This is a genomic window from Nonomuraea spiralis, assembly GCF_014648435.1.
GTDB lineage: Bacteria > Actinomycetota > Actinomycetes > Streptosporangiales > Streptosporangiaceae > Nonomuraea > Nonomuraea spiralis.
Window position 1 is genome coordinate 55,486 of sequence record NZ_BMRC01000029.1, and the last position, 55,543, is coordinate 111,028.

55 protein-coding genes (2 of these 55 running past the window's edge) are annotated in these 55,543 nt (G+C 71.1%); 24 read left to right on the forward strand and 31 right to left on the reverse strand.

The window, feature by feature from the left end; translation table 11 throughout:
* A protein-coding gene (locus IEZ27_RS43415) for a glycosyltransferase family 2 protein (protein ID WP_229824858.1) crosses the window boundary here: on the forward strand, positions 1–408 show its final stretch. The gene continues 447 nt to the left of window position 1, outside the view; the window shows 408 of its 855 coding nt (coding positions 448–855); its start codon lies off the left edge, out of view; the stop codon is at positions 406–408.
* Positions 409–431: 23 nt separating this feature from the next.
* Here the strand turns inward: IEZ27_RS43415 and IEZ27_RS43420 are convergent, their stop codons facing one another.
* From IEZ27_RS43420 to IEZ27_RS43460, 9 genes are all read right to left on the reverse strand, one after another.
* Positions 432–1,526, reverse strand: coding sequence for a prephenate dehydrogenase (locus IEZ27_RS43420; RefSeq protein ID WP_189652586.1), 1,095 nt, complete (start codon positions 1,524–1,526; stop codon positions 432–434).
* A 46-nt stretch (positions 1,527–1,572) separates the two neighbouring features.
* Positions 1,573–1,932, reverse strand: a complete 360-nt coding sequence (gene aroH, locus IEZ27_RS43425) for a chorismate mutase (protein WP_125630246.1) — start codon at positions 1,930–1,932, stop codon at positions 1,573–1,575.
* 70 nt (positions 1,933–2,002) lie between these two features.
* Complete coding sequence (locus IEZ27_RS43430) at positions 2,003–4,000, reverse strand: pseudouridine synthase (RefSeq protein ID WP_229824859.1); 1,998 nt, start codon at positions 3,998–4,000, stop codon at positions 2,003–2,005.
* On the reverse strand, positions 3,997–4,503 hold the full coding sequence (gene scpB / locus IEZ27_RS43435; RefSeq protein ID WP_229824870.1) for an SMC-Scp complex subunit ScpB: 507 nt from the start codon (positions 4,501–4,503) through the stop codon (positions 3,997–3,999). Before scpB ends, IEZ27_RS43430 begins: the two co-directional genes overlap by 4 nt.
* 355 nt (positions 4,504–4,858) lie before the next feature.
* Entirely contained in the window at positions 4,859–5,680 is an 822-nt protein-coding gene (locus IEZ27_RS43440; protein WP_189652587.1) for a segregation and condensation protein A, read from the reverse strand.
* Positions 5,677–6,618 carry a ParA family protein gene (locus tag IEZ27_RS43445; protein ID WP_189652588.1) on the reverse strand — a complete coding sequence of 314 codons (942 nt, stop codon included), beginning with the start codon at positions 6,616–6,618 and terminating at the stop codon, positions 5,677–5,679. Before IEZ27_RS43445 ends, IEZ27_RS43440 begins: the two co-directional genes overlap by 4 nt.
* A 117-nt stretch (positions 6,619–6,735) precedes the next feature.
* Positions 6,736–7,641, reverse strand: coding sequence for a site-specific tyrosine recombinase XerD (xerD, locus tag IEZ27_RS43450; RefSeq protein ID WP_125630252.1), 906 nt, complete (start codon positions 7,639–7,641; stop codon positions 6,736–6,738).
* A gap of 15 nt (positions 7,642–7,656) precedes the next feature.
* The gene (locus IEZ27_RS43455) at positions 7,657–8,265 is read right to left on the reverse strand and encodes an NUDIX domain-containing protein (RefSeq protein ID WP_189652589.1); all 609 of its coding nucleotides are present in this window, start codon (positions 8,263–8,265) and stop codon (positions 7,657–7,659) included.
* A 76-nt stretch (positions 8,266–8,341) separates the two neighbouring features.
* Positions 8,342–10,006 carry a CTP synthase gene (locus tag IEZ27_RS43460; RefSeq protein WP_189652590.1) on the reverse strand — a complete coding sequence of 555 codons (1,665 nt, stop codon included), beginning with the start codon at positions 10,004–10,006 and terminating at the stop codon, positions 8,342–8,344.
* 110 nt (positions 10,007–10,116) lie between these two features.
* Here IEZ27_RS43460 and IEZ27_RS43465 point away from each other — a divergent pair, with 110 nt between their 5' ends.
* From IEZ27_RS43465 to IEZ27_RS43475, 3 genes are read left to right on the forward strand one after another with little or no spacing between them, the layout of a single operon-like run.
* On the forward strand, positions 10,117–10,803 hold the full coding sequence (locus IEZ27_RS43465; protein ID WP_189652591.1) for an acyltransferase: 687 nt from the start codon (positions 10,117–10,119) through the stop codon (positions 10,801–10,803).
* Between the two features lie 44 nt (positions 10,804–10,847).
* Positions 10,848–11,975, forward strand: a complete 1,128-nt coding sequence (locus IEZ27_RS43470) for an NAD(P)H-dependent flavin oxidoreductase (protein ID WP_189652592.1) — start codon at positions 10,848–10,850, stop codon at positions 11,973–11,975.
* A 46-nt stretch (positions 11,976–12,021) separates the two neighbouring features.
* Positions 12,022–12,801 carry a GntR family transcriptional regulator gene (locus IEZ27_RS43475; protein WP_189652593.1) on the forward strand — a complete coding sequence of 260 codons (780 nt, stop codon included), beginning with the start codon at positions 12,022–12,024 and terminating at the stop codon, positions 12,799–12,801.
* Here IEZ27_RS43475 and IEZ27_RS43480 read toward each other — a convergent pair.
* A complete protein-coding gene (locus IEZ27_RS43480; RefSeq protein ID WP_189652594.1) occupies positions 12,758–15,136 on the reverse strand; it encodes a GcvT family protein in 2,379 nt (792 codons plus the stop codon). The two genes, IEZ27_RS43475 and IEZ27_RS43480, sit on opposite strands and share 44 nt — an antisense overlap.
* A 68-nt stretch (positions 15,137–15,204) precedes the next feature.
* On the opposite strand from IEZ27_RS43480, the gene IEZ27_RS43485 reads away from it, so the two are divergent.
* The 3 genes from IEZ27_RS43485 to IEZ27_RS43495 are packed head-to-tail and all read left to right on the forward strand — an operon-like array spanning position 15,205 to position 17,917.
* Positions 15,205–16,110 (forward strand): choline kinase family protein, encoded by a 906-nt coding sequence (locus tag IEZ27_RS43485; protein WP_189652595.1) that lies wholly within the window; start codon positions 15,205–15,207, stop codon positions 16,108–16,110.
* Between the two features lie 4 nt (positions 16,111–16,114).
* On the forward strand, positions 16,115–16,720 hold the full coding sequence (locus tag IEZ27_RS43490) for a DUF4126 domain-containing protein (RefSeq protein WP_125630267.1): 606 nt from the start codon (positions 16,115–16,117) through the stop codon (positions 16,718–16,720).
* Between the two features lie 60 nt (positions 16,721–16,780).
* Positions 16,781–17,917 carry a ScyD/ScyE family protein gene (locus tag IEZ27_RS43495; protein ID WP_189652596.1) on the forward strand — a complete coding sequence of 379 codons (1,137 nt, stop codon included), beginning with the start codon at positions 16,781–16,783 and terminating at the stop codon, positions 17,915–17,917.
* Between the two features lie 107 nt (positions 17,918–18,024).
* On the opposite strand, the gene IEZ27_RS43500 is transcribed toward IEZ27_RS43495, so the two are convergent.
* From IEZ27_RS43500 to IEZ27_RS43510, 3 genes are read right to left on the reverse strand one after another with little or no spacing between them, the layout of a single operon-like run.
* Positions 18,025–18,831, reverse strand: coding sequence for an alpha/beta fold hydrolase (locus IEZ27_RS43500; RefSeq protein WP_189652597.1), 807 nt, complete (start codon positions 18,829–18,831; stop codon positions 18,025–18,027).
* A 22-nt stretch (positions 18,832–18,853) separates the two neighbouring features.
* Positions 18,854–19,789: an alpha/beta hydrolase gene (locus tag IEZ27_RS43505; protein ID WP_189652598.1), complete on the reverse strand. Its 936-nt coding sequence runs from the start codon at positions 19,787–19,789 to the stop codon at positions 18,854–18,856.
* Positions 19,779–20,579: a glucose 1-dehydrogenase gene (locus IEZ27_RS43510; protein ID WP_268246121.1), complete on the reverse strand. Its 801-nt coding sequence runs from the start codon at positions 20,577–20,579 to the stop codon at positions 19,779–19,781. The genes IEZ27_RS43505 and IEZ27_RS43510 overlap by 11 nt, the downstream gene beginning before the upstream one ends.
* Positions 20,580–20,740: 161 nt before the next feature.
* On the opposite strand from IEZ27_RS43510, the gene IEZ27_RS43515 reads away from it, so the two are divergent.
* The 3 genes from IEZ27_RS43515 to IEZ27_RS43525 all read left to right on the forward strand — a co-directional run bounded on the left by IEZ27_RS43515 (position 20,741) and on the right by IEZ27_RS43525 (position 22,265).
* Positions 20,741–21,346, forward strand: coding sequence for a hypothetical protein (locus IEZ27_RS43515; RefSeq protein WP_189652599.1), 606 nt, complete (start codon positions 20,741–20,743; stop codon positions 21,344–21,346).
* A gap of 194 nt (positions 21,347–21,540) precedes the next feature.
* Positions 21,541–21,777, forward strand: a complete 237-nt coding sequence (locus tag IEZ27_RS43520) for a PadR family transcriptional regulator (protein WP_189652600.1) — start codon at positions 21,541–21,543, stop codon at positions 21,775–21,777.
* A 2-nt stretch (positions 21,778–21,779) separates the two neighbouring features.
* Entirely contained in the window at positions 21,780–22,265 is a 486-nt protein-coding gene (locus tag IEZ27_RS43525) for a hypothetical protein (protein ID WP_189652601.1), read from the forward strand.
* Between the two features lie 179 nt (positions 22,266–22,444).
* Here IEZ27_RS43525 and IEZ27_RS43530 read toward each other — a convergent pair whose 3' ends face one another.
* The gene (locus IEZ27_RS43530; RefSeq protein ID WP_189652602.1) at positions 22,445–22,948 is read right to left on the reverse strand and encodes a hypothetical protein; all 504 of its coding nucleotides are present in this window, start codon (positions 22,946–22,948) and stop codon (positions 22,445–22,447) included.
* A 20-nt stretch (positions 22,949–22,968) separates the two neighbouring features.
* Entirely contained in the window at positions 22,969–24,060 is a 1,092-nt protein-coding gene (locus IEZ27_RS43535) for a DNA polymerase III subunit beta family protein (protein ID WP_229824860.1), read from the reverse strand.
* Positions 24,061–24,720: 660 nt separating this feature from the next.
* On the opposite strand from IEZ27_RS43535, the gene IEZ27_RS43540 reads away from it, so the two are divergent.
* From IEZ27_RS43540 to IEZ27_RS43550, 3 genes are all read left to right on the forward strand, one after another.
* Complete coding sequence (locus IEZ27_RS43540; RefSeq protein ID WP_189652603.1) at positions 24,721–25,059, forward strand: hypothetical protein; 339 nt, start codon at positions 24,721–24,723, stop codon at positions 25,057–25,059.
* 918 nt (positions 25,060–25,977) lie between these two features.
* The gene (locus tag IEZ27_RS43545; RefSeq protein ID WP_189652604.1) at positions 25,978–26,385 is read left to right on the forward strand and encodes a VOC family protein; all 408 of its coding nucleotides are present in this window, start codon (positions 25,978–25,980) and stop codon (positions 26,383–26,385) included.
* 23 nt (positions 26,386–26,408) lie between these two features.
* Positions 26,409–26,579 (forward strand): DUF4186 family protein, encoded by a 171-nt coding sequence (locus IEZ27_RS43550; protein ID WP_229824861.1) that lies wholly within the window; start codon positions 26,409–26,411, stop codon positions 26,577–26,579.
* 37 nt (positions 26,580–26,616) lie between these two features.
* Here the strand turns inward: IEZ27_RS43550 and IEZ27_RS43555 are convergent, their stop codons facing one another.
* Both IEZ27_RS43555 and IEZ27_RS43560 read right to left on the reverse strand, forming a co-directional pair.
* The gene (locus IEZ27_RS43555) at positions 26,617–27,246 is read right to left on the reverse strand and encodes an NAD(P)-dependent oxidoreductase (protein WP_229824862.1); all 630 of its coding nucleotides are present in this window, start codon (positions 27,244–27,246) and stop codon (positions 26,617–26,619) included.
* Positions 27,243–27,704 (reverse strand): DUF6640 family protein, encoded by a 462-nt coding sequence (locus IEZ27_RS43560; RefSeq protein ID WP_229824863.1) that lies wholly within the window; start codon positions 27,702–27,704, stop codon positions 27,243–27,245. Before IEZ27_RS43560 ends, IEZ27_RS43555 begins: the two co-directional genes overlap by 4 nt.
* A 123-nt stretch (positions 27,705–27,827) precedes the next feature.
* Here IEZ27_RS43560 and IEZ27_RS43565 point away from each other — a divergent pair, with 123 nt between their 5' ends.
* Positions 27,828–28,517 (forward strand): TetR/AcrR family transcriptional regulator, encoded by a 690-nt coding sequence (locus IEZ27_RS43565; RefSeq protein WP_189652605.1) that lies wholly within the window; start codon positions 27,828–27,830, stop codon positions 28,515–28,517.
* Positions 28,518–28,861: 344 nt separating this feature from the next.
* Here the strand turns inward: IEZ27_RS43565 and IEZ27_RS43570 are convergent, their stop codons facing one another.
* From IEZ27_RS43570 to IEZ27_RS43580, 3 genes are all read right to left on the reverse strand, one after another.
* On the reverse strand, positions 28,862–29,539 hold the full coding sequence (locus IEZ27_RS43570) for a hypothetical protein (protein ID WP_189652606.1): 678 nt from the start codon (positions 29,537–29,539) through the stop codon (positions 28,862–28,864).
* Positions 29,539–30,048 carry a SigE family RNA polymerase sigma factor gene (locus IEZ27_RS43575; protein WP_189652607.1) on the reverse strand — a complete coding sequence of 170 codons (510 nt, stop codon included), beginning with the start codon at positions 30,046–30,048 and terminating at the stop codon, positions 29,539–29,541. The genes IEZ27_RS43570 and IEZ27_RS43575 overlap by 1 nt, the downstream gene beginning before the upstream one ends.
* A gap of 464 nt (positions 30,049–30,512) precedes the next feature.
* Positions 30,513–31,073 carry a hypothetical protein gene (locus IEZ27_RS43580; protein WP_229824864.1) on the reverse strand — a complete coding sequence of 187 codons (561 nt, stop codon included), beginning with the start codon at positions 31,071–31,073 and terminating at the stop codon, positions 30,513–30,515.
* Between the two features lie 249 nt (positions 31,074–31,322).
* Between IEZ27_RS43580 and IEZ27_RS43585 the strand changes: the two genes are divergently transcribed.
* Positions 31,323–32,195 (forward strand): serine protein kinase RIO, encoded by an 873-nt coding sequence (locus IEZ27_RS43585; protein WP_189652608.1) that lies wholly within the window; start codon positions 31,323–31,325, stop codon positions 32,193–32,195.
* Between the two features lie 57 nt (positions 32,196–32,252).
* Here the strand turns inward: IEZ27_RS43585 and IEZ27_RS43590 are convergent, their stop codons facing one another.
* The 4 genes from IEZ27_RS43590 to IEZ27_RS43605 all read right to left on the reverse strand — a co-directional run bounded on the left by IEZ27_RS43590 (position 32,253) and on the right by IEZ27_RS43605 (position 35,415).
* The gene (locus IEZ27_RS43590; protein WP_189652609.1) at positions 32,253–33,197 is read right to left on the reverse strand and encodes a COX15/CtaA family protein; all 945 of its coding nucleotides are present in this window, start codon (positions 33,195–33,197) and stop codon (positions 32,253–32,255) included.
* Between the two features lie 79 nt (positions 33,198–33,276).
* On the reverse strand, positions 33,277–33,429 hold the full coding sequence (locus tag IEZ27_RS43595) for a hypothetical protein (RefSeq protein ID WP_189652610.1): 153 nt from the start codon (positions 33,427–33,429) through the stop codon (positions 33,277–33,279).
* Positions 33,430–33,588: 159 nt separating this feature from the next.
* Positions 33,589–34,194, reverse strand: coding sequence for a PepSY domain-containing protein (locus tag IEZ27_RS43600; RefSeq protein WP_189652611.1), 606 nt, complete (start codon positions 34,192–34,194; stop codon positions 33,589–33,591).
* A 342-nt stretch (positions 34,195–34,536) separates the two neighbouring features.
* On the reverse strand, positions 34,537–35,415 hold the full coding sequence (locus IEZ27_RS43605; protein ID WP_189652612.1) for an NmrA/HSCARG family protein: 879 nt from the start codon (positions 35,413–35,415) through the stop codon (positions 34,537–34,539).
* 85 nt (positions 35,416–35,500) lie between these two features.
* On the opposite strand from IEZ27_RS43605, the gene IEZ27_RS43610 reads away from it, so the two are divergent.
* Positions 35,501–36,085 (forward strand): TetR/AcrR family transcriptional regulator, encoded by a 585-nt coding sequence (locus IEZ27_RS43610; protein ID WP_189652613.1) that lies wholly within the window; start codon positions 35,501–35,503, stop codon positions 36,083–36,085.
* Positions 36,086–36,222: 137 nt separating this feature from the next.
* Here the strand turns inward: IEZ27_RS43610 and uvrB are convergent, their stop codons facing one another.
* Positions 36,223–38,331, reverse strand: coding sequence for an excinuclease ABC subunit UvrB (gene uvrB / locus IEZ27_RS43615; RefSeq protein WP_229824865.1), 2,109 nt, complete (start codon positions 38,329–38,331; stop codon positions 36,223–36,225).
* Between the two features lie 35 nt (positions 38,332–38,366).
* The gene (locus IEZ27_RS43620) at positions 38,367–38,600 is read right to left on the reverse strand and encodes a helix-turn-helix transcriptional regulator (RefSeq protein ID WP_125630309.1); all 234 of its coding nucleotides are present in this window, start codon (positions 38,598–38,600) and stop codon (positions 38,367–38,369) included.
* Between the two features lie 212 nt (positions 38,601–38,812).
* Between IEZ27_RS43620 and IEZ27_RS43625 the strand changes: the two genes are divergently transcribed.
* The 3 genes from IEZ27_RS43625 to IEZ27_RS43635 are packed head-to-tail and all read left to right on the forward strand — an operon-like array spanning position 38,813 to position 42,463.
* Positions 38,813–40,441 (forward strand): SPFH domain-containing protein, encoded by a 1,629-nt coding sequence (locus IEZ27_RS43625; protein ID WP_189652614.1) that lies wholly within the window; start codon positions 38,813–38,815, stop codon positions 40,439–40,441.
* On the forward strand, positions 40,438–41,679 hold the full coding sequence (locus IEZ27_RS43630; protein WP_189652615.1) for an SPFH domain-containing protein: 1,242 nt from the start codon (positions 40,438–40,440) through the stop codon (positions 41,677–41,679). Before IEZ27_RS43625 ends, IEZ27_RS43630 begins: the two co-directional genes overlap by 4 nt.
* Before the next feature lie 10 nt (positions 41,680–41,689).
* Positions 41,690–42,463, forward strand: coding sequence for a sporulation protein (locus tag IEZ27_RS43635; protein ID WP_189652616.1), 774 nt, complete (start codon positions 41,690–41,692; stop codon positions 42,461–42,463).
* 40 nt (positions 42,464–42,503) lie between these two features.
* Here IEZ27_RS43635 and IEZ27_RS43640 read toward each other — a convergent pair whose 3' ends face one another.
* On the reverse strand, positions 42,504–43,442 hold the full coding sequence (locus IEZ27_RS43640; RefSeq protein ID WP_189652617.1) for a PIG-L family deacetylase: 939 nt from the start codon (positions 43,440–43,442) through the stop codon (positions 42,504–42,506).
* Positions 43,443–43,621: 179 nt separating this feature from the next.
* Here IEZ27_RS43640 and IEZ27_RS43645 point away from each other — a divergent pair, with 179 nt between their 5' ends.
* Genes IEZ27_RS43645 through IEZ27_RS43655 form a run of 3 tightly spaced genes read left to right on the forward strand, consistent with a single transcriptional unit; the run spans position 43,622 to position 46,130 of the window.
* Positions 43,622–44,686: a hypothetical protein gene (locus IEZ27_RS43645; protein WP_229824866.1), complete on the forward strand. Its 1,065-nt coding sequence runs from the start codon at positions 43,622–43,624 to the stop codon at positions 44,684–44,686.
* A gap of 9 nt (positions 44,687–44,695) precedes the next feature.
* Entirely contained in the window at positions 44,696–45,316 is a 621-nt protein-coding gene (locus tag IEZ27_RS43650) for a hypothetical protein (RefSeq protein ID WP_125630319.1), read from the forward strand.
* 10 nt (positions 45,317–45,326) lie between these two features.
* Positions 45,327–46,130 (forward strand): inositol monophosphatase family protein, encoded by an 804-nt coding sequence (locus IEZ27_RS43655; RefSeq protein WP_189652618.1) that lies wholly within the window; start codon positions 45,327–45,329, stop codon positions 46,128–46,130.
* Between the two features lie 10 nt (positions 46,131–46,140).
* Here the strand turns inward: IEZ27_RS43655 and IEZ27_RS43660 are convergent, their stop codons facing one another.
* Positions 46,141–47,313, reverse strand: a complete 1,173-nt coding sequence (locus tag IEZ27_RS43660; RefSeq protein WP_189652619.1) for an ArsB/NhaD family transporter — start codon at positions 47,311–47,313, stop codon at positions 46,141–46,143.
* A 57-nt stretch (positions 47,314–47,370) separates the two neighbouring features.
* On the opposite strand from IEZ27_RS43660, the gene IEZ27_RS43665 reads away from it, so the two are divergent.
* Positions 47,371–52,959: a WD40 domain-containing protein gene (locus tag IEZ27_RS43665; RefSeq protein WP_189652620.1), complete on the forward strand. Its 5,589-nt coding sequence runs from the start codon at positions 47,371–47,373 to the stop codon at positions 52,957–52,959.
* Here IEZ27_RS43665 and IEZ27_RS43670 read toward each other — a convergent pair.
* Positions 52,932–53,534, reverse strand: coding sequence for a TetR/AcrR family transcriptional regulator (locus IEZ27_RS43670; protein ID WP_189652621.1), 603 nt, complete (start codon positions 53,532–53,534; stop codon positions 52,932–52,934). The two genes, IEZ27_RS43665 and IEZ27_RS43670, sit on opposite strands and share 28 nt — an antisense overlap.
* A gap of 91 nt (positions 53,535–53,625) precedes the next feature.
* On the opposite strand from IEZ27_RS43670, the gene IEZ27_RS43675 reads away from it, so the two are divergent.
* On the forward strand, positions 53,626–54,444 hold the full coding sequence (locus IEZ27_RS43675; RefSeq protein WP_189652622.1) for an SDR family NAD(P)-dependent oxidoreductase: 819 nt from the start codon (positions 53,626–53,628) through the stop codon (positions 54,442–54,444).
* On the opposite strand, the gene coaE is transcribed toward IEZ27_RS43675, so the two are convergent.
* A complete protein-coding gene (gene coaE / locus IEZ27_RS43680) occupies positions 54,445–55,047 on the reverse strand; it encodes a dephospho-CoA kinase (RefSeq protein WP_189652623.1) in 603 nt (200 codons plus the stop codon). It abuts the gene before it with no gap.
* Between the two features lie 46 nt (positions 55,048–55,093).
* Positions 55,094–55,543, reverse strand: the 3' portion of a protein-coding gene (locus IEZ27_RS43685) for a GNAT family N-acetyltransferase (protein ID WP_189652624.1). The gene runs 12 nt beyond the window's last position; the window shows 450 of its 462 coding nt (coding positions 13–462); its start codon lies off the right edge, out of view; its stop codon occupies positions 55,094–55,096.

Genomic DNA, 55,543 nt, shown 5'->3' on the forward strand with positions numbered 1-55,543 from the left:
CTGGCCCGCGGGGCCGTGGTGCGCAGGGAGGCGTTCCTGGAGGCGGGCGGCTTCGACGACGTGCTCTTCTTCTACGGCGAGGAGGAGCGCCTGGCCGTGGACCTGGCCGCGCGCGGCTGGGGACTGGCCTACGTGGACGACGTCGTGGCCCACCACCGTCCCGCCGCGGTCCGCGACCCGCGCGGCGGACAGGCGCTGGCCGCGCGCGACGCCGTGCTCACGGCCGTGCTGCGCCGTCCGTGGCCGGTGGTGGCGCGCCGGTCCCTGCGGGCGCTGCTGGGCGGTCCAGGGGGCCGTGAGGGGCTGCGCACCGCCGTACGGAGTCTGCCCCGGGCCCTGGCCGCCCGGCGCGGCCTCCCGCCCGCCGTCGAACGAGCCCGCCGCAGGCTGGACCGCGCCCCGCCGTGATCAGGGGGCGGACGGCGGTGCGGTCAGGGGACCTGCCAGCCGCGTTCGAGCAGGGCGTCGGCCAGTGGCGAGGCCGCGTCCGGCTGCACCCACAGCTCGGCGATGCCCAGCGGCAGCCCCGGCGCGTGCTCCAGCCGCACGTCCTCGACGTTGACCCCGACCTCGTCGCACACCTGGAACAGCCGCGCGAGCTGCCCGGGACGGTCGCCGATGACGACCTGGACGACCACATAGGCGGGCGCGGGACCGCCGTGCTTGCCCGGGATGCGCCCGTGCCCGGCGACGCCGCGCTTGAGAAGCTGGGTGAGGTCGCCGGACGCGGTGCCGTCGCCCCCGGCCAGGGAGCGCAGCGCCGTCGCGGCCTCGGCCAGGTCGCGCGAGACGGCCTCCAGCACCTCGGCGACCGGGTCCGCGTTGCCCTCAAGGATGCCCAGCCAGAGCCCGGGGTCGCCGCCCGCGATGCGGGTCACGTCGCGCACTCCCTGCCCGGCCAGGCCGAGCGCGACGTCGGTGGCGTCGGCCAGGCGGGCCGCCACCGCCGAGGCGGCGACGTGGGGGGCGTGCGAGACGACGGCGACCGCGCGGTCGTGCTCCTCCGCGCCCACCTCGACGGGGTTGGCGCCGCACAACTCGATCAGCTCCAGCACCGCCGCCCTGGCCTCGGAGAGTGCCTCGCCGGTCGGGCACAACGCCCACGGCCGTCCGAGGAACAGGTCGGCCCTGGCCGCCCCCGGCCCGGACTTCTCCCGCCCGGCCAGCGGGTGGGAGGCGACGTAGGTGGTCAGGTCGCAGCCGAGCCGCTCGGCCTGGCGGATGGGCTCGGCCTTGACGCTGGCCACGTCGGTGTAGAACCGGGCCACGCCGCGCTTCTGCAGCTCCAGCAGCTCCTCGGCGACGTGCGCCGGGGGCACCGCGATGACCGCGAGGTCGACGTCCCCGGCGGGCAGCAGCTCCGGCTGCCACTCCTCGCCCGCGCCCAGCTCCCTGGCCAGGCGTACGGCGGCCGCCTCGCGGTCGGCGAGCAGCACGCGTACGCCGCGCTTGCGCAGCGCCAGAGCCGCCGAGGTGCCGATGAGACCGGTTCCGACGACGAGCACGGTACGGAGTTCCGAGGCCATTTCGATGTCCTGATTTATCGGGCTATTGAAGCAGGAAGTGGTACGCCTACTGGGCGATGTCCTGACGCAGGGCCACCGCGCCCCGCAGATACACGTGCTGCATCTCCGCCCGCGGCCGGTCGGTCTCCACGTGGGCCATCAGGCGCACCACCCGGGGCAGCGCGCCCGGCACGTCGATCTCGGTGCAGCAGATCAGCGGCACCTCGTGGAAACCCAGCTTGCGCGCGGCGAGCGCGGGGAACTCGGCGGTCAGGTCGGGCGTGGCGGTGAACAGCACGCTGATCACGTCGTCCGTGGTCAGGGAGTTGCGGTCCATGATCGCCTGGACCAGCTCGGTCGTCCCCTGGATGATCGAGTCGCGGTCGCCGGCATCCAGCTGGATCGCCCCGCGGATAGCCCGCACCATGCGCTTCGTCCCCTTCCCTAGCGGGAGAGCCCGTGCGGAGATGCGCACGGGCTCCTGCGTACCGGCCAGATTACAGCTTCACGGCCGCGTAAAGCTCGCCGACCTCCTTCAAGGACAGCGCGCGGACCGTGCCGGCCTTGGTACGTCCCAGCTTCACCGGACCGAACTCGATCCTGGCCAGGTCGATCACCCGGTGACCGGCCTCCTCCAGCATCCGCCGTACGACGTGCTTGCGGCCCTCGTGCAGCACCACCTCGACCAGCGCCTGCTGGCCGTGCTCCTGCACGATGGCGAAGCTGTCGGCCCTGGCGATGCCGTCCTCCAGCTCGATGCCCTGCTTGAGCCTGCGGCCCAGGTCGCGCGGGATCGGGCCGGGCACCTTGGCCCAGTACTTCTTCTGCACCCCGTAGCTCGGGTGCGTCAGCCTGTTGGCCAGCTCGCCGTCGTTGGTGAGCAGCAGCAGGCCCTCGGTCTCGGTGTCGAGCCGGCCGACGTGGAACAGGCGCGGCGCCAGCTCCTCGACGTAGTCGGCCAGGCACGGGCGGCCCTGCGGGTCGTCCATGGTGGACACGACGCCGATCGGCTTGTTGAGGGCGTAGTAGACCAGGTCGGGGGCGGTGGGGATCCGCTTGCCGTCCACGTGGATGACCTGGGTGGCGGGGTCGACCTTGGCGCCGAACCTGCGTACCACCTGGCCGTTGACCGTGACGCGGCCGTCGCCGATCATCTCCTCGCAGGCGCGCCTGCTGGCCACGCCCGCCTGGGCCAGCACCTTCTGCAGGCGCACGCCGTCGGGGACCTCGGTGGTGTCGCGCTCGTCGGTGTAGTCGTCGGCGTAGAAGTCACGGTCGCGCAGGGGCTGACGGTTGGCCTTCACCCGCTTGGCCTGGGGGCTGCCGTAGCCGGCCTCCCGCCGTCCGCCGCCGAGCGTCTGCACGTCGTCCCGCCTGGGGGTACGCGGCTGCTGCGTACGGGGGGTGTCCTCGCGCCGGCCGAACCGGGCACGGGTGGCGCCTGCGCCGCCCGTGCGCGGACCGTCGTCCCTGCGCCCACTGCGATCGGCCCGGAACCCGCCACGCTCCTGACGCTCGCCGCCGAACCCGCCACGCTCCTGACGCCCGCCGCCGCCGTAGCCGCCGCGCTCCGGACGCTCGGCCCGGAAGCCGCCGCGCTCCGGACGGCCGCCGTCGCCGCCCCGGGTGGGACGCGCGCCGCCACGGGAGCCGGCGTACCCGCCGCGCTCACCACGCCGCTCGCCTCCGTAACCACCACGGCCACCGGAGGCCGCGCCACGGTCACCGGAGAACCCACCGCGGTCACCACCGGAGAACCCACCGCGGTCACCACCGGAGAACCCGCCACGGTCGCCGCCGGAGTAACCACCACGGTCACCACCGGAGAACCCGCCACGGTCACCGCGCCGCTCGCCGCCGCCATAGCCGCCGCGCTCGCCGCGCCGGTCGCTGCCATAGCCGCCGCGCTCGTCGGAGCGGGAAGCGCCGCGGAAGCCGTCACCACGCGGCCGGTCACCGCCCTCACGACGGGGACGCTCGAAACGGTCGCCACCCTCACGGCGCGGGCGGTCGAAGCTGTCGCCACCCTCACGGCGGGGACGGTCGAAACGGTCGCCGCGCGGGGCGCGGTCGTCGCGGAAGCCGCCGCCACGGGACGCACCGGCCCCGCGGTCGTCGCGCGCCGGACGGTCATCGCGTGCCGGGCGGTCATCGCGTGCCGGGCGGTCGAAGCGGTCGCCGCCGCGGGAACCCCCGCCGAAGCCCTGGCCGCCGCGGTCGTCGCGGTCGCCGGGACGGCCGTAGCGGGCACGTGCTCCGCCGCGGTCGGCACGAAGGGAGTCACGGCGGGCGTCGCCGCGGAACGCGTCCCTGCCGGAACTGCCCGAGCCGCCGGAACTGCCCGAGCCGCCCGAATTGCCGTAGTTGCCGGAACCGCCGAAGCCGTCGCGGCGGTTGTCGTCGGAGCGGAAGGCGGGACGCCCGCCGCGGCCGGAGCCGCCGGTGCGTCCACGACCGCGTCCATCACCGGACGGGGTGCTGCGCCTGTTGATCACTTTGTTGTCTCCTCGAGGTTTTCCACGTCGTCGGGGAGGAAGGGAGCGAGCTCGGGAAGCTCGCTGAGGTCCCGCAGTCCCAGACGTTCCAGGAAGTATGAGCTTGTCCGGTAGAGCACTGCCTGGCTCTCCGGGTCGGTGCCGGCCTCTTCGACCAGCCCCCTGGCGACGAGCGTCCGCATGACGCCGTCGCTGTTGACGCCGCGTACGGCGGCGACCCGGGCGCGGCTCACCGGTTGCCGGTAGGCCACGACCGCGAGTGTCTCCAGCGCGGCCTGGGTGAGCCGCGTCTGCTGGCCGTCGCGTACGAACCTCTCGACCAGCGGTGCGCAGTCGGCCCGCGTGTAGAAACGCCAGCCACCCGCGACTTCCCGCAGATCAAAACCCCGTCCGGCGACGGTATATTCCGCCGCCAGCCCCCTGAGTGCCGCCGAGACCTCATGAGTCGGCCGTTCCAGCACCTGGGCCAGCGTGATCTCGGCGACGGGCTCGTCCACGACCATCAGGATCGCCTCCAGCGCCGCGCCCAGCTCCGGCCCGGCGGGCTCGGCCGCTTCCTCCCGCTCGGGCTCCCGCTCGGGCTCCGGCTCGGCGACCGACGCAGCCCCGGCGACCGGCTCCGGCTCGGCGACCGGCGCAGGCCCGGCGACCGGCTCGGGGGCCGGGGCGGGCTCGCGGGCCGGGGCGTCGTCCAGGGCCGTGGCGGGCTGCGGGGGCGAGGCCGGGAGGCTGGGGGGCAGCGTGGGGGCCTCCTCCGGGGAGGCGGGCTGAACGAGGGAGCCCGGGAGGGTCATCCAGGCGGGCAGCGGAGACCCTGAGTCCGGGGACTTGCGGGGGCCGGGCAGGGGGTTGGGGTTGTCAGTCATTCGATGGTCTCTCCGCGGATTCCTCGTAGTCGTCCCCCACCGCGACGTCGCCGTCGTCGGCGCCCGTCCAGGTCACGTGGAGCTCTCCCAGCGCCTCGATCTGGTCGAACGTCACCGCCGACTCCCTGAACAGCTCCAGCACGGCCAGGAAGCGGGCGATGACCTCGAAGGTGCCCTCGCAGTCGGCCACCAGCGCGCGGAAGGTCGCCCGGCGCAGCCGCCGCAGGTGCATGACCAGGATCGCCGCCTGCTCCTTGACGCTGGCCAGGGGCTGGTAGATGTGCCCGACGCTGACGGTGGGCGGGAGTTTCGGGGTGAACGCCTTGGCCGCGATGCGGGCGAGTTGCTCGGGCCCGATCCCGAGGATGAGCTCGGGCAGGAGGTTGGCGAACTGCGGCTCCAGCGACACCGTACGGGGGAAACGCAGCGACTCATCCGCCATCCGCCCCGCGAAGACCTTCGCCACCTCCTTGTACGCCTTGTACTGCAGCAGCCGCGCGAACAGCAGGTCTCGGGCCTCCAGGAGCGCGAGGTCCTCTTCGTCCTCCACCTCGCCCGAGGGCAGCAGCCGGGCCGCCTTCAGGTCGAGCAGCGTGGCCGCGACCAGCAGGAAGTGGCTGGTCTGGTCGAGGTCCCACTCGGGACCCCGGGAGCGGAGGTAGGCGATGAACTCGTCGGTGACCTTGGAGAGCGAGACCTCGGTGATGTCGAGCTTGTGCTTGGCGATCAGGCCGAGGAGCAGGTCGAAGGGGCCCTCGAAGACGTCCAGGTGAACCTGGAAGCCCTGGGAAGGCTCGGTCTGCTCTGCGGTCACCTGGCCATTGTCGCAGGCGCCGGCCAGCGCGAGAGCACCTCGCGGGCCAGCTCGCGGTAGGCGTTGGCGCCGAGGGACGACGGGTCGAAGGTGGTGATCGGCTCGCCGGCGACGGTGGCGTCGGGGAAGCGGACCGTACGGTTGATCACGGTGTGGAAGACCTTGTCGCCGAACGCCTCCACGACGCGGGCCAGCACCTCGCGGCCGTGCAGGGTACGGGCGTCGTACATGGTGGCGAGCAGGCCCTCGATCTCGAGGTCTTCGTTGAGCCGCTCCTGGACCTTGGAGATGGTGTCCATGAGCAGCGCGACGCCGCGCAGCGCGAAGAACTCGCACTCCAGCGGCACCATGACGCCGTGGGCGCAGGTCAGCGCGTTGATGGTGAGCAGGCCGAGCGACGGCTGACAGTCGATGAGGCAGACGTCGTAGTGCGGCAACAGCGGCTTGATGACGCGGCCGAGCACCTGCTCGCGGGCGACCTCGGTGACGAGCTGGACTTCGGCCGCCGACAGGTCGATGTTGCTGGGCAGCAGGTCGAGGCCCTCGACGCCGGTCTCCAGCAGGACGTCCTCGGCGGTGACGCCGCGGTCCATCAGCAGGTTGTAGACGGTCAGGTCGAGCTGGAGCGGGTTGATGCCAAGGCCGACCGACAGCGCGCCCTGCGGGTCGAAGTCGACCAGCAGCACCTTCAGCCCGCACTCGACCAGCGCCGCGCCCAGGTTGATGGTGGTGGTCGTCTTGCCGACGCCGCCCTTCTGGTTGACCATCGCGACCACTCGCGCCGGCCCGTGCACCTGCGGCGGGACCGGTTCAGGGAACACCGGCCGCGGGCGCTGCGTGGGGCCCAGGTTGACGCCGTTGGAAGGCGCGTTGGTCTTGGTGTCACCCCAGGGGTTGTCGGGGGTCCCATGGGTCGAACCCTTGGTCGTCACAGTCACCAGCTCGAACCTCCCTGACGATCCCGAACCGGACCGTCCGGACGGACACTATGGCGTCACCACTAAACGCGGCAAGGCGGCACGCCGGGGCACCGCGCACGCGCACAAGACTATAGATCACTGCCGGGCACGCGGGTGCGCCGCGGCGTAGACCTCGCGGAGTTTGTCGACCGTGACCAGGGTGTAGACCTGCGTGGTCGTGACGGAGGCATGACCGAGCAACTCCTGGACCACCCTAACGTCCGCACCTCCGTCGAGCAGGTGGGTCGCGAAGGAATGTCGGAGAACGTGTGGACTTATCCCCGCGAGTCCGGCGCGTTCGGCGGCGGCCTGGAGCACTTCCCAGGCTCCCTGCCTGGTCAGCCGGCCACCACGGGCGTTGAGGAAGACCCCCGGCGTGCCGCGTCCGTGGGCGAGCAGGCCGGGCCTGGCGCGGACGAGGTAGGCGTCGAGGGCCGAGCGCGCGTAGCGGCCGAGAGGGACGACACGCGTACGGCCGCCCTTGCCGCGCAGGCGCACCTGGTCGGGTTCGAGGTCGTCGACGGCCAGGCCGACGGCCTCGGAGATACGGGCGCCGGTGCCGTACAGGACCTCCAGCAGGGCTCGGTTGCGCAGGGTGAGGGGGGCGCCGTCGGGGCCGGAGGCGGCGATGAGGCGTTCGACCTCGTCCACGGTGATCGCCTTGGGGAGCCTGCGGAGCTGGCGCGGCGGGCGTACCTCGTGGGCGGGGTCGTGGGCCGTGACGCCTTCGCGCAGGGCGAAGCGGTGCAGCCCGCGTACAGCCGAGACCGCCCGCGCGGCCGAGCTGGCCACGAGGGCGGGGTGTTCCCGGTCGCCCTCGCGCAGCGCGGCGAGGAAGGCCTGTACGTCGGCCTCCCCCACCTCGTCGAGCTTCAGCCGCCCCCGCGCCTGGAGATGTTCGAAGTATCGCCGCAGGTCACGACGGTAGGACGCGAGCGTGTTGGCAGCCAGACCTCGTTCCACCGCCAGATGGGCGAGGTAGCTGGAGAGCACCGCCTCCACCACATGGTCCTTCCGTCACGCCTCCGGGGCGTCGGCGGGGCGCAACTGGGCGAACCCCTCAACCGATGCCGCATATGCGGCGAGGATACCGGCCACGGCCGGGGAATTGTGGATCATTCCCATCAGCGCCTTCTCGACCGCGTCGGGCAGGGGCACCCATTCGACCGGCATGTCGATCTCCTCGTGCCGGTGGACGAAGGTGTTCTCCTCGTCGGGGATCCTGCTCAGGCCGCGGGCGAGGAAGACCCTGATCCGCTCGTCGGTCATGCCGGGAGAGGAGCGCAGGTCGACCAGGGTGTGCCAGGTCTCGGCGCGGTAGCCGGACTCCTCGGCGAGCTCGCGGGCCGCGGTGGCGGCGAGCGGTTCGCCCGCCACGTCGCGCAGACCGGCCGGCAGCTCCCACATGAGCCGCCGGGTCGGGTGGCGGTACTGCCTGATCATCAGGACGCGGTCACGGTCGTCGAGGGCCAGCACGGCGACCGAGCCGGGATGCACGACGTAGTCGCGGTCGGCGACCTCGTCGTGGGGCATCCTGACCGTGTCGGTGACAACCTTGATCACGTAGCCCTGGAAGTGTTCCTTGGACGCGACGACGTCCCACGCCTCGGGCGTGTCTCTGATCATGGTCGCACTCGCTTCCGGTCCTCCGTGGTTACGCAAGCTACCGCCTCCGGACCGAGGCTCGCCGCTCCGGGAACGTTCACTTGCCGACCTTAGTGCTCACGCGGCTGTCCGCGTAGGCGAGGGCGGCGCCGATCAGGCCCTTGAACATCGGGTTGGCGCGGGTGGGGCGGGAGCGGAACTCGGGGTGGGCCTGCGTGCCGATGAAGAACGGGTGCACGTCCACGGGAAGCTCGGTGTACTCCACCAGGCGGCCGTCGGGCGACAGGCCGGAGAAGACCAGGCCGACGTTCTCCAGGCGCTCGCGGTAGGCGTTGTTGACCTCGTACCTGTGGCGGTGGCGCTCGTCGGCCTTGGCCTTGCCGCCGTAGAGCTGCCTGGCCAGCGTGCCCTCGCCGAGCTTGGCGGTGTAGCTGCCGAGCCGCATGGTGCCGCCCATGTCGCGCTCGCCGGCGACGACGTCCTCCTGGTCGGCCATGGTGGAGATGACCGCGTGCTTGGTGTCGGGGTCGAACTCGGCGGAGTTGGCGTCCTCGACGCCGGCCATGTTGCGGGCGGCCTCGATGACCATGCCCTGCATGCCGAGGCAGATGCCGAGCAGCGGGATCTTGCCCTCGCGGGCGTGCCGGATGGCGCCGATCTTGCCCTCGATGCCGCGCACGCCGAACCCGCCGGGGATCAGCACGCCGTCGACGCCGTCGAGCTCGCGCTCGGCGCCCTCGGGGGTCTCGCAGTCGTCGCTCTTGACCCAGCGGATGTTGACCCGCGCGTCGTTGGCGAACCCGCCGGCGCGCAGCGCCTCGGTGACCGACAGGTACGCGTCGGGCAGGTCGATGTACTTGCCGACCAGCGCGATCGTGACCTCCTTGGCCGGACGGTGGACGCGGCGCAGGAGCTGCTCCCACTCCTTCCAGTCGACGTCACGGAAGGGCAGGCCGAGGCGGCGCACGACGTAGGCGTCGAGGCCCTCGGCGTGGAGCACCTTGGGGATGTCGTAGATGGAGGCGGCGTCGACGGCGGAGACGACGGCGTCCTCGTCGACGTCGCACATGAGACTGATCTTGCGCTTGATCGCCGTCTGCACGGGCCGGTCCGAGCGCAGGACGATCGCGTCGGGCTGGATGCCGATGCTGCGCAGCGCGGCCACGCTGTGCTGGGTGGGCTTGGTCTTCAGCTCGCCGGACGGGCCGATGTAGGGCAGCAGCGACACGTGCAGGAAGAAGACGTTGTCGCGGCCGACCTCGTGCCTGATCTGGCGGACGGCCTCCAGGAACGGCAGCGACTCGATGTCGCCGACCGTGCCGCCGACCTCGGTGATCACGATGTCGACGTCGGGACCGGCCATGCCGCGGATGCGGTCCTTGATCTCGTTGGTGATGTGCGGGATGACCTGGACGGTGTCGCCCAGGTATTCGCCCCGCCGTTCCTTGGCGATGACGTTGGAGTAGATCTGCCCGGTGGTGACGTTGGCCGAGCCGTGCAGGTCGGTGTCGAGGAAACGCTCGTAGTGGCCGACGTCGAGGTCGGTCTCGGCGCCGTCGTCGGTGACGAACACCTCTCCGTGCTGGAACGGGTTCATCGTGCCGGGGTCGACGTTGAGGTAAGGGTCGAGCTTCTGCATGGTGACCCTCAGACCGCGACCCTTGAGCAGGCGGCCGAGGCTGGAGGCCGTGAGCCCCTTGCCGAGACTGGAGGCGACACCGCCGGTGACGAACAGATGCTTGGTTTGCGATGCGCTGCGCAAAGGGGCTCCCGTGGCTCGAGGTGTGGCCGAAGTGTCCACGGGCTCTCAGGATATCAAACAACGCCCCTCACATGCCCGAACGACATGACCTAGCGGTAACTTTGGTCCCTATGTCACTCGTACGGCGGGCCATGGGCACGCTGATTCACCGTGCCTACGCGGCGATCCGCTCCGCCGGGGCGATCTCCCCGGCCTCCACCGCGGGATTTCGATTCCGCCGGATCGGCGACGGAGTGAGCATCGCCTTCCCACCCGGGGCGATCTTCGGCGAGCAGTGGATCGAGATCGGCGACCACACGCTGATCGGCGAACGGGTGTCCATCTCCTGCGGCATGTGGCCCGGCGTCGATCTCGGCCCCGGGTCGATCCTGCGGATCGGCGGCTCGTGCTCGATCGGCCGGGGCTCGCACATCGTGGCCCACCAGTCGATCGACATCGGCGAGCACGTCTTCACCGGCCCGTACGTCTACATCACCGACCAGAACCACGTCTACGACGACCCCGAGACGCCGATCGGCAGGCAGTGGCCGCGTAACAGCCCGGTCTCGATCGGGGCGGGCTCGTGGCTCGGCACGGGGGCGATCATCCTGCCGGGCACGGTGCTGGGACGGCAGTGCGTGGTGGCGGCGGGCGCGGTGGTGCGCGGCGAGTTCCCCGACCACAGCGTGGTCGCAGGCGTGCCCGCCAAGCGCATCCGCGGGTACACGCCCGAGCTGGGCTGGCACGCTCCCGGCGGCCCCCCGGAGTCGGCCGCCGGGATCGCCCTGGCGCTCGACGGGCAGACCGGCCCGTCCTGAGAACGGGATGGACCGAACAAGCTTCTGGAGGTTAGCGTCGGTGCATGCGGACCGCCATCTGTGAGCGCCTGGGCGTCGAGTTCCCGTTGTTCGCCTTCAGCCACTGCCGCGACGTGGTGGCCGCGGTCACGAACGCGGGCGGGTTCGGGGTGCTGGGGGCCGTCGCGTACTCGCCGGAGCGGCTCGACGCCGAGCTGACGTGGATCGACGAACGGGTGGGCGGGCGGCCGTACGGGGTGGACGTGCTGGTCCCGGGCCGGATCGACGCCTCGGCGCTGGACCTGCGGGCCCATCTGCTGGACTTCGTACCCGACCGCCACCGCGACTTCGTCACCCACCTGCTGGCCAAGTACGGCGTGAACGCGCCGCCGCAACCGCTGACCGCCGTGGCCGACGAGTTCGGCAGGCGGGTGACCGGCCCGGGGGCAACCGCGCTGATCGACGTGGCGCTCCAGCACCCGATCGGGCTCATCGCCAGCGCGCTCGGCCCGCCGCCGCCGGAGATGGTCGCCGAGGCCAGGGAGGCGGGCGTGCCGGTGGCGGCGCTGGTCGGCACCGTCGAGCACGCCCGCAGGCAGGTGGCCGCGGGCGCGGACATCGTCGTGGCCCAGGGCACCGAGGCGGGCGGGCACACCGGCGAGATCTCCACGATGGTGCTCGTCCCGCAGGTGGTGGACGCGGTCGCGCCGGTGCCGGTGCTGGCCGCGGGCGGCATCGCCTCCGGGCGGCAGATGGCCGCGGCCATGGCGCTCGGGGCCGAGGGCGTGTGGTGCGGCTCGGTGTGGCTGACGACCGAGGAGGCGGAGACGTCCCCGGCGCTGCGGCGCAAGCTGCTGGCCGCCTCGTCGCTGGACACCGTGCGGTCCAGGTCCCGTACGGGCAAGCCGGCGCGGCAGCTCAGGTCGGCCTGGACCGAGGAGTGGGACTCCGGCCAGGAGAGCCCGGGGCCGCTGGGCATGCCGCTGCAACTGCTGCTGGCCGAGGGCGCGATGGCCCGCATCGGCGTGGCGGCCGACCGCGGCGACGCCGGGGCCCTGGAGCTGGTCAGCTATTACGTGGGGCAGGTGGTGGGCCAGCTCGACCGGGTCAGGCCGGCCCGTGACGTGGTGTACGAGATGATCAGCGAGTTCGCCGCCGCCGTCGAGCGCCTGAACGGCCTCACCTCCTCCTGACCGGCCCGGTCACGGCGTCCACCCGCCCACGGGTTACCATGCGCGTGTGGTCGGGACACCGCCTGAGCTGGAGCGTGGCACCGGAGTTCCCGCGCACACGCAGATCGAGAAGTGGTTGCTGGAGGCCATCTCCTCCGGCGAGATGACCCCGGGCGACCGCCTGCCCGGCGAACGGGAGCTGGCCGCGCGCCTCGGCGTGAGCCGGATGACCCTGCGCCAGGCTCTGGCCACCCTCGAACACGACGGCGTGCTGATCAGGCTCCCCGGCAGGTCGGGCGGCGCGTTCGTGGCCGAGCCGCGCATCGAGTGCGACCTGACCGGCCTGGCCGGCTTCACCGAGCAGATGCGCCGGGCCCACCTGCGGGCCGAGGCGAGGATCCTGACGGCCGCCACCGTGCCCGCGTCCGCCGCGGTGGCCGCCGCGCTCGGGGCCGCGCCGGGCGAGCCGGTGCACGAGGTGGCCCGGGTGCGCTCGGCGGGCCGTTCGCCGGTGGCGCTCGAACGTTCCTTCTTCCCCGCCCTGCCCGGGTTCCTCGGCGAGGATCTCGGCGGCTCCCTCTACGCCCTGCTCGCCACCCGCTACGACCTGGAGCCGCGGACCGCCGTCGAGCACCTCGACCCCGTGATCGCCGGTCCGGAGGAGGCCGCCGAACTGGGCATCGCGGCGGGCGCGCCGCTCATGCGGATCGAGCGCACGGCCTACGCCGCCGACGGCACCCCGGTCGAGTACGCCCGCGACCTGTTCCGCCCCGACCGCGTACGCCTGTCGGTGCGCAGCGGCGTCACCGCACCCGCGAGCCCGCCGGGTCGTACCGCGGCTCCCTGACGACGACGCCCGGCACCCACTCCCCCTCGACCTCGACCTCGACCGCCGCCCCCGGCCCGACCGGCAGGTACGCGTACGCGATCGACTCCTTGACCGTGTAGCCGTAGCCGCCGGAGGTGACGCGGGCCACGACCTGCCCGTCCACCCGTACGGGCTCGTTGCCGAGGGCGACCGCCCGGGGGTCGGACAGGACGAGGCAGCGCAGGCGGCGGGCCGGGTCGGGGTCGAGGGCGTCCCGGCCGAGGAAGTCCTTGCCGGGCTTGACGCAGAACCCGAGCCCGGCCTCGTACGGCGTCGTCTCGGGGCCGATGTCGGCCCCCCACACCCGGTAGCCCTTCTCCAGCCGCAGGCTGTCGATGGCCCGGTAGCCGCCCGCGGCCAGGCCGTGCGGCTCGCCGGCCCGCCACAGCGTCTCCCACAGCGCGCGGCCGTACTCGCTGGAGCAGTACAGCTCCCAGCCCGCCTCCCCCACGAACGTCACCCGCAGCGCCAGCGCGGGCACGTCGCCCACAGTGAGCTCGCGCGCCGACATGAACGGGAAGTCCAGCGGGTCCGGGGTCAGCCCGGACAGGATGTCGCGGGCCTTCGGGCCCCACAGGGCGAAGCAGGCGTACTGGCCGGTGACGTCGGCGATCCGGGCGGCCGACCCGGTGAGCGCGGCCTGCCTGCGCAGCCAGGCGAGGTCGCGGGAGCCGGACGCGGTGCCGGTGACGATCAGGAACTCCTGCTCGCCGCGCCTGGTGACGGTGAAGTCGCACTCGATGCCGCCGCGCCGGTTCAGCGCCTGGGTGTAGGTGACGGCGCCCACCTGGCGGGCGACGCGGTTGTCGCACACCCACTCCAGCAGGTCGGCGGCGCCGGGCCCGGTGACCTCGATCTTGGCGAACGAGCTCTCGTCGAACAGCCCGGCCGCGGTGCGCGTGGCGCGGTGCTCGGCTCCCACGGCGGGCGACCACAGCCGTCCGGCCCAGCCGCGGGGGCGTTCGTCCTCGTCCGCGGGGGCGGCGGAGTAGTGGTTGACCCGTTCCCAGCCCGCCTTCTCGCCGAAGACGGCGCCGTGGGCGGCGTGCCAGGCGTAGGCGGGCGAGACCCGCAGCGGGCGCCCGGCCGCGCGCTCGTGACCCGGGTAGCGGATGTCGTAGTACGTCTCGTAGTTCTCGACCGAGCGCTTGACCGTGTACGACGGCGACCGGTACCGGCGGCCGAAGCGGCGGACGTCCATGTGGTGGACGTCCATGCCGGGCTCGCCCTCGACGATCCACTCGGCCATGACCTTCCCGATGCCGCCCGCGCCCGCGATGCCGTGGGCGCAGAACCCGGCCGCCACGAAGAACCCGCCCACCTCGGTCTCCCCCAGGCAGAACTCGTTGTCCGGGGTGAACGCCTCCGGCCCGTTGATCAGCTTGCGGATGCCGACGTCGGCCGTCGCGGGCACCCTGATCCTGGAGTTGGCGGAGATCTCCTCGAACCGGGGCCAGTCCTCGGGCAGCAGCTTGCCGTTGAAGCCGGCCGGCACGGCGTCGTAGGAGGTCTCGGAGGCGGTCCAGGGGGCGCAGGTGCGCTCGTAGCCGCCCATGACCAGGCCGCGCACCTCCTGCCGGTAGTAGACGAGCAGGTCGGGGTCGCGCAGCGTGGGCAGGACGGGGTGGTCGTGGCAGGCGTCGGTGACGACGTACTGGTGGGACATCGGCACGATCGGGATGCGCACGCCGGCCATGCGGCCGATCTCGGCGGCGAACATGCCGCCGCAGTTGACCACGACCTCGCAGGCGATGTCCCCCTGGTCGGTCCGTACGCCGGTGACGCGCCCGCGTTCGACGTCGATGCCGAGCACGCGCGTACGGGTGCGCACCCGTACGCCGCCCTCGCGGGCCCGGGTCGCCAGCGCGTAACAGAGCATCGAGGGGTCGATCTGGCCGTCGGTCGGCAGGTACGCCGCCCCCACCACCCCCGCCGGGTCCATCAGCGGGAACAAATCCACCGCCTCGGCGACCGAGATCTCCTCCAGCGGCAGCCCGAACGTCCTGGCCCAGCCGATCTGGCGGCGGATCTCGGCCATCCGCTCCGGCGTCGAGGCCAGCTTGATCCCGCCGCACTCGGTCCACCCGGCGTCGAGGGTGCGGTAGAGCTCGACGGAGTACTGGTTCATCCGGGTCAGCGTGGGGTCGGAGCGGAGCTGGCCGACCAGGCCCGCCGAGTGGAAGGTGGAGCCGCTGGTGAGCTCGTCCCGCTCCAGCAGGACGACGTCGCGTTCGCCGAGCCGGGTGAGGTGGTAGGCGACGGACGCGCCGCCCACCCCGCCGCCGATGATCACGATGCGGGCCGAGTCGCTCATGGTCGCGAGGCTAACCTCCGTACCGTAAAAGGTCTAGACCGTTTAGGACGGCGGAGCTAGCATCGACCATGGCTCTCGCCCAGGTTCTCGACCGCATCCCGCTGCTGTCCGGCCTGCCGCGCTCCGTCGAGGAGCTGCCCGGCGGAATGACCAACCGCAACTACAAGGTCACCACCCCCGACGGGGCCTACGTCGTACGGGTGACCGCCAGCGACGGCGCCCTGCTGCGCATCGACAAGGACGCCGAGCACGCCGACTCGATCGCCGCCGCGCGGGCCGGGGTGGGGGCGCCGGTGCACGGCTACCTGCCGGACGCGGGCGTGCTGGTGATCGGGTTCCTGCCGGGCCGGACGTTCACCGAGGCCGATCTGTGGGAGCCGGCGAACCTGCCGAGGGTGGCGGAGGTCTGCCGGCGGCTGCACGCGGGGCCGCGTTTCGTCCGGGACTTCGACATGTTCGAGGTGCAGCGGGGGTATCTGCGGATCGTCCAGGAGCGAGGTTTCCGACTTCCGGCGAAATATCTGGATTTCATGCCCGCCGCCGCAGAAATCAGGAAATGTCTGGCGGTGCGCGCCGAGCCCACCGTCCCCTGCCACAACGATCTTCTCCCCGGCAACATCGTCGACCGCGGCGACCGCCTCCACCTCATCGACTACGAGTACGCCGGCAACAACGACCCCTGCTTCGAGCTCGGCAACCTCTGGAGCGAGGCCGACCTCCCACCCGGCCACCTGGACGAACTCGTCACCGCCTACTACGGCCGCCGCCTGCGCCACAAGATCGCCCGCGCCCGCCTGCTCGGCCTCATGTCCAAGTACGGCTGGACCCTGTGGGCCTCCATCCAGGACGGCGCGAACGACACGATCGACTTCGACTTCTGGTCCTGGGGCATGGAGAAGTACGAGCGTGCGGCGGCCGAGTTCACCCGGCCGGGCCTGGCCCGCGTGATGGAGGCCGCGGCGGGGGCAGACTAGGGGGATGTTCGCCGCGCTGACCGGTCTCGGGCTCTCCACCGCCGCCGGCCTGAACGCCTACATCCCGCTCCTGGTCGTGGGCGTGCTGGCCAACTTCACCGACAGGGTGAAGCTGCCCGACGGCTACTCCTGGCTGTCCAACTGGGGCGTGCTGGCGATCATCGCGGTGCTGCTGCTCGCCGAGATCGTCCTGGACAAGGTGCCGGCCGTCGACAGCGTCAACGACGCCGTCCAGACCGTGGTGCGCCCGGCCTCGGGCGGCGTGGTCTTCTCCGCCACCAACGCCGCCGCCGAGATCGACCACTCGACCTGGATGACCGCGAACCCGTGGGCCGGCTGGCTGCTGGGCATCGCGATGGCGCTGGCCGTGCACACACTGAAGGCGACGGCCCGCCCGGTGATCAACGCCGGCACGGCGGGGGTCGGCGCGCCCGTCGTGAGCACCGCCGAGGACGCCGGCTCGCTCGGCATGAGCCTGATCGCGGTGTTCCTGCCGCTGCTGGTGATCGTCGTACTGCTGCTGCTCGTCCTGCTGGCCTGGTGGACGATCAGGCGCGTACGCCGCCTGCGCGCCCGGCGCAGGATCCGGCGAAATCCACCGCCAGGCTGAGTACGCCTCACCCTGCGGGCTGATCCGCTCCCCCGCCCCGCGCTCCTACGGTGATCTCCCATGAAGCGAGTCATCATCACGGGGGGAGTCGCTGCTCTCGGCCTGGCCGCGTCGGTCGCGCCCGTCCCGGCGTCAGCGTCCGCGCAGGCGAGCGTCACGGTCGTCGCCTCCAAGCTCGACGGCCCGCGCGGCCTGACCTTCGGCCCCGACGGCGCTCTCTACGTCGCCGAGTCCGGTTCCGGCGGGAAGATCAAGTGCGCGACCGTGCCCGCCGAGCCGGGCGGCGAGGCGAGCAAGGTCTGCCTCGGCCTCACCGGGAAGATCTCCAAGCTGGCCGACGGCAAGCTGACCACCGTGATCAAGGACCTGCCCTCGACCGCTTCCGACGGGCTCGGCACCGGCCCGCACGACGTGGCCTTCGCCGCGGACGGCTCCATGCTGGTGCCCATCGGCTTGGGCGGCGACGGCAAGCTGCGGGCCAAGCTCGGCCCGAAGGGCAGGACCCTGGGGACGCTGCTGAAGATCAAGGACGGCACGTCGTCCGTCATGGGCGACCTGCTCGCGTTCGAGGTCAAGCACAACCCCGACAAGAAGGACAAGGGCAGCACGATCGACTCGTATCCGTTCGCGGTCGTGCCGACCCCACAGGGCGGCGCGCTGGTCACGGACGTGGGCGCCAACGACGTGCTCCAGGTCAGCGCGTCGGGCAAGGTGACGCTGCGGGCGGTGTTCCACGCGCGCAAGGTCGCGGCGCCGGCCATGCTGAAGCTGCCCAAGGGCAGCAAGGTGCCGATGCAGTCGGTGCCCATGGGCATCGCGGCCGCCCCCGACGGCTCCTATTACGTGGCCGAGCACGCCGGGTTCCCGCAGCCCGAAGGGGTGGCCAGGGTGTTCAGGCTGGCCGGCAAGAAGGCGGAGACCGCCGTCAAGGGCTTCACGACCGCGGTGGACGTCGCCTTCGACGGCTCGGGACGGCTGCTCGTGCTCGGCTCGGTCGGCCCGGTGCCCTCCGACCACCAGCCGCGTACGTCGCTCTACCGCATCGAGGCCGACGGCAAGCGCACCGAACTGCTCAAGCCGGGCACGCTCACCGTGCCGCTGGGCATGGCGGTCGCCACCGACGGTTCGGTCTACGTGTCGAACAAGGGTTTCACCCCCGGCAAGGGCGAGATCGTCCGGGTGGAGCTGCCCTCATAGACGTGTGAGCGCCATGGCCCCCAACCCCCTGTGCGCGCTCACACGAAGGGCCCGGCAGCAGCGTCCGCGCTGCCGGGCCCTTCATCATGTCCTCTTCTCCGGCCCCTTCAGCGCGCCCTCAGCCAGCCCTCCAGCAGGCGCACGAACTCCGCCGGGCGCTCCTCGTGCAGCCGGTGGCCGGAGCCCTCCCAGCACACGACCTTCGAGCCCGGCTGCTTGAGCAGCCCCTCCTCCCAGGCCGCGCGCCCGGGATCGGCCCAGATCGACAACGCCGGACAACCCCTGCGGGCCAGGTGGTCGTCGCTGGCCGGTCGCACGCCGATGGCCCCGGGCGCGGTGAACATGGCCTCGAACGCCTCGGCCAGCACGTGCGGTGGCATGCCGTACAGGCGGCGTTTGTGCCAGCGTCTGATGACGGCGGGGGTCGCGGAGGTGGTGCACCACCTGTCGATCTCCTCGGCGACGGCGTGCGCGTGCTCGCCGCGCAGGCCCGCGATCATCTCGGGGAAGCTCCCGGCGAGGTCCTGGCCCATGCCGTAGCCGGGGTCGAGGGTGACGAGCGCCCGTACGCGCCCCGGGTGCTCGACCGCGAGGATGGAGACGACCTGGCCGCCCATCGAGTGGCCCACCGCGATCACCTCGGGGACGTCGAGGCGGTCGAGCAGCACGTTCAGGTCCTCGGCCATCGCCCGCGGGGTGTTGCCGGTCTCCGGGACCGAGGAGTAGCCGTGGCCGCGCAGGTCCACGGTGATGACGCGGTGGCGGGCGGCGAGGGCGTCGATGTGCCAGGACCACTGGTGGGAGTCGGCGCCCCAGCCGTGCACGAGCAGCAGCGGCGGGTCGTCCGGGCCGCCGCCGGAGCCGTCGTCGGTGTAGAAGAGCCTGATGGTTGGCGAAATTTCGGCGTGTGGCATGAAATTTCCCTTTATTTGGGCGCTATTTGAGGGCGCGGATGGCGGCGCACACGCGGTCCATGGCGTCGCCGGCCGCGGGCAGGATCGGGCCCGTGCCGAAGAAGCCGTGGAACAGGCCCTCGTACCGGATGCTCTCGGTCTCGACGCCGGAGTGGCGCAGGTGGCGGGCGTACGCCTCGCCCTCGTCGCGCAGGGGGTCGTGCCCGGCCGTGATCACCAGCGCCGGCGGCAGCCCGCGCACGTCCGCGCCCAGAGGCGAGCCGTACGGCTCCCCGCGCCGCCCTTCGTCGGGCTGGTAGCAGTCCCAGAACCACCGCATGTGCGCCGTGGTCAGGAAATATCCCTCGCCGTTCTGGTCGTACGAGGGCCAGTGGCGGGTGGCGTCCGTGGCGGGGTAGACCAGCACCTGCAGCACGATCGGCGGCCCGCCCTCCTCCCGCGCCCGCAGGCAGGTGACGGTGGCCAGGTTGCCGCCCGCGCTGTCGCCCGCCACCACCAGCGCCCCCGGATCGGCGCCGAGCGCGTCCGCGTGCTCGGCGGCCCAGCGCGTGACGGCGAGGGCGTCCTCGACGGCGGCCGGGTAGGGGTGCTCGGGCGCGAGCCGGTAGTCGGCGGCGACCACGACCGCCCCGGCCCCCGCGCAGATCTGGCGGCAGACGCCGTCATGGCTGTCCAGCGACCCCAGCGTGAACCCGCCGCCGTGGAAGTACACGACCAGGGGCCGCGCTGCCGTCCCCGCCGGTGTGTCGTCCGCGGGCCCGGTCTCCGGCGGCCAGTAGACGCGTACGGGCACGCCCGCGGCGTCGCGCTCCTCGACCCGGTCCAGGGGCAGCGGCTCGGGAGCCGGGACCGAGGCCAGCACCCGCCGCGCCTCGACCGGGTCCCACGGCCCCTGCCCCTTGGGGAAGAACTCGCTCATCAGGTCGATGACCGCGCGGGTCGGCTCGTCAACGGCCATCTCCGGCCCCCTTCTCCTCCGGCGCGGCCGCGGCCCGGCCCGGTGGCGGGCCGAGCAGCGCGGTCTCGCCCGCCGTCCAGCCGCCGTCGATCGCCAGTTCGGCGCCCGTGACGTACGAGGCCGCGTCGGACAGCAGGAACACGATGGCCTCGGCGACCTCCTCGGGCTCGCCCCACCGCCCGGCGGCGGCCAGCGGGAACGTGCCCTCGCCGGAGACCGCTCCGAACGCGGTCGTCATCGGGGTGACGATCATCCCGGGATGCACCGAGTTCACCCTGATCCGGTCGCGGGCGAACTCCAGCGCCGCGATCTTGGTCAGGCCGCGTACGCCCCACTTGGACGCACCGTACCCGCCTGTGCCGGGCAGCGCGGTCAGCCCCGCGACCGAGGAGAGGTTCACCACGGCGCCGCCGCCGGACGCCCGCATGGCGGCCACCACGGACTTGAGCCCAAGGAACACACCGACCAGGTTCACCCGGAGCACCCGCTCGAAGTCGTCCAGCGATTGCTGTTCGATGGTGTGCGCGGTGGCGATGCCCGCGTTGTTCACGAGGCCGTCGAGCCGCCCGTACGCCTCCACGGCCGCGGCCACCACGGTGTCCCATTGCCCGGGATCCGTCACGTCGTGGGGGACGAACGTGCCGCCGACCTCCTTCGCGGTGGCCGTTCCCTCCTCGGTGAGCACGTCGGTCAGCACGACCCGGGCGCCGCCCGCCGCGCACCTGCGTGCCGTGGCCGCCCCCATCCCCCTGGCACCGCCCGTGATGATCACTACCTTGCCGTCGAGCACGCGTACCCCTCATCCGAGACGACCGAACATGAGCACTGAAACACGTGCCCGCGTCCCCGATCAAGAGCTTGCTCGGCCCACTCGGCGGAACCCGCGATCCCCGCCGGGCGTTGAACCCCTCGCCCGTCGAACTATCCTTCTAGACAACGAATCCACGGGAGGTGGCGGAGATCAGCGAGTTCCTTGTCATCGTGCTGGCCGTCCTGGCGTTCCTCCTGCTGCTGACCGGCGTGGGCGTCTACCTGCTGGTCAAGCTGGGCAAGAAGGCCGCCAAGAAGGCCCGGCAGGCCACCACCCGGCTGACCACGCACGTCAACGCCATGGGCACCGGCGACGCGGCCGAGGTCGAACGCCTCCGGCTCGACCTGCGCCGCGAGGTTGCCCTCACCCGCCAGGCCGTCGAGCAGGCCCAGCAGCGCGGGTGGGGTCTCGGCGACCTGCCCCGGCTCATAGCCGACCTGTCGGCCCAGGCCGACGTGCACGACGGCCAGCTCGGCATGTACGCCCAGCAGCGCCGCGTGTCGCCGTACATCGACCATGCCGCCCTCGACCAGCTGCGCGGGCACCAGGCCAAGCTGACCGCCATGTGCGCCCGCATCCGCGCCGACCTCCTGGGCGACCAGATGCACCACACGTCGTCGGGCATCGACGACCTGCACGCGCGGACGGAGCTGGAGATCGAGGCCCGCCGCCGCCCGCCGGACCCGCTGGACCAGATCGACGAGCTCTACCGCCGCTCGATGCAACAGCGCAACGACCACTCCTGACCGACCCCTGAGCCGGCCAAGCGCCCGCCCCCGGCCGCCGGCGGCCACCCAGCCCCCGACCACGTTCGCCGCCGCCCCGGGGCATCGCCGGCCCGGTCACCTGGACACGACTGTCACCCGGGCCAACCGCGAGCGCCACGACAAGGCCGTTTGTGGTTCTCCCGCAAGCGGCGCCCCGGTCAGGTGATTCGGATATGCCACTACGCGAACAGAGCTACCTCGTGCTGCTGGCCCTTTCCGACGGCCCACTGCACGGTTACGGCGTGATCAAAGCCGTACGCGAGCTGTCGGAGGACCGTGTACGCCTCGGGGCGGGCACTCTCTATGGCGCGCTTGACCGCCTCACCGAAGCGGGGCTCGCCCGTGTGGTCGGCGAAGAGGTCGTGGACGGCCGGCACCGCCTCGGCGCACGACTCCAGCCCGGGAGGTGATCATGGATGCCTACGAACGCCACTGCCGGCTCCTCGCGCGGGCCTACCCGCTCCGATATCGGCAGACGCGGGGCGAGGAGCTGATCGGCACGCTGCTGGACCTGGCCAAGCCGCAGCAAACCAGGCCGACCCTGCGTGACTCACTCGACGTCGTACATGGCGGTATCGCCCTGCGCCTGCGCGAACGCCCGCCGCTGGGGCACTGGGCGCTGTATCGCCTGTTCCACAAGCGCCTGCCCTACACCTATCGCTGGTGGGCACGCGACGACTTGCTCGGTTCGCGCTACCTGGCGCGGCAGTGCGCGACGTGGCTGCTCGCGACATCACCCCTATGGGCCTTCATCGGTTTCATGCCCATCGAACTGGTCCACACGGTGATCCTCTCGACACTCATCCGCATGCTCGGCTTCCTCCCGCAGCGGTCCCTGCGCCTCTGCCAGCTGAGGAGACACGAATTCAACCTGGACCTGCAGGGCAACTCGCCATAGGTGGCCGGAGAGTCGGCGGCGCCGACGTTGACGGCACGTGTATGCGGCCATTTGCTGAACAGGCTGGTCGACACCGACCGGCGCCGTGTTGTCTACCGGCGCCCTTTCCGACAACTTCGCCCGGAAGGGACAACGTCGGTCTGGCCCTTGGGCAGGAGCGTGCCGGCCGAGGACGTGCGTCATGCGGTGTGGGCGGAGGCTCGCTTGGCGGTGTCCCGCCGGGTGATGGCCTCGGCCACCTGCTCGATGGCGGCACGCAACATGGCGCCGTAGGCGTCCTGGGGAAGGTTGGGGGCATGTTCCTTGGCCGCGTCAATGTGTTCGGTGGCGGCGTCGAACGACGCCAGCCGGCGGTAGTTGTCGGCAAGGTTGAGGTGCAGAGACGGGTAGAAGCCCGCGACGTGAAGACCGGCATGATGCTCCTGGACGCGCTGCTCGGTCACGGCGTCGGCGGCGTCCAAGGCCCGGATGTCCCAGGCCAGGGCCGTGGCGGGGTCGTCGTAGAGGTCTGCCAGGTAGTGGGCGAGGGTGCAGCGGTGCAGCGGGTCGCCGGTGACACCGATCACGGACCAGAGGTCCAGGAGCTTTCGGCGAGCGGAGGCGGTGTCGCCGGTCTGTCCTTCTGCGACGGCCTGGCCGATGGCTGCCATGGTCGGGTCGGGGCTGATGGAGGCGTCGGTCATGGAAGTAGGTGTCCTCTGTCTCAGGCGGAATGGTCGGGTTCGATGGGCATGGCCAACGTGGTGAGGTCGCCGCGGTCGGCTGAGCGGATCGTGACGGGCTGGTCGGGTCCTCGCAGGTCGAGCAGTACGTCGGAGCCGATGGCGGTGCTGACGGCCGGATAGAGCGTGGTCAGCTCGAAGGAGATCTGGAGATTGCGGCCCGTCACGGTGGCCGGTAGCGGGTGGTCGGGGCTCCGGCCATCGGTCCTCAGAACGTTCAAGCCGTGATCGGTCACGCGCAGCGAGATCCGCGCGCCCGGATGCTCTTCGAGAGCTCGCAGGAGGAGATCCTTCGTGGCCATCACGCGGGTCGTGACCTCGGACAACGACGCGAGCATCAGCCGGTGGTCGGGGAACTCCTCCGTCAGCAGCCGACAGTGCCGGTCCGCCCGGTCCGCCATGCGCAGCCAGATTCCGTACGGCGTCGCTTCGACTCGCACCAGCGCGCTACGGCGCAGCTCGGCGACTGCGGCTCGCAGTTCGTCACCGTCGACCGTGGCCGCCCAGGCCGCGGCCGCCGGTTCGGCGGGGACCAGGGTCCGGGTCGAGAGACGGTAGCGGTCGGTCGCGGTCAGTGTGACGGATTCATGGGTCGCCTCCACGCGCAGCCCTCGTAGTACGGGCATCCACGGATCGCATGCGGTCGCGGTCAGAACCTGCTCGATCGCGTCAGCCAGCACGGGGCCCTTCAGCGCGGCAACCCGCAGACCTGGTGCGGACGCGAGCGACGCCTTGATCAGGGCTGCCTTCTGCTGTACCGCCACCGCGTCCCCGAGAACCATCGTGACGTGCTCGTCGATCAGCCGGGACGCTTCATCGGGCTCGGCGTCGAGGACCGCCTCGACAACGGTGAGTGGCATGGCGATCTCGCGGAGCTGACGAAGCTCGCGCGCCCGGGCCACCTGGTCGGCGCTGTAGTAGCGGTAGCCCGAGACGGGGTCGACCTTGGCGGGCGGAAGCAGGCCGGAGTCGGCGTAGAACCGCAAAGCGCTCGAGGTCAGACCGCTATGTTGGGCGAAGACCCCGATCGGCATCAACTCAGAGTTCGGCACCCGGCCATCATCGAGCTTCAACCAACTCGAAGGTCAACGCGGGCTGGTGTGCCCTGCCTCGGCGGCGGTCGCCCTCTCCGGCCACGGAATTCCACGGCATGGCGCGCAGCCGGTAGAGCGCGGGATCGAAAGCGGGCGCGTGGCCCCTTCGACCCCTTGGCCTTACGGCGGGCCTCCTGGGGCCGGATGCGTCTTGGTGGTCAGCCCGCCACGCGAGCGCCCCGGCGCGTGAGCCCGAGCAACAGCGGAGTCCGCGTTGGTGGTGCGCAGGCCATCGCTGGACCTCACTTCGGCTGCGGCCCCGTTGACCCGCAAGGTTTGGTCCGTGCGTTCAGTCGCAACAAGACGTGCGCCCAGCCCTAACACGTGACGCGGTCGATCATGCGAGAGTTGAGGCGAAAGTTCACCTCTTCTCCCGACGCTCGGAGAACTTCTCAGCCATCTGGAAGCGCAGTCCCGGCATCGCTGGGATCACCCTCGCTCGACGCTCATCACAGCCCGGAGCGTAGATCGCGGCGTAACCACTGACATCCATCCGGCGTGCCGATCGCCCGCCACGAGTGGACCGCCACCCCATGCGCGTGGCTCCCCATCTCAGCCGTCTCCGCCTCAACTCGCAGATCAAGGCTGTCCTGACAGCGCCCATCGACATGGGCTGTTCACGAATCGAAGGAGATGAACATGACAACCGTCAAAACCAAGATCGCCGCTCTGAGCTTGGCGTTCACCACGGCCGCAGCCGTGGCCGGAGTCATCGGGGCCGGTCCCGCGTCGGCCGGTTCCGCATCGGCCCTGGACCAGTGTTCGGACCGCGGCTGGGCCAATGTGGGCCTGCTGGACAGAGGGTGGTCGGGCAACACCGGATGGGCGATCATCATGTACTGCGGCTGGGAATTCAACAGGGGATTCACCATCGACGTGAAGAGCGGGCCCGACCCGGCGTGCGTGTACCTCGATCACGGCGAAATGGCCCTACTGAGCTGGAACGACGGTTCCTACCGCGGCATCAAGTACTGCTGAGCGGCTTTCCGTCCCCGTGAGCCCTCTCCGACCTCGCAGCGCTGGTCGGCGTGGTCGCAGGAGGCCGGGTTGAGGTGAGGCTCCCGCTAAGACGGGCGCGGCCGGTCGGGTCGCCCCGGACGTCTCAGTCCGGAGCGACCCGACCGGTACCGCCGACACTTTCGCCCTGCTCAGCTGATGTGGCCTTGTTCTGAAGCCATCTCACCGTTCCTGGGAGCACCGCCGTGAACGCTGAGCACCCCAAGCGTCGGCTCGCCGTCCAGCGCCTCGTACGGGTGTCAAACGCCGGCTGCCGGGCCCATCGCGAAGCGCGCCGGCAGGTGGCCGATCACGAGCGGCAACACGATCCCGGCTCCGAAGCGACCAGCGCGAGCAGGATCGGGGAACGGCGCTCCTCACGCCGTTCCAGCCCCTGAACCGTCGAGCGGCGACCCACCGTGGCCAGGAACCGGCGCCGCTCGCGTGGGCCGCGCCGGCAGGTGCTCGACACTCTGAGTGGTCAACGCCCCTGTGGCAGAGCGGGCCATACCTGCTGACCGCACCAACGTGCACAGTTGTACGGCCAGTCCCGAGCGCGCTTCCGGCCCCGACCCGGCGCATCCAAGAACGCGTGCTCGCACGAGGTCGGCGTGAAGTACTTGATCAACTCCTCGCGCCCGATGTCTGGGAACGACCGATACCGCGCCTGCCGCAGCAGCCGGACCATCGAAACCAACCGGTCGGCGCGCAATGGAGAGCCTGACGGCAATACACGACACAGGATGTCGTAATTCGTTGGGAGGCTTAACGGGTTCAGGCGCGCGAGCAGTTCCCGCGGGAGCCCGCACCCCGGCGGTCGGTCACTGCCAGGTCCGGATATCCGCGCATGCCCGCTGCTGCGGTCCTGGCCGTTCGCAATTCACCACGAAGGAGCGTCAGATGGGGTCCCAACTCAACCCGTGCCTCGCTTTCAACGGGAACGCCCGGCAGGCGATGGAGTTCTACCGCGACGTCTTGGGCGGAGAGCTGGAGATGGGCACGTACGCCGAGTTCGGCTCGCCGGACGCACCCGCCGACAAGATCATGCACGCCACGCTCCGCACCCCGGACGGCTACACGCTGATGGGCTGGGACGTACGGGAAGAGATGACCCACACCCCGGGCAACAACGCTGCGATCTTCCTCGGCGGCGACGACGTCCAACTCCGGGGCTACTTCGAGAGGCTGTCCGTCGGCGGCACCGTGACGTTGCCCTTGGAGAAGCAGTCGTGGGGGGACGAGGCCGGCTCGCTCGTGGACCGGTTCGGGATCACCTGGATGGTCGACATCACCCACCAGCAGTCCTGATCGACCACGGACCCGAACCGGTGATGGACGAGTTGGATGCCGGGCCGCACCAGCTCGGGCAGCACCACTTCCGCGCAAAGTTCCTGCTCCGTGGCCGGGACCGTGCGGTGGTCGACCTGCGCGGCATCACAACCGTCCGCGGACAGGCCGAGGAGCGGGCCGAGCACCGGCCGGCAGCTGCGCCGCCGCCTTGAGCGATACGAGCCGGCGTGATGATGCTCAGGGCGTAGGTCAGCGGGATATCTCGATGGTGGACCGCCAGCTCGTCTGATCATCGAGATGGTTGAGCATGTAGTGCGCGAGATCGGCACGTGACAGGGTACGCGGGCGTGGCAGGTGCTGGTTGGCGGCTGTCCGGTACTCGCGGGTGAGCTCGCCGTCGGTCAGCTTCGGCGGTCGGACGATGGTCCAGTCCAGGTCGCTGGTGGTGACTATGTCCTCCATCTTGGTCATATCGGTGTAGAGGTGGCGGTACAGCGGCCGGACCACACCGCCGATCAGCAGTCGCCGGCTCAGTGGTGCGGTCGGGGGCAGGCTGAGACTGGCTGAGGTGACGCAGGTCAGTCGGCGCACTCCGCTGTCCCGCATGGCCGCGATGATGCCGGTCATACCTTGCGAGTAGACGGTCGTGGGACGTCGATCGGCGCTTCCGAGGCACGACAGCACCGCGTCGTGGCCGGCGAGCACCCGGCGCCAGCCATGAGGTTCCAGCACATTGCCCGACAGGATCGTCAGGCGGGCATGGCCGGGGATCGATTCGGGGGTACGTGCTACGGCGGTGACGCGGTGGCCGGAGCCGAGTGCCTGGTCGAGCAACCGCGCGCCGAGGCCACCGCTCGCGCCGAAGACGAACAGCCTCACGACGTGACCTGGCGGCGGCGCGTCACGGCGAGGATCACCGCGATGGCGAGGACCGCGCAAGTGACGGCGGCCATGAACAGCTGGCCGTGCAAGCCGAGAACGAACTGGGTTTCGTCCTTGAATTCCGGGTCGTACGTGGCTGTGCCGGGGAACAGCAGCGCGGGGAACATGCCGGCCCACGGTACGGCCACGATGCCTGCCGACCACAGCAGGCGGGAGTGCGTGTCCCCATGGCGGCGGACCAGCAAGAGCAGGGCGAGCAGTCCGAGAGCCAGCGACGTGACGATGTACTGCGCGTCGTGGAACTTGGCGTGTGGGGGCCAGGCCGGGTTGTACATGTGCTCGTGGGCCGTGTCATGGAGGACCAGGTCGAACAGGAGCGCCCCCAGGGCGGTCTCGACCGCCACCAGGGCGATGAGAACGCGCGGCAGGGCCCAGTGTCGCTTCGATGTCGTCACGCTTACCTCTCACGATGATTGGAGACGTGCCATGAGTGTAGTGACTACATTGACGTTGTCGATACACGAATAGAGTCACACTATTTATGTATCGACCGCCGCAAGAGCTCGTACGCTTGGCCCATGAGCGAGATGACGAGTCGGCGGGACCGCAAGAAGCACCAGACGCGGCAGGCCATCGGCGAGGCAGCGATGCGGCTCTTCCTCGCGCGGGGATTCGACGCCGTCACCATCGCCGATGTGGCCAGGGAGGCCGACATGGCGGTCCAGACGGTCTTCAACCACTTCCCGACGAAGGAGGACCTCTTCTTCCAGGAGCGCGACAGCTTTGTGGCAGCACCGAGCGCGGCCATCAGGAGCCGGCGAGACGACGAATCGATCGCACAGGCTCTGGCCCGCGGCTACCTGCGGCTGCTCAGCGACTATCACGTCGCCGGCCTGCTCGTGCAGAGCGTCGAGTACCAGCGGACCATGGACGCCAGCCCTGCACTGCGCGGCAGGGAACTGGAGTTGCGCCGGGAGCGAGAAGAACTTCTCGCCGCCACCTTGGCCGAGGACATGCCGCCGCAGGAAGATCCGCTACGCCCGAGGTTGGTGGCGGCACTCGCATCGGCCATCGACCGGGTGCTGGACGGGGAGTTCCGGCACCGACTGCTCGCGGGGGAGGGCACCAGCGAGGTCCGGGCCTCGCTGACGCCTTTGGTCGAAGAACTGTTCGGCACCATCGAGGCCGCCTGCCGGCACCTGGATGAACCCCGGGTCGAGAATCTTCGCCGCACGCTCCGCGACCCTGCGCGCCGATCACCCGCCTGAGCCCAACCTTCAAGATCATTTCGGTTGAGATCGACTCGCGGTATCTGTCGGCGATCGTGAACCAGTTGCGTGCCCAGGGTGTGCCGGTCAAGGACGAGGACGTGGCGCGGCTGCCCCCGCTGGGCGACGCCCACCTCGACTGCCTGGGCCGCCACACGATCGCCTCCGCGGCCCCGACGGAGGGCCTGCGGCCGTTCCGAGCGGCCGCGTTGCCCGAGGCCAAAGCACTACCAGATCTTTCTCCGGGTGATTTTCGACGTGGAGAAGCAGGAGTGCCATCTCGATCTGGCGGTCTTGGGCAGCGTCGTTCAGGGCGTATGGTCGGTGGACCATCAGGCTCGTCACTAGAGTGGGATTCGCTGCAGGACCTCCCCCTTGGCGCCGGTGAAGACGAGTTTCCGCACGTCGGCTCCGGAGGGATACTCCACGGCCCACACCCCGAGCCCCGCTCCGACACCTCGTGTGAGGTTCCCCGGCAGCTTTCTCCCGTCCTTTGTGACAGCCGTCATCCCGTGAACGACGTCCTTCGACACACCGAGCCAGACGTCTACACCGCGAAGCCTGCCCTGCCTGCGGGCGAACTCGTCGGCGGCGAGTGGCGGAAATCCGGAGCAGGAGCTACCGTTCGGCCCGCTCTCGCAAAGGACGGGCCCTTTCTTGCGGGGCGCGTCGCTCAGCCACATGACAAGCGGTGGCACGGAGGCGATCTTTCCCTTGGGGGGATACTTCTTCTTCAGTTCCGCGAATCCCTTGTAGGTGGGCCGTGGCGTGGCTGTGGCGGACGGCTTGGCCGTAGCGGCCGGCGCGGCGGGCACAGCGACGGCGTCCCGCTGCCCCGGCCACGGGCCGACCGTCCAGGCCGCGACGACGGCCGCGACCGTCCCCGCCGCCGTGATCGCGGCGACGGCCGCACGACGACGTCTGCGCATGGCGCGTCCTGCCGCAATGGCATGGTTCACGTCCACGGCGGTAGGCGGCTGCTCCTCGCGCGCCAACGAGTCGAACACCTGCTTGCCATCCATCAGCATTCCTCCGCACGTGCTAGACGGGATTCCGGCTCGCCGAGCATCGCGCGTAAGGTGGCGAGGCCGCGGGCGGTCTGGCTCTTGACGGTTCCGCTGGAGCAGCCCAACATGTGGGCGGTCTGCTCCACACTCAGATCGCAATGAAAACGCAGGACGAGAGTGGCGCGCTGGCGCGGAGGGACGGCGGTGAGGGCGCGATGGATATCCATTGCCATGTCCCGGTCGCCGCCTTCGAGCAGCCGGTCGGACACCGCGGACGTCAGTCGTACCCGCGAGAACCAGCCCCTTCGCTGTTCGGCGAGGAAGACCCGGATCAGCATCACCCGTACGTAGGCGTCGAGGTCGTCGGCCGCCCGCGCCTTTCGCCATTTGACGTAGAGCCGGGTTATCGCTGTCTGTACCAGGTCGTCCGCGCGGTGCCAGTCCTGGCACAACGCGTAAGCGATCTTCCGCAACCAGGACAGCCGGCCCCTCACATAGGCGCTGTACTCCTCATCGAGGCTCATGGGGCTCCCAGATAGATGGCTTCACATCAGAGGAGATGCCGCCAGGCCGGACATGGGTTGCATGGAACGGGGTCGGCTACGGAGTTTCCTCTCCAGATGATTCCGTACCACCAAGATCGGTATCGAAGGCGTGATCCGACAACTGAACGTGGGCACCGACAGTGACCTTGTCGGCGTGCTCCGGCCGCGTGCCGGTCTTCTCGGAGGCGCGGACGTTCTTCAACAAGAACGCACCCCATCCCCGTCTGCTGAGCCAGGAGGCACCGGTGGGGATGGATCGTCCTCGCGCTGTTGGAGGAATTTCTGGTGGCAGGCACTGTTGCGGGACGGGGCGGTCGTCGTCAGTGCGGTGCCGTCGGCGACCCGCATCGGCATGGGCACAGCCCTCCTGCCATGCACATGTCTCTACTCAGAGCGACGGACCAGCAAGAAGACGCTCACCCTTCGAGGAACGCAGCAGCAAATCAGGCCCGGCCCCACCCCTCGTAGATCAGCGCGGCCAGCTCCGCCTCAGTGACGCCCCTCCTGACCAGCGCCTTGGTGGCCTGGGCCTGGGCAGTCGTCGGCAGCCGGCCCTCGATCAGCACCGGCAGCGACAGCCGGCGCACCAGCACCTCCGAGGCCGAGATCCCGTACGGGCGGCGCGTCACGGCCACGTTGACCCGCAGCGCGTGCTCGTTGCCGGGCGGGACCCCGGGACGGTCGATCTCGACGGCCGAGTAGCGGAACCCGTTGGCCAGGTCGCAGGGGGCACATCCGGCCGGGCCGCGGCTCAGCCTGCCGCCGCACTCGGCGCACGTCAGGCGGTCGTAGGCGGCGTCCACCACCCGCCAGGGGTGCCGGTCGGGCTCGTCCACCACCATGCGGGCGATGAGCCGTTCGTCCTGCGGCTCCACGTCGCCGAACTCCTGGCGCAGGAAGGCGTGCCAGCCCTCCTCGACCAGCTCGTCCACCAGGCCGGCGCAGCGCTCGCAGTCCGGCGCGCCGGCGGGCTCCCAGTGTCCGCACATCTCGCATCGCCGCATGTCCGCACCGTACAAGGTGGTCAGATCGGGTCGCACGGCAATTTTCGGGCCACCGCTTATTCGGTTGCGGGGGTCGTGCCGGGCGCGGCATACTCGGCCGCGTTGATCGCAGCGACGCGAAGGGAGGCTGAGACCGTGACGACCGTTGCCCGCGTGCCGTTTTCCGCGCCCTCAGACCTTCCCACCAGGCGTTCGCTGACCTGATCCGCTCGGCGAGCCGGTGGGCCTCAAACCTGGAGACATCCCACCGTGCCCAAGCACTCGCAACACCGCAGCCGTGGCAAGTTCGCGCTCGACGCCGACGACATCGAATGGCTCGAAAGCACCCCTGAGACCGATGACGGCCCGCCCGAGGGCGACCGCTGGTCCACCTGGGACCAGAGCACGCCCACCGAGAAGGGCCCGAAGCCGTACCCCGACTGGCTGGTCACCGAGCTGGCCGCCGTCGACACCGAGCACGGCCTGCTCAAGACCGGCAAAGAGGCCGACGTCCACCTGATCTCGCGAGGGGTGCCCGGCACCGACCGGGTCTGCCTTCTGGCCGCCAAGCGCTACCGCTCGTCCGAGCACCGCCTGTTCCACCGGGACTCCGGCTACCTGGAGGGCCGCAGGGCCCGCGAGAGCCGGATGAACCGGGCCATGGCCAACCGCACCGCCTTCGGCAAGCAGGTGATCGCCGCGCAGTGGGCCGTCGCCGAGTTCGAGGCGCTCTGCCGGCTCTGGGAGCTGGGGGTGCCGGTGCCGTACCCGGTGCAGATCGTGGGGACGGAGATCCTTCAGGAGTTCGTCGGCACCCCCGACGGGTACGCCGCCCCGCGCCTGGCCCAGGTCTCCGACGGCCTCGACGACCTGTGGAAGCAGCTCGTGGAGGCCATGGTGACCTTGGCCGGGGAGGGGCTGGCGCACGGGGACCTGTCGCCGTACAACCTGCTGGTGCACGAAGGGCGGCTGGTGATCATCGACCTGCCGCAGATCGTGGACGTGATCGCCCACCCGGCGGGCCCGTCGTTCCTGGACCGGGACGCCCGCAACGTGGCCACCTGGTTCGCCGCCAAGGGCGTGGCCGCCGCGGACCCGGACACGCTCGCCGACCTCCTCCGCAAGGAGTCCGGCAGGACATGACCACGCGCGACCTAGGGGCGGGGGCCAGGCACCGAGCGCCCGCGCGGGGCCGTACCGCTAGCGGAGCGCGTGGACCAGCCGGAGCTGCGTCTCCCCCACGTCCGCCGGGGTCCGGGTGTCGAGGAGTACGCGTACCGCGCCCACCCACACGAACGCCGAGCCGAGCAGGTGGGCGAGGATGACGACCTCGGCGAGGTCCGTCGCGACCTGCGTCAGGCCGACGAGCCCCTGGGCGAGGAGCGCGACGAGGAACAGCGTCGTACGCCGGTGCGCGGCCGAGCGCGGGTCGCGCCGCGTCCGGAGCCACAAGGCGACGGCGAGGCCGAAGGCGAGGGTGGCGGCGGCCCCGTGCAGCCAGGTCATCACCGTCCAGTTGAACGGCATGCGCGGCACGTCGGAGGAGTCGCCCGCGTGCGGTCCGGTGCCGGTGACGATCGTGCCGAACACGACCAGCACCGCCACGGTGGCGAGCAACGCGACCGGCAGGCGGCCCACCGGCGCGGCGAGAGGCCGTGCGGGACGGTCGAGCAGCCGGGTCTTGTGCCAGACGACCGTGGTGGCGGTCAGGAACAACATGGCGGCCAGGAAGTGCGCGGCGACGAGGTACGGGCTCAGCCGAGCCCACACGGTGAGCCCGCCGACGACCGCGTTCAGGATGACGATCCAGAACTGCACCCACCCCCACCGCGTCAGCGCGGGCACGGAGCGGCGCTGCAACCGGGAGACGACGATGAGCCAGCCGACGGCGACGCACACGACCCCGGACAACACCCGGTTGGAGAACTCGATCGCGCCGTGCACCCCCAGCTCGGGAGTGGCGGCGAAACCGTTGTCGGAGCAGCGCGGCCATCCGTCGCAGCCCAGCCCGGACCCGGTCAGCCGGACGACGCCGCCGGTCACGATGATCATCAGGCTGGTCGCCAGCGCCGCGCTCGCGGCCAGCCGCAGGGCGCCGCGCTCGAAGCCGACCCGGGCGGCCAGCCACTGGAAGGGAGTCGTCATGAGGGAAGAGCTCTCTCTGCTGCTCAACGAACCGCCGCACACCGGCGCAGACCACAAAAAACGCGATCAAGACTTTACTCTACAACCCGTAGAGCTCCCACCCCACCTCGGTCACCTCGCCTCGTAGGTGGGAAGGCCACTCCCCGGCAGCCAGCGCGATCGAGGCGAGAAGGGCCATCCCCCGGCGGCTGGCCGCGACCGAGGCGGAGGTCGCGGGTGCTGGGGTTGCCACGCGGCTCAGGGTCAGACCCAGCAGTCGCGAGCCGGCCGCGAGGCAGCCGCGGACCAACCGCGGCTGCCCATGGTCAGGTAGGTGCCCACCTCCGACCGCCGGCCAGGCGGGTGGCCGCCTCCGACCGTCCGTCGGTCGGAGGCGGCCAACTCCCCTTGCTCAGCTAGTGGCGTTCTTCTTGGTGACTGTGCCGGTGGCGGCGTCGACCATCACCTCGTGCTTGGTCCCGTCCGGGGTCACCACGTCGGCTTCCCAGACGCCCTTGCCGTTCTCGGTGCCGAGCTTGAGCTCGGTGACATGCCCCTCGGGCACGGCGGCTACGATCTTGTCGGCTGCCTGCACGTAGTCGAGCTTGGCGGCTGCGACGAGATCACGACGCTTGGCCTTGACCTGCGCGTCCTCCTGCTTGGCTGTCGGGCCCTTGACGACCTTGCCGGACTGCACGTCCATCTCGTGTTCGGTGCCGTCCGAGCCGACGACCTTGACCTCCCAGAGCTTGCCGTTCTGCTCGCTCTCGATGGATACGAGCTTGGAACCGGGCACCGCGTCCAGGGCGACCTTCGCGGCCTCCTTGAGCTGTCCGGCCCCCGGCATCATGGTCGAGCTGCCCGGCGACGGGGACATGGTCCCTGTGGCCGGCGGGCTTCCCATACTGGGAGCCGGTGACGGTTCGACGGCGAACTGGTCGAGCTGCCGAACGGCGCCGCCGCAGCCGGCGGCCAGCACCGCCGCACCGACCAGCGCCCCGATGATCGACTTGTTCATACCAGGACCGCTGCCCCAGGAACCCACCTTCATTCCCGCAGGTCAGCAGCCCCGCCCCCACGGACGGCAAACCCGAACACGGCAAGCGCCCAGCCCCGGCGACACACGCGGCAAACCGGAACGCCACCCGAACACGCAAGCGACGAGCCCGGCCCCCGCAGACCACAAGCCCGGCCCCACGCGCCCGCACCCCTACGAACACATTCCGTATTCCAATGCACGCAATCTGTGACCAAGGTCGGCTCTGAGCGGCTATCCAAGAATCGGTGAACAGTGAGCCGCAGCGTGAGTTGACCTCTGCGCTTCGGCCGGCTCGGACGACGTAAGGCGCGACGGTCGGCGCTAGCGGGTCCCGAACAAGGCCTGGATCTGTTCGGCCCCGCCGCGTTGGAGCCATGCCTGGAAGTTCAGCAGGCCAGGGTGGCGTTCGCGCAGTGCCGCGATGTCGGCTCGCCACAGACCGCGCTCGTCAGCGAAAGCACGCTTCGCCTCCTGACCCAGTCCGATGCCGTCGATGGAGACCTGCCGGTAGGTGATCTCGCGCCCGAGGCTGCGACTGATGAGTTCCACAGTCCGTTCGGGGGTCAGCTCATCGCCGGCGATCTCGACCGCCTGTCCGACGTACTCCTGCGGGCGGGTGAAAGCGAGGCAGGCCAAGGCGCCGATGTCGGTGGCGGCGATGAGCTGCACCGGCGTCTCCGGGGCGAACAAGTGCGTGAGCTCGCCGTCGACGATGCCGCCGAGAGGCAGTCCGGGAATGGCGTGGTTCTCCATGAATCGGACCGGCCGCAGGAACGTCGCGGGCAGGCCGAGCGCCCGTATGTGCTGCTCGATCTGCCATTTGCTCTCCCAGTAGGGGATGCCGGTGCCTCGGTCGGCCCCGCCGACCGAGGCGAACACGAAGTGGGAGACGCCGGCTGCCGCCGCGACGTCGGCGAGATCACGGCCACGGCGGATCTCGCGTTCGACGTCGTCGTCGTCGGGCGTGACGCCGAAGACGCCGTGGGCGCCGGCGGCGGCCGCCGCGAGTGAGCCGGGGTCGTCGAGGTTCCCGGCGTACAGTTCGGCGCCTTGGGCTCTCAGCGTCCGGGCGGCTGGGGAGTCCGGGTCGCGGACGAGGGCGCGTACCGGCCGGCCTGCGGCCAGAAGATGGGCGGCGGTGGCGCCGCCTTGGCGTCCGGTCGCACCGGTCACGAGGATGGGCCTGTCGGCAGTGTTCACCAGGGACCTTTCGAGGCGGAGTAAACTGAGACTGTCTCAAGAAATATATTGAGACAGTCTCAACTTGGCAATCCGGGAGCGCTTCATGACGACCGCCGATCCGCCGCCACAGCGCAGGATGCGCGCTGACGCGCGCCGCAACTACGAACGTCTGCTCGCCGAAGCGGCCACGATCTTCGCTGAACAGGGCGTCGAAGCCTCACTGGAGGAGATCGCCCGGCGCGCCGGAGTGGCGAACGGAACTCTCTACAGCCACTTCCCCACCCGGCAGGCTCTTCTGGAGGCGTTGCTGCGCGACCGCATGCGAACGTTGTCCGACACAGCCCGCGATCTCCTCGATCACCCGTCCGCGGACGAGGCGTTGACCATCTGGGCGCGAGCGGCGATGGCGCACACCACGGTCTATCGAGGGCTGGCGACCTCGCTGATGCGCAGCATCGAGGATGAGACCTCGCAACTGCATGCCGCCTGCCAAGCGGTGCTCACCGCCGGCGAGCAGCTCCTCGATCGCGCGCAGGCCGCCGGAACCTTGTGCGCCGATGTCACCGCCTCAGACCTTTACGCCCTGATCAACGCGGCCGCCTGGGCAGGGGAACAGACCTCGCCCGCACAGGGCGAGCGCCTGCTGTCCTTCGGCATCGACGGGATGCGCCCCGCAACCGACGCTTGAGGAGGATCGGAACGGTAAGGACACCGCCTGGTGTCGGCCGGTAGGGGCGTTGGAGAGACGAAAGGCCGGGCTCGGGGCTGGAGCCGAGGTTGGGAGGGTGTGCTTTCACCAGCCGTCGGCTCCTGCTCCTTTTGCTGCTACTTCACGCCTGCCTCGCGCATGTCGCGGAGTTCGCGCTTGAGCTCCTTGATCTCGTCACGCAGTCGCGCGGCCACCTCGAACTGCAGGTCGGCGGCCGACTGGTGCATCTGCTCGGTCAGCGACTCGATCAGCGACTCCATCTGCGCCCGCGGCATCTCGCCGGCGATGGCCTTGGCGTGCTGGCCGGCCTGGCGGGCGGCGAAGCCGGGCACCGGGGCCTTGCCGCGCGACTGCTGGCGGCCGCCGCCGAGCAGCTTGTCGGTGTCGGCGTCCTCGCGCTGGAGGGAGTCGAGGATGTCGGCGATCTTCTTGCGCAGCGGCTGGGGGTCGATGCCGTTGGCCTCGTTGTAGGCCGTCTGCTTGGCCCGGCGCCGGTTGGTCTCGTCGATGGCCCGCTCCATCGACGGCGTGATCTTGTCGGCGTACATGTGGACCTGGCCCGACACATTACGGGCGGCACGGCCGATCGTCTGGATCAGGGAGGTCTCCGAACGCAGGAAGCCCTCCTTGTCGGCGTCGAGGATGGCCACCAGCGACACCTCGGGCAGGTCGAGGCCCTCGCGCAGCAGGTTGATGCCGACCAGTACGTCGAACTCGCCCACGCGCAGCTCGCGCAGCAGCTCGATGCGGCGCAGGGTGTCGACCTCGCTGTGGAGGTAGCGGACCCGGATGCCGAGCTCGAGGAGATAGTCGGTCAGGTCTTCGGACATCTTCTTGGTCAGCGTCGTGACCAGGACACGCTCGTCGCGGTCGGCCCGCTCGCGGATCTCGTGGACCAGGTCGTCGATCTGCCCCTTGGTGGGCTTGACGACGATCTCGGGGTCGACCAGGCCCGTGGGCCGGATGACCTGCTCGACGACGTCGCCCTTGACCCGCCCCAGCTCGTACGGCCCCGGCGTGGCCGACAGGTAGACCGTCTGCCCGATGCGCTCCAGGAACTCCTCCCACTTCAGCGGCCGGTTGTCCAGCGCGGACGGCAGCCGGAACCCGTGGTCGACCAGCGTGCGCTTGCGCGAGGCGTCGCCTTCGTACATGGCGCCGATCTGCGGGACGGTCTGGTGGGACTCGTCGAGGACCAGCAGGAAGTCTTCGGGGAAGTAGTCGAGCAGCGTGTTGGGCGCGGTGCCGGCGGCGCGGCCGTCGAGGTGGCGGGAGTAGTTCTCGATGCCGGAGCAGGTGCCGATCTGGCGCATCATCTCGATGTCGTACGTCGTGCGCATGCGCAACCGCTGGGCCTCCAGCAGCTTGCCCTGCCGCTCCAGCTCCGACAGCCGGGCGGCCAGCTCGGCCTCGATGCCGGCCACGGCCGCCGCCATGCGCTCCTCACCGGCGATGTAGTGGGAGGCGGGGAAGATGTAGAGCTCGTCGTCCTCGGTGATGACCTCGCCGGTCAGCGGGTGCATGGTGGCGAGCTTCTCGATCTCGTCGCCGAACATCTCGATGCGCACGGCCAGCTCTTCGTACTTCGGGATGATCTCGATCGTGTCGCCGCGCACCCGGAACGTGCCCCGGGTGAAGGCCAGGTCGTTGCGCGTGTACTGCATGTCGACCAGGCGGCGCAGGAGCTGGTCGCGGTCGACCTCCATGCCGACGCGCAGCCTGGCCATGCGGTCGACGTATTCCTGCGGGGTGCCCAGGCCGTAGATGCACGAGACGGAGGCGACGACGATGGTGTCGCGGCGGGTGAGCAGCGAGTTGGTGGCCGAGTGGCGCAGCCGCTCGACCTCGTCGTTGATCGAGGAGTCCTTCTCGATGTACGTGTCGCTCTGCGGCACGTACGCCTCAGGCTGGTAGTAGTCGTAGTAGGAGACGAAATACTCGACCGCGTTGTTGGGCAGCATCTCGCGCAGCTCGTTGGCGAACTGGGCGGCGAGCGTCTTGTTGGGCTGCATGACCAGCGCGGGCCGTTGCAGCCGCTCGATCAGCCAGGCGATCGAGGCCGTCTTGCCGGTGCCTGTCGCGCCGAGCAGGACGCTGTCCTTCTCACCGGCCTGGACGCGGCGCTCCAGCTCGGCGATGGCCGTGGGCTGGTCGCCTGATGGAGTCATCTCGGTGACGACCTCGAAGGGCGCCACCTTCCGCTGCAAATCTGTGACCGGACGCATGCTGCCACTGTAGGCGGCGCCACCGACAGAAACCGTCAGGCCGTACGCTCCCCGATGCGGGGGAACGGGCTGGTGGAGAAGACCACCTCGACCGGCAGTTCGAAGTACGCGGCCAACCGCAACGCCAGGTAAAGGCTCGGGCTGTACTCGCCCCGCTCCAAATAGCCGACGGTCTGGTAGTGGACGCCCAGGGCGTCGGCGAGCTGCCTGCGGGTGATCCCGCGTTCGGCGCGCAGCAGCGCGATGCGGTTGTAGACGGTCTCGCTCATCGCCTCCCATCCTCCCAGCCGCCGCCCCCACGCGGACGAGTCCCGGCCGGCGGCGTGCGTCGCTGCGTTCAGTGATCGCCGATGTAGCAGGTCTGCTCTGTCGATAGCACGTCTACTACGGGACGTACTAGACATATGACGACACATTGCAAGCGAACAGTAAGTCACACCCGATACGGTCGGATTCGCCTGTAGCGGAAAAGGAAGGTTCGATGTCACGACCCCGAGAGGCACTGATCCAGGCAGGTCAGGGCATAGCCCAAGCGGTCGCTCAAGGAGGTGACGTGCGGCAGGCGATGAGCCAGGCCATGGGACAGGTCGCCGACCAGGCGGGCCAGTTCGGCGGCCAGCTCACCGGCCAGGCCCCCGGCTTCGCGCTCAACCCGCACGACTTCGCCGCCGCCCGAGACGGAGGCGCCTCCGTCGGCACGCAGATCGAGGCCAGGTCCGCCTCGCTGAACGAGGCCGGCGAGATCGTCAACCGCAGCTTCGCCGAGAACGGCATGCACGTCATCTCCCCGGTGGTGATCCCCAAGGGCGGCACCGCCAAGGTGGTCATCCCGCTGGGCGTCCTCGTGGTGCTCGGCCTGATCGGCGCCCTGGGCGGCATCGTCCCAGGGTCGGCGATCTTCTTCGGCCCCCACTACTGGGTGGTGCTGGTCCTGGCCGCCGCGTTCCTGTGGTGGCGCAGGAGCGTGGTGATGGTGCCCGAGGGCTGCAAGGCGCTGATCACCAAGTTCGGCAAGCTGGTGCACATCGCCGACCCGGGCCGGGTGACGCTGTTCAACCCGTGGAAGCGGGTCAGCTACATCGTCAACACCACGCGCGAGTACCCGTTCAACGCCCCGATCAGGGAGGCGCCGACCCAGCAGGGCGTCAAGGCCAGCGTCGACCTGTTCCTGCAGTTCAGGATCGAGAACCCGGCCGAGTTCATCTTCGTGCTCGGCTCGGTCAGCGGCTTCCAGTCCAAGCTGCAGAACGCCATCAGCGAGGTCACCCGCTCCCTGATCTACGCCCAGCGGGCCGAGGACATCTACGACCTGGTGGGCGAGAGCACCCTCGGCATGCTGGAGAGCCTGAACCAGCAGTTCCTGCCGGCCGTACGGCTCACCGACGTGAACATCACCCACGCCGAGCCGTCCAGCCAGGAGTACCGGATGGACCTGGCCGCCCCCGAGATGGTCCGGGTGGCCAAGGAGGCCTACACCTACGAGTACGAGCTCCAGCTCCGCAAGGAGCAGAACGAGGGCGACCTGGTCAAGGAGCTGGCCGGGCTGCAGGAGACGCTGAGCGCGATCCAGGCCGAGATCGCCGGATACCAGGCCCGGATGGACACCGCGCTCGAACGCGCCAGCCACCAGGCCACCGCCCAGGCCAGGCAGCGCCTGGTCGAGGCCGAGTCCACGGCGAACGCCAACGCCGCGCTCCTGGAGGCCCAGGCCCTGGACATCCGGGCGCTGTCGGCCGCCGAGGCCCCCGAGATCCTCGACTACCGCTTCCAGCAGGACCTGCTGACCAAGCTGGAGTCGGTGGCCACCCGGCTGCCGCAGGTGGTTCAGGTGGGCGAGCAGACCGACATCGACTTCCTGGCCCTGGCCCAGCAGCTCGTGGGCGGCAAGGGCGCGGCGCTGTTCTCCGCCGAGGACATGGCCGCCATCCGCGGCCGGCTCGACGAGATCGCCGCCCGCGTCAGCAGCCGCGAGGACGAGATCGCGGCCCTGCTGAAGAAGGCCGCCGCCGACGTGACCGAGCCGCAGGCGACGCCCGAGCCGGACCACGACCTGGAACGCACGGTCGAGCGCCTGCTGCCCGGCAACCGTAGTGAGGATGAGGTCCGATGAGCCGCGAGTTCTCGAAGATCAAGGAGTCGCTGGCCTCCTGGTCCGACATCCGCCAGCTCCTGCGCGGCGGCGAGCAGGGCCAGCTCGTGCCGGTCGTGATCCCCAAGGACCGGCGCGGCTTCGCCTGGATGGCGCTGGTCTTCCTGGGCCTGTACTTCGCCGGCATGGCCGCGCTCACCGACCTGACCCTGGTCGCCGCGCTGGCCGCGCTGTTCTTCCTGTTCGTGGCCCTGGTCACGATGTGGCGCAAGGCGATCATCGAGATCGAGGAGGGCACGACCGGCGTACGCAGCCGCTGGGGCGCGATCACCGGCACGCTCCCGCCGGGCCGCCACTACCTGTGGCTGCCGTGGGACCGGGTGGACGCGGTCGTCGACACCTCCACCGAGATCCCGTACTCGGCGCCGATCTCGGCCTGCCCGACGGCCGAGAACGTGCCGCTGAAGTCGATCGAGTTCTTCCTGAAGTTCCGCATCGTGGACCCGGTGGCGTTCGTCCGGACGATCGGCGCGGGCAACTTCGACCTCGTGCTCTCCAGCGCCGTGCAGGACGCGATCAGGCAGCGCAGCCGCCGCGTCAACACCGAGCGTGCCTACGACCTGCGCGGCTCCGACGTCGGCGACATGCAGGAGGCGCTCAACCGCCAGCTCGGCCGGTACGGCGTGCGTATCACCGGCGCCAACATCCCCGACGTCCAGCTGCCCGACCAGTACCAGCAGCACCTGGCCACCCGCGAGAAGGTCGCCAAGGAGCTGTCGGCCTACGAGCGCGAGTGGGAGCTGACCCGCAAGCGCCGCATCGACACGCTGCTCATGGAGATCGAGCGTTCCAAGAAGACCCGCGACGCCCGCGTGGTCGAGGTCAAGGCCGCCCACAACACCGCGCGCAAGAACGTGGCGCGCATGCTGGAGGAGCAGGAGACCGAAGCCCAGCGCGTGACGTGGGAGATCGAGGCACGCGGCAGGGCCGACCTGACCGCCGCCGAGAACGAGGCCAAGGCCCTGCGCAGGCTGGCCGAGTCGTACCGTGACAACCGGGCCGTGCTCCAGTACGAGCTGGCCCGCAAGCGCCTGGACGTGGGCGCCAAACTCGCCGAGAACGCCCCCCAGCCCCTGATCGTACGGACCCAGCAGGGCCAGGCCGACTCGGCTCTGTCCACCCTCATCCTGGCCCAGCTGCTCCCCCGCATCTCGGGCCAGGGAACCGTCGCCGGCAACGGCCAGACCCCCACCGCATAGGAGAGACCCCATGGTGTTCCGCAAATTGATGGCCGCCTTCGGCGCGGGCGTCGAGGTCGACACGGTCCTGGCCGGCGCGGGCGTGCGCCCCGGCGAGCCGCTGCGCGGCGTCGTGCACTTCCGCGGCGGCGGCTCCGACTACAAGGTCGAGGGCATCTACATCGACCTGACCGCCGTGGTGGAGGTCGAGAGCGGCGACAACGAGTACAAGACGACCTACAGCTTCCTGCGCCAGCAGGTGGCCGGGACGTTCCAGCTTGCCTCGGGCGCCCAGCACCAGCAGCCGTTCGAGATCATGATGCCGTGGGAGACGCCGATCAGCGCGATCGGCGGGCACCCGCTGCACGGCATGCGGCTCGGCGTGCAGACGGAGCTGGCCCTCGCGGGCGCGATCGACAAGGGCGACCTCGACCCGCTGTTCGTCAGCCCGCTGCCGGCCCAGGAGCACGTCATCGCCGCCCTCGACCGCATGGGCTTCCACTTCAAGAAGGCCGACCTGGAGCGCGGCACGCTGTACGGCTCGACGATGCCGTTCTTCCAGGAGATCGAGTACTACGCGGGCGGCCAGTGGCGGCGGCACTTCAACGAGCTGGAGCTGACGTTCATCGCCGGGCCGCGGCAGATGGACGTCATCCTGGAGGCCGACAAGCGCGGCGGTTTCCTGACCTCCAGCCACGACTCCTACAACCGCTTCACCGTGCGCTACGACGACCACCCGGGCCAGGCCGAGCAGGCGTTGCAGCACGGCCTGGAGCAGATGGCGCGCCGCCGGGGCTGGTTCTAGGGTTCCGGCAGGCGGCCCCTGGGCCGGGTGGAACCCCGGCTCAGGGGCCAGGGACGCGGTACATGCGCTCGGTCCAGGCCCGGTAGCGCCAGGTGTGCCCGACGCGGTAGTCGTGGCCGAGGTAGACGCCGAAGACCCGGCGCTTCAGCTCGCGCAGCGCCCCCACGACGTTGGGGGCCCAGCCGGTCATCGGGTAGCCGCGGTAGGAGACCACGCGCAGCCGCAGCCCGCGGGCGGCGGCCAGGGCGAAGCGCGCCGAGGCCACGTGGTCGGGGTGGTCGCACAGGCCGCGCCGCCGGGGCGGCTCGGGGTCGAGCGTACGCAGCACCGTTGGACGGAACCGGGCATAAAGGGCACTCAGCATGGCGACGACATCGCCCTTGGCCACACAACGCCCCTCAGGCCCGGACACACCTCCCTCAGCGGGCACACCTTCCTGGCCGGGCACGCCTGCCTGGCCGAAGCGCCGTACGCAGGAGCGGCCCTCCCACAACCTGGTCAGGGCGTCGCGGCCGCCGTCGGCGCGCGGGTCGCCGCCGTCGGGCAGCCCGGCGAAGGCGAGCCTGATCGCCGGCCGGTCGGCCAGCTCCTCCAGACGTACGGGGACGCCGCCCGCCGTGATCGTCCGGGTCCGCCAGACGTTGCGCGCCCCGGCCAGGAAGGCGTACGCGGCCCGCAGGCCCTCCGAGCGGTCGTGGGCGTAGGCGACCGGGTCGCGGTCGTCGTCCCAGCCGGCCTGGCCCTCGCCCGCGGTCAGGTAGACGGTCACCGTGGGGCGGTCCTGCTGGACGGCGCCGTACAGGTCGGGGCTCATGAACAGCAGGTCGTCGTCCGGATGGGCCACGACCTGCACGAACTGCTCCCACAGCGACGGCCGGTCGGCCACCGTCCGCGCCGCGGCGGGCACCGCGGGACACGCCAGCACGGCCACCAGCACCAGCGCCAGCGCCGCCGCCGAGAACACCCTGATCCCCTTCATCCCCACCCCCGTGCGTTCCAGTATCGAACCTGGTCAGGTCCCGGTCCTGAGCTGCCAGGGGGAGATGTCATGTCATTCCCGGGTAGGAGATACCTCCTTCCCGTGAGCTGGAAGTAGCATGCCGACGGTCGTTACGATGACCTAGGGGATTGACTGATCGTCGAACGGCGGGGCGAACGATGGCACGGTTCACGGCGGCGCTGAAGCGGGTCGCTCCTTGGGCGGCCCAGAACGCCGACGGCGCCATCGCGCTGTTACTGGCCGTGGTGATCGGCGTCCTCGGCATCATGCCGGACAAGATCGTGCCCACCGACGTGCAGACCCAGCTCGTCAACGCGGCGACGCTGGTCATCATGGCTCTGGTGGCCACCGCCCTACTGCGCGACCGGGTGCGCCAGGCCCCGGTCGAGGAGACCATCACCTCCGGCGCGCTGGCCCAGCTGCCCGTACGGCTGTCGCGGCTGGAGGAGATCGAGGCGCTGGTCCACGGCACCCGCAAGGCCCTCGACGCGCTCCAGCTCGTCAGGGTGCTGGGCAGCAAGCAGGAGATCGCCCAGATGCACGCCGAGGCGCGCAAGGACACCACCCGGTGGAGCTTCAAGGGCGGCACCGGCACCTACCTGCGCGCGGTCACGCTGCCCGAGTGCGTGGCCGCCGCCCGCCGGGAGAAGCGGCACCTCGTGGTCCGGGTCGAGGTGATCGACCCGTCCAACGTCGAGGTGTGCGAGACGTACGCCCACTACCGGCGTTCCCTGTCGGACTCCCCCGACGCGACCGGCGAGACGTGGACGACCGACCGGGTCAGGAAGGAGTCGTACGCGACGATCCTGGCCGCGTTCTGGTACCGCCAGCGCTACGGCCTGCTCGACATCGAGGTCGGCCTGTCGGCGTCGATGACGACGTTCCGCTGGGACCTGTCGGCCACCCGGCTGATCATGACGGTCGAGGACCCCAACCGGGCGATGACCGCGCTGGCCGGCACGTTCTACTACGAGAACTGCGACACCGAGCTGCGGCTCAGCTTCGAGCAGGCGCGGCGGGTGCCGATGGACATGTACAAGAAGGCGCCGCTCAGCGACGAGCCCACGATCGAGGAGGTCCAGGACCTGTTCGGGCGTATCGGGGTGCCTCTTCCCAAGGCCTACGACGGCCGCGACGTCGTCGACATCGCGCGCAAGGCCCTGCGCGCCGTCGATCCGTACGGCGAGACCCGTCCCGGGGCCCTCCGACGACACGTAACGTGAGTAGGGCTCATGAGCTACCGGTCGGTCTACCAGCGGGTCCGCGACGGCCAGGCCAGGTCGTGGGCGCTCGGGGTGCTGACGGGGGCCGCGCGCCCCAAGGCCGTACGCCATCCGCTCGGGTTCGTCTGCCTGCCGCTGGAGCGTGAGGGCGGCGAGGGGGTATGCCTCCACCTGTGGTCCGACTCGCTCAAGCACGCCGAGAGCACCACCTCGCAGATCCACTGCCACAGCTGGGACCTGGTCAGCCACGTGCTCTACGGCCAGGTGCGCAACGTGCACGCGGTGGTCACCGACGCGGGCCCCGACGCCACGCACCGGGTGTTCGAGGTGGTCAGCGGCGCGGACGGCGACCGGATCTCACCCACCGGCCGCACCGTGCGGCACGCGACCGGGCTGGTGGAGCTGTTCGGGCCGGGCGACACCTACACGCTGTCGGCCGACCGTTTCCACAGCAGCGTGGTGCCGGAGGGCGGGGAGGCGGCCACGATCGCGCTCGGACGCGGCCGGCCCGGCAGCCGCGACCTGTCGCTGGGCCCGCTCGGAGGGGGCGGCCACCACGTGCCCAGGGAGCACCTGAACGCCGAGGAGACGGCGCTGGCCGTCCGCCTGATCACCGCCCGCCTGACCTGAGGGGTGCCCGATGGACCTGGATCACGCTCGCTCTGTGGCCGTGGAGGCCGCACAGGCCGCCGGGGCGCTGCTCGCGGCGGGCACCCGCGGGGCCGTCGGCATCCGGGCCAAGGGCGACGCCGGGGACGTGGTCACCGATCTCGACCTGGCCTCGGAGAAGCTGCTGGTCGAGCGCATCCTGACGGCCTTCCCCACGCACGCGATCGTGGCCGAGGAGGCGGGCCTGATCGGCACGGCGGGCGGCGAGTGGACGTGGCTGGTCGACCCGCTCGACGGCACCAACAACGTGGCCATCGGGCTGCCCACGTACGTGGTGGGGGTGGCGCTGTGCCAGGGCGGGCGTCCGATGCTGGGCGTGGTGCACGATCCGGTGACGGCCCAGACGTGGTCGGCCATCCGGGGGCGGGGCGCGGTGGCGTCCACGGGGGCGCGGCTGGCGCCGCCGTACACGGCCAGTCCGCATGGCCCGCTGCTGGCCTGGACCCAGGGTTACGCCGTGACCAGGGACGACGCCACCGTACTGGCGTTGAAGGCGGCGCTGGAGCTCGGCGCGCGGCGGGTGCTGCAGCTGTGGGCGCCGTTGTTGTCGTGGGCGATGCTGGCCCGCGGCGACATCGACGGCATCGTCGGCTACCGGGCCGAGGCGGTCGACCTGCCCGCCGGGGCGCTGCTGGCCCAGGAGGCCGGGATCGAGATCAGGGCGCTCGACGGCGGGCCGTTCGAGGAGAGCATCGACGGCTCGGCCGAGGACCGCAGCTTCGTGGCCGCCCACCCGCGCGCGCTCCCCGGGCTGCTCTCGCTCCTGCCCGGCTGAGCCGCGACCGTCAGCCGAACGTCACCAGGGCCCAGACCGTGGCCAGCAGGCCGGTGACGGCCAGGCCGGTGCCGGTGAGCAGAAAGCGGCGGAGCGGGACCCTGACGTCGTGGCGGCGGCACGACTCGAACCACAGGAGCGTGGCCAGCGAGGCCCAGGGCGTGATCACCGGGCCCACGTTCGTGCCGGCCAGCAGGGCCAGCAGGCGGTCCTGGTCGGCCGCCGGGATGACCCCCTCGATGGCCTGGTAGGCGGGCAGGTTGTTGATCGCGTTGGACAGGCCCGCGCCGACCGCGGCCGTGCGGTAGGGGTCGCCCTCCGTGCCGATCATCCACGTCATCAGCGCGTCGAGCCCGTGGGCGCTGAGCGTGGGGACGACCAGGAACAGGCCGGTCACGAAGACGACGAGCTGCCAGGGGAGCAGGCTCCAGGTCAGCCGGGCCCGGTCGCGTACCAGGAAGGCCGCCACGACCAGCAGGGCCGCGGCGGTGGCGGCGATCGCCACGTGCGCCTTGAGCAGCAGCATGACGATGAACAACACGCAGCCCACCGAGGCGGCGCCGAACAGCACCCGGTCGGCCACCGGCTCCAGCACCGGCGGCGTGTAACGCAGGTCGCGGCGCTCGCCGCGGCGCCAGAAGAACACCCACAGGAACACCATCGTCACCGCGATCGAGGCGAGCTGCGGGGCCCACATGCGGGCGGCGAACTCCTGGGCGTCGAGGCCGAGCTTGTTCATGCTGAGCAGGTTGGTGAGGTTGGAGACCGGCAGCAGCAGGCTCGCGGTGTTGGCCAGCCAGATGGTGGTCATCGCCAGCGGCAGGGCGGCGATGCGGGCCCGGGGCGCCAGGGCCAGCATGACGGGGGTGAGCAGGACGGCGGTGGTGTCGAGGTTCAGAAATATCGTGACAAATGACGCGAAGGCCGTACAAAGAAAGAAGAGCGCGGTGTAGTTACCGCGCCCGAGCACCGCCATCCTGGCCGCGATGGCGTCGAAGACCTGCGCCTCCTTGGTCAGCTCGGCCAGCACGATGATGGCGACCAGGAAGATCAGCAGGGGGCCGATGTCACCGAGGCTCTCGACGGCGTCGCGCCACGGCAGCAGACCGGTCGCCACGAAGACCAGACCGAGAGCAAGCAGCCCGATCCTGATCAGATCGAGCACGCCGAGACGCCGCCACACTCGACGATGATCGCACACTGACTCCAAAAGGCCGATTCCACGGTGGATACTGAGCAGATGGCACGTGACGGCAGGCCGACCGAGATCTTCGTCAGCTACTCCCCCGCCGACACCGCCTGGGCGACCTGGATCGCCTGGGAGCTGGAGGCCGCGGGTTTCCGCACCATGATCCAGGCGTGGGACTTCGTGCCGGGGACCAACTTCATCGACTTCATGGACCGCGGGGTCAGCGAGGCGCAGCTCGTCGTGGCCGTGCTCTCGCGCAACTACCTGACCTCCCGCTACGGCCGCATGGAGTGGCAGGCGGCGATGCGCGCCGACCCCGACAACCCCTCCAACAAGCTCGTCACGATCCGGCTGGAGGACGTCCAGCTCGAAGGGCTGCTGTCCACGATCACCTGGGTCGACCTGCTCGGCGTCACCGACTCGGGGCAGGCCAGGGCGCTGCTGCTGGGCCGGGTCAAGGAGGCCATGGCCGGACGGGCCAAGCCGGAGGCCGCCCCCGCCTTCCCCACCGGGCGCACGGTCGCGCCCCCGGCCCCGACGCTGCCCCCGCCCGGCGACCTGGCCAGGGCCCGCCGCACCCCGGTCACGGCCCCCAAGTTCCCGCCCGCGGGCGGCGACGGCCGGGGCCGCGAGTCGGTCAACGTCCTGCACATCGGCGGGCCGCGGTTCGGCAGGGCGCTGCCCGACCCCGGCGAGCCGTTCACGCCTGAGGACATGCAGGCCCGCATCTGGGCCGACCTGACCGCCATGTACGACCGCGGCATGCCGCGCCCCGACCTCATGGTGGTGAGCGGCGACCTGACCGAGTCCGGCACCCTCGGGCAGTTCGGACAGGCCACGCAGTTCGTCACCGACCTGCGGCTGCTGATCGGGCTGGAGCCCCACCGGCTGGTGCTGCTGCCCGGCCCGCGCGACGTCACCAAGGCCGCGGCCAGCGCGTACTTCATGACCTGCGAGGCCGACGACGTGAGCCCGCAGCCCCCCTACTGGCCCAAGTGGCGGCATTTCGCCGGCCTGTTCCGCGAGGTCTACCAGGGCCTGGACGACCGGGTGTTCGACGGCGGCCAGCCGTGGACCCTGTTCGAGGTGCCCGACCTGAAGGTGGTCGTGGCCGGGCTCAACTCCACGATGGCGATGAGCCACCTGGAGCGCGACGCCTACGCGCAGCTGGGCGAGGCGCAGGCCGCGTGGTTCGCCGAGCGGCTGCGCCCCTACGAGGAGAGCGCCTGGCTGCGGCTGGGCGCGATCGGCCATCCGCCGGCCGCGCTGCGCGACGCGCCCACGTTCGACCGGCTGCTCACCCACCGGCTCAACCTGCTCTTCCACGGGTCCGGCGCCGGTGACGCGACCGAGCCCAGGCCCGGCTTCGCCGCCGTCGTGGCCCCGCGTTCCGGCCGCCACCAGGTGGTCGAGATCACGCCCGACGGCATGCGCACCTGGACGCCCGACGCCGACAAGCCCGTACGCGCCCGGCACGGCTGGCGGGCGGTCCGGGCCACGTTCACCGGCGAGAGCCCCGACGCCCCGCCGCCCGCCCCCAAGCCGGAGGAACGCGAGCCGAGCCCCGTCGAGCTGCTGCTCGACCGCATCACCGAGGTGTGCGAGGCCCGGCACGAGCGGGCCAGGATCCGCCGGTTCCCCGACCACCTGGTGGTCACCCACCCCGAGGACGGGTTCGTCCGCCAGCTCATGATCGGCGCGCACGTCGGCGAGCTGGCCGAGGCCGCCGCGACGGATTTCGCCCGCCGCGCGCACGCCGCCGACCTGGCCGCCGAGCTGGTCTACCAGGGCCCGCCGGCCCCGCGCGCGCTCCGCGACGACCTCATGCGCAAGGGTGTGCGGATCCGCAGCTTCACCGAGTTCCAGGGCCTGCTCGACCTGTCGGGGTACGTCGCCGAGCAGACGACCAGGCTCACCGGCGACCGCCGTTACCCGCCCGGCCTGTACGTCCCCCAGCGCTACCGCGAGCTCGACCGGCCCGGCAACCAGATCAGGCAGGGCCTGACCGACGAGCTGATGCGGCTGCTGGCCACCGACCACGGCCGGTTCCTGCTGATGCTCGGCGACTTCGGCCACGGCAAGACGTTCGCGCTGCGCGAGCTGGCCAGGCGCATCCCGATCGAGCTGCCGCACCTGACGCCGATCTTCATCGAGCTGCGTGCCCTCGACAAGGCGCACTCGGTCGACGCCCTGGTCGCCGCGCACCTGGCCGGGCACGGCGAGGAGTTCATCGACCTGAAGGCGTTCCGCTACCTGCTCCGGCAGGGCCGGATCGTGTTGCTGTTCGACGGGTTCGACGAGCTGGTCACCCGGCTGACCTACGACCGGGCGGCCGATCACCTGGCCACCCTGCTCGCCGCCGCCGAGGACAAGGCCAAGATCGTGGTGGCCAGCCGTACGCAGCACTTCAAGTCGCACAGCCAGGTGCTCACCTCGCTCGGCGAGATGGTGGGCGTGCTGCCGCAGCGCCGGGTGCTCAGCGTCGAGGACTTCACGCACGACCAGATCCGCTCCTACCTGGCCAACAGGTTCGACGACGGCGTCGAGGCCGGCGCGCGCATGTCGCTCATGGCCGAGATCAAGGACCTGCTCGCGCTGGCCCAGAACCCGCGCATGCTCAGCTTCATCGCCGACCTCGACGCCGACCGCCTGCGTACGGTCGCCGGCGCCCAGCACACCCTCAGCCCCGCCCTGCTGTACGAGGAGATCCTCAGCAGCTGGCTGTCCTTCGAGGAACGGCGGGCCCGGGTCCCCGGCTCCCCGGGGGCGCTGACCATCGGCGAGCTGTGGCGGGTGGTGACCGCGCTGGCGCTGCGCCTGTGGGACAGCGGCGAGACCCTGCTCGGCGTGGACGAGCTGACCGAGATCGGCGAGACCCTGACCGACCTGGCCTCGGGCCAGCTCTCCCCCGCCCACGCCGCGCACGCGATGGGCTCGGGCAGCCTGCTGGTACGCACCGAGGAGGGCATGTTCGGGTTCATCCACGCCTCGGTGATGGAATGGCTCATCGCCCGGCACATCGCCGCCACCCTGGACAACCCGCTCCCGCTGGCCCGGCGGCCGCTGTCGGCGCTGACGGTGGAGTTCCTGTGCGACCTGGCCGACGTACGGGCCCTGCGTGCCTGGGTGGCCGACCCGCCCGCCGACGACGTGTCCAGGGCGAACGCGGTCAAGATCTCGGCCAGGCTGCGTACCCCTGCCAAGGCCGACCTGCGCGGCGCGAACCTCAAGGGCGAGGACCTGTCGGCGCGCGACCTCCAGGAGGTCGACCTGACCGGCGCCGACCTGTCGGAGGCCACCCTCGTCGCCACCGACCTGTCCAGGGCGGTCCTGCGCGACGCCAGCCTCGCGGGCGCCAGGCTCGACGGCGCCCGCCTGACCGGCGCCGACCTGACCGGCGCAGACCTGTCGGGAGCGCGCCTGGCCCAGGTCGACCTGAGCGACGTCGCGGTCGAGGGCGCCCGCTGGCACCGGGCCTCCCTGATCAACGTGACCGGCACGCTGCCCCACCTGCCCGGCGCGGCGGTGGTGCCGGGCCAGCCGGTGGAGGTGGAGTTCGCGCCCGCCGGGATCGGCGTCCCGTACGGCTACCACTTCCAGACCTCCCGCCTGCCCGAGCCCATCGCCTACAGCCCCGACGGCTCGACCGTGGCGATCGGCAACGAGGACGGCGGTGTGCTGCTGTGCGCCGGCGGCTCGCCCGTACGCACCCTCCAGGGCCACCACGGCCGCGTCTACGCCGTCACCTTCGCCGGCGACCTGCTGGCCACCGGCGCCAGCGACGGAACGGTCCTGCTCTGGGACACGCTCACCGGCCGCCGCCTGCGTACCCTGACCGGCCACCCCGACGGCGTGTGGCCGGTGCGCCTGAGCGCCTCCGGCGACCTGGTGGCCGCGGGCGGCGGCGACGGCGTCGTACGGGTGTGGGAGACCGCGAGCGGGCGGCTCGTGCACGAGCTGCCGGGCCACCGCGCGCCGGTCTACACCGCCTCCTTCGGCCGCTCGCAGCTCGTGACCGGCGACTCCGCGGGCGTCGTACGGGTGTGGGACCTGTCCACCGGCGAGCCGGCGGGCACGCTCGACGGCCACCGCGGCAGCGTCTACCGGGCCGTGCACAGCCCTGACGGCACCCTGCTGGCCACCGGCGACGAGGCGGGCACGATCCGGCTCTGGGACACCGCGACCTGGTCGCCCCTGCACGTGCTGACCGGCCACGCCGGCAGCGTCTACTGCCTCACCTTCTCCCCCGACGGCTCGATGCTGGCCAGCGGCGACACGGCCGGCAGCGTACGGCTGTGGGAGGCGATCGGCGAGCCGCTCGGCGTCCACACCGCCCACACCGCGGCCGTCTACCAGGTGGCCTTCAGCCCCGACGGCCGTACGGTGGCCAGCGGCGACTCCGGTGGCACGGTCCGGCTGCAGCCGGTGGGTGGCGGGAAGCGCATCGAGCTGGCGGGGCACCGCAGCTCGGTCTGGCCGTTCGCGTTCCGTCCCGACGGCCAGCAACTCGCCACCAGCAGCAACGACGGCACCGTCCGCCTGTGGGACCCCTCCACCGGGCAGTGCCAGCGGGTGCTGCGCGGCCACGGCAGGCGGATCTCGTCCGTACGCTTCAGCGCCGACGGCTCGATGCTGGCCACCAGCGGCAACGACGGCGTCGTCCGCGTGTGGGAGCCGCGCACCGGGCGGCGGCTGCGGGAGTTCACCGGCACCGCCGACCGGCTGATCTCCGCCCTGTTCTCCCCGGCAGGCCCGGTGCTGGCCACCTCCAGCAACGACGGCGGCGTGCACTTCTGGAACGCCACGACCGGCGACTACGAGCGCGAGCTCAACGCCGAGACCGACCACGTCTGGGCCGAGGCGTTCAGCCCCGACGGCGACATGCTGGCCACGGCCAACGACGACGACAGCGTCAAGATCTGGTACCGCCCGACCGGCCGCATGGCCGTCGACCTGGTCGACCACCGGGGCCGGGTGCGCTCGATCGCCTTCAGCCCCGACGGCGACTACGTGGCCACCGGCTGCGACGACAAACTCGTCCGCCTGTGGCACGTCGCCTCCGGCGGCCGGGTGGCGACGCTGGAGGGCCACACCGACCGGGTGTACTCGGTGGCCTTCTCCCCCGACGGCCGCTACCTGGCCAGCGCCGGCAACGACGGCCGCGCGATGATCTGGGAGCTGCGCCCGGGCCAGCCCTGGCAGCCGCGCCTGGCGCACACGCTCGACCGGCACGACGGCCGGCTGTGGAGCCTGGCCTTCGACGCCACGGGCCGCCACCTGGCCACCGGGGGCGACGACCTGATCGTACGGGTGTGGGAGACCGAGACCGGGCGGCTGCTGCACACCCTTCCCGGCCACGCGCGCCGGGTGTGGTCGGTGGCCTACAGCCCCACGTCCGACCTGCTGGCCAGCGCGGGCGACGACGGCGTGGTGATTCTCTGGGAGGACGGCGAGCGACGGGCGACGCTGCTCGGGCTGCCCGAGGGGTGGGCCGCCCTGACGCCCGACGGCCGCTACAAGGTGCACGGCGAGCCGGGCGGGCAGTTCTGGCACGTCATCGGGATGTCACGGTTCGAGCTGGGCGAGCTCGACCCGTATCTGCCGGGGGTGCGTCAGGTGCCGCTCGACTCGCCGTTCTGAGTGCTGACCTCGCCCGACATCGGGCGGCCGAGCAGGCCGCTCGCCACGGTCTCGACGTACGGGGCCAGGTCGGCGGCCTCGGCGGCGGCCAGCGCCGGGGTGCCGACGACCGAGCGCAGGATGCCGATGCCGACCAGCCAGGCGCTGAGCAGCTCGGCCCGCAGCCCGGCGTCGGCGCCCTCGGCCAGGTCCTCCAGGGCGCGGACGTAGGTGGCGCACACCTCTTCGCGGATGCGCTGCCTGGTGTCGTCGTGGGCCGACGAGCGCAGCATGGCGAGCAGGGGGTGCTCGCCGCCGTAGGTGCTCCAGTCGTGGAAGACGACCTCGCGCGCCATGCGGGCGACCAGTTCCTCCGGCGGGCCCGCCAGCAGGTCGGGGCCGCCGGGCGCGGTCGCCGTGGCCTCGTCGAACAGCTGCTTCTTGGAGCCGAAGTAGCGGAAGATCAAGGTGGCGTCCACGCCCGCGTCGCGGGCGACGTCGCGCACGCTGGTCGCGTCGTAGCCCTCGCGGGCGAAGCGCAGCCTGGCCGTCTCCAGCAGGCGGGCGCGGGTGGCCTCCCGGTCCCTCTTCGGCACGGTTCCTCCCCAGTCATCGATCGTTGACATCGTAGTGGACGGGTGTGCTAGCGCCGCTCAAGTCAGCGTTCGATGACTTAAGGGGCGAAATATGCGGACTTATGTCGTGGCGGGTGGCACTTCCGGCATGGGGCGAGGGCTTGCCCTGCACCACCTGCGGGTCGGCGACCGGGTGACGGTCGTGGGCAGCGATCCCGGGCGCGGGCAGCGGTTCCTCGACGACGCGGCCCGGCTCGGCGCCGCCTCGCGGGCGGCGTTCGTCCAGGCCGACCTGACCTCGGTCGCGGCGAACCGGCGGGTGATCGACGAGATCGGCGCCCGGTACGACGCCCTCGACGGCCTGGTGCTCACCGCGCTGCGCCACTTCCCCCGGCGCACCGAGACCCCCGACGGCTTCGAGGCCACCTTCGCCCTCTACTACGTCAGCCGCTTCCTGCTCAGCCACGGCCTGACGGACCTGCTGGAGCGCGGCGGCTCACCGATGATCGTGAGCATCTGCGGCGTCGGGATCACCAAGGGCCGCCTCCACTGGGACGACCTCACCCTCAAGGACGGCTACAGCGGCCTCAAGGCCATGCTCCAGGCCGGCCGCGCCACCGACCTGCTCGGCGTCGCGTACGCCGCCGCCCACCCCGGCGGACGCACCCGCTTCCTGCTCCACCACCCCGGCTTCACCGACAGCGGCACCGGCTCACTCACCCAGCCCACCAGGACGATCGTCAGACTGCTGGCCAGGCTCCTCGCCCAGCCCGTGGAACGCAGTATCCAACCGATCATCGAGCTCATGGCCGACCCGCCGCCGGGCCGCCTGCTCGCCTACGACCGCCGCACCCCCGTGGACCCGTCGCTGCCGACCCTCGACCCCGAAGCCGCCCGCCGCCTGTACGAGCTGACCCGCCACCTGCTCTGACTACCCCCGGGCGGCGCGGCGGACGAGCTCGTCCCAGACCTCCTCGACCCGGGCCTCCAGGTCGTCGAGCGACCCCTCGTTGAGGATCACCAGGTCGGCGGCGGCCAGGCGTTCGTCCCGGCCCGCCTGGGCGGCGATGCGGGCCCTGGCGTCGGCCCCGGACATGCCCCGATGGTCGGCCAGTCGCCGGATGCGCACCTCGTCGGCCGCGTCGACGACGATCACCACGTCGTACATGGGGGCCAGCTTGTTCTCCACCAGCAGCGGCACGTCGTAGACCAGGATCGCGTCGTCGGCGGCCTGCCCCTGCAACTCGGCCACCCGCTCCCCCACCAGCGGATGCACGATCGCGTTGAGCGCGGCCAGCCGCTCGGCGTCGGCGAAGACCACCGACCCCAGCTTCTCCCTGTCCAGCGAGCCGTCGGGACGCAGCACGCCCTCCCCGAACGCGGCCACCACGCGGGCCAGCCCCACGGTGCCGGGCTCTACCACCTCACGCGCGATCCTGTCGGCGTCGATCACCACGGCGCCCCTGGCCGACAACCGCCTGGACACCTCGCTCTTGCCCGATCCGATGCCGCCGGTGAGCCCAATCTTCAGCACCGGGAAAGACTACCCATCTCGGCGTGACCGGTCATCCCAGGCGCGTTCACACCCCGGGAAGGGTGCGGCGCAGGTGGATCAGGGTCAGGTGGTCGTCCATGCGCTCGCGGCGGGTCTCCCGGTAGCCGAGCCGCCGGTAGAGCCGCAGGTTGCCCTCCGACAGGTGGCCGGTGAACAGGTCGAACGCCTCCGCCTGCGGCACCTGCTCGTGCAGGGCTTCGAGCAGGGCCGTGCCGAGCCCCTGGCCCTGCCGGTCGGGGGCCACCACGAGCCGCCCGACCAGGCAGGTGGTGCCGGCCACCTGCCCGCGTACGGCGCCGACGATCCGGCCCGCCTCGACGGCCTTGAGCACGACGGCCGCCTCGACGGCCTTGCGCATCTGCTCCAGCGACTCCACGAGCGGGGGGATGAAGGGGTCGCCGTAGAGCTGGGCCTCGCTCACGTACGCCGCCCGCTGCAGGGTGAGGATCTCGCCCGCGTCCGACGCCACCGCCCG

Excerpts from the sequence above, each read along its gene's own strand:
- IEZ27_RS43420 (WP_189652586.1), bottom strand. The coding sequence starts at position 1,526 with ATGGCCTCGGAACTCCGTACCGTGCTCGTCGTCGGAACCGGTCTCATC.
- aroH (WP_125630246.1), bottom strand. The coding sequence starts at position 1,932 with ATGGTGCGGGCTATCCGCGGGGCGATCCAGCTGGATGCCGGCGACCGC.
- scpB (WP_229824870.1), bottom strand. The coding sequence starts at position 4,503 with ATGGTCGTGGACGAGCCCGTCGCCGAGATCACGCTGGCCCAGGTGCTG.
- IEZ27_RS43455 (WP_189652589.1), bottom strand. The coding sequence starts at position 8,265 with ATGATCAGAGACACGCCCGAGGCGTGGGACGTCGTCGCGTCCAAGGAA.
- IEZ27_RS43465 (WP_189652591.1), top strand. The coding sequence starts at position 10,117 with ATGTCACTCGTACGGCGGGCCATGGGCACGCTGATTCACCGTGCCTAC.
- IEZ27_RS43470 (WP_189652592.1), top strand. The coding sequence starts at position 10,848 with ATGCGGACCGCCATCTGTGAGCGCCTGGGCGTCGAGTTCCCGTTGTTC.
- IEZ27_RS43480 (WP_189652594.1), bottom strand. The coding sequence starts at position 15,136 with ATGAGCGACTCGGCCCGCATCGTGATCATCGGCGGCGGGGTGGGCGGC.
- IEZ27_RS43485 (WP_189652595.1), top strand. The coding sequence starts at position 15,205 with ATGGCTCTCGCCCAGGTTCTCGACCGCATCCCGCTGCTGTCCGGCCTG.
- IEZ27_RS43490 (WP_125630267.1), top strand. The coding sequence starts at position 16,115 with ATGTTCGCCGCGCTGACCGGTCTCGGGCTCTCCACCGCCGCCGGCCTG.
- IEZ27_RS43495 (WP_189652596.1), top strand. The coding sequence starts at position 16,781 with ATGAAGCGAGTCATCATCACGGGGGGAGTCGCTGCTCTCGGCCTGGCC.
- IEZ27_RS43500 (WP_189652597.1), bottom strand. The coding sequence starts at position 18,831 with ATGCCACACGCCGAAATTTCGCCAACCATCAGGCTCTTCTACACCGAC.
- IEZ27_RS43505 (WP_189652598.1), bottom strand. The coding sequence starts at position 19,789 with ATGGCCGTTGACGAGCCGACCCGCGCGGTCATCGACCTGATGAGCGAG.
- IEZ27_RS43520 (WP_189652600.1), top strand. The coding sequence starts at position 21,541 with ATGCCACTACGCGAACAGAGCTACCTCGTGCTGCTGGCCCTTTCCGAC.
- IEZ27_RS43525 (WP_189652601.1), top strand. The coding sequence starts at position 21,780 with ATGGATGCCTACGAACGCCACTGCCGGCTCCTCGCGCGGGCCTACCCG.
- IEZ27_RS43530 (WP_189652602.1), bottom strand. The coding sequence starts at position 22,948 with ATGACCGACGCCTCCATCAGCCCCGACCCGACCATGGCAGCCATCGGC.
- IEZ27_RS43540 (WP_189652603.1), top strand. The coding sequence starts at position 24,721 with ATGACAACCGTCAAAACCAAGATCGCCGCTCTGAGCTTGGCGTTCACC.
- IEZ27_RS43545 (WP_189652604.1), top strand. The coding sequence starts at position 25,978 with ATGGGGTCCCAACTCAACCCGTGCCTCGCTTTCAACGGGAACGCCCGG.
- IEZ27_RS43550 (WP_229824861.1), top strand. The coding sequence starts at position 26,409 with ATGGACGAGTTGGATGCCGGGCCGCACCAGCTCGGGCAGCACCACTTC.
- IEZ27_RS43565 (WP_189652605.1), top strand. The coding sequence starts at position 27,828 with ATGAGCGAGATGACGAGTCGGCGGGACCGCAAGAAGCACCAGACGCGG.
- IEZ27_RS43570 (WP_189652606.1), bottom strand. The coding sequence starts at position 29,539 with ATGGATGGCAAGCAGGTGTTCGACTCGTTGGCGCGCGAGGAGCAGCCG.
- IEZ27_RS43575 (WP_189652607.1), bottom strand. The coding sequence starts at position 30,048 with ATGAGCCTCGATGAGGAGTACAGCGCCTATGTGAGGGGCCGGCTGTCC.
- IEZ27_RS43580 (WP_229824864.1), bottom strand. The coding sequence starts at position 31,073 with ATGCGGCGATGCGAGATGTGCGGACACTGGGAGCCCGCCGGCGCGCCG.
- IEZ27_RS43590 (WP_189652609.1), bottom strand. The coding sequence starts at position 33,197 with ATGACGACTCCCTTCCAGTGGCTGGCCGCCCGGGTCGGCTTCGAGCGC.
- IEZ27_RS43600 (WP_189652611.1), bottom strand. The coding sequence starts at position 34,194 with ATGAACAAGTCGATCATCGGGGCGCTGGTCGGTGCGGCGGTGCTGGCC.
- IEZ27_RS43610 (WP_189652613.1), top strand. The coding sequence starts at position 35,501 with ATGACGACCGCCGATCCGCCGCCACAGCGCAGGATGCGCGCTGACGCG.
- uvrB (WP_229824865.1), bottom strand. The coding sequence starts at position 38,331 with ATGCGTCCGGTCACAGATTTGCAGCGGAAGGTGGCGCCCTTCGAGGTC.
- IEZ27_RS43620 (WP_125630309.1), bottom strand. The coding sequence starts at position 38,600 with ATGAGCGAGACCGTCTACAACCGCATCGCGCTGCTGCGCGCCGAACGC.
- IEZ27_RS43625 (WP_189652614.1), top strand. The coding sequence starts at position 38,813 with ATGTCACGACCCCGAGAGGCACTGATCCAGGCAGGTCAGGGCATAGCC.
- IEZ27_RS43630 (WP_189652615.1), top strand. The coding sequence starts at position 40,438 with ATGAGCCGCGAGTTCTCGAAGATCAAGGAGTCGCTGGCCTCCTGGTCC.
- IEZ27_RS43635 (WP_189652616.1), top strand. The coding sequence starts at position 41,690 with ATGGTGTTCCGCAAATTGATGGCCGCCTTCGGCGCGGGCGTCGAGGTC.
- IEZ27_RS43640 (WP_189652617.1), bottom strand. The coding sequence starts at position 43,442 with ATGAAGGGGATCAGGGTGTTCTCGGCGGCGGCGCTGGCGCTGGTGCTG.
- IEZ27_RS43645 (WP_229824866.1), top strand. The coding sequence starts at position 43,622 with ATGGCACGGTTCACGGCGGCGCTGAAGCGGGTCGCTCCTTGGGCGGCC.
- IEZ27_RS43650 (WP_125630319.1), top strand. The coding sequence starts at position 44,696 with ATGAGCTACCGGTCGGTCTACCAGCGGGTCCGCGACGGCCAGGCCAGG.
- IEZ27_RS43655 (WP_189652618.1), top strand. The coding sequence starts at position 45,327 with ATGGACCTGGATCACGCTCGCTCTGTGGCCGTGGAGGCCGCACAGGCC.
- IEZ27_RS43665 (WP_189652620.1), top strand. The coding sequence starts at position 47,371 with ATGGCACGTGACGGCAGGCCGACCGAGATCTTCGTCAGCTACTCCCCC.
- IEZ27_RS43675 (WP_189652622.1), top strand. The coding sequence starts at position 53,626 with ATGCGGACTTATGTCGTGGCGGGTGGCACTTCCGGCATGGGGCGAGGG.